60 protein-coding genes and 2 riboswitches (2 of these 62 cut by a window edge) are annotated in these 56988 nt (G+C 49.6%); of the genes, 44 read left to right on the top strand and 16 right to left on the bottom strand.

Translation table 11 applies throughout. The features are described from left to right. The 11 genes from FHS16_RS06570 to FHS16_RS06520 form a co-directional block, all read left to right on the top strand. Positions 1–91 carry the 3' portion of a sugar phosphate isomerase/epimerase family protein gene (locus FHS16_RS06570; RefSeq protein WP_183560143.1) on the top strand. It extends 797 nt beyond the left edge of the window, so only the last 91 of its 888 coding nucleotides appear in the window; its start codon lies beyond the left edge, outside the window; its stop codon occupies positions 89–91. 24 nt (positions 92–115) lie between these two features. Next, the gene (locus tag FHS16_RS06565; RefSeq protein ID WP_183560141.1) at positions 116–1165 is read left to right on the top strand and encodes a Gfo/Idh/MocA family protein; all 1050 of its coding nucleotides are present in this window, start codon (positions 116–118) and stop codon (positions 1163–1165) included. A 93-nt stretch (positions 1166–1258) separates the two neighbouring features. After that, positions 1259–1579, top strand: coding sequence for a hypothetical protein (locus FHS16_RS06560; protein WP_183560139.1), 321 nt, complete (start codon positions 1259–1261; stop codon positions 1577–1579). A 289-nt stretch (positions 1580–1868) separates the two neighbouring features. Further along, positions 1869–3401, top strand: coding sequence for a sugar ABC transporter ATP-binding protein (locus tag FHS16_RS06555; RefSeq protein WP_183560137.1), 1533 nt, complete (start codon positions 1869–1871; stop codon positions 3399–3401). Further along, positions 3373–4383, top strand: a complete 1011-nt coding sequence (locus FHS16_RS06550) for an ABC transporter permease (RefSeq protein WP_183560135.1) — start codon at positions 3373–3375, stop codon at positions 4381–4383. Before FHS16_RS06555 ends, FHS16_RS06550 begins: the two co-directional genes overlap by 29 nt. Continuing rightward, the gene (yjfF, locus tag FHS16_RS06545) at positions 4380–5420 is read left to right on the top strand and encodes a galactofuranose ABC transporter, permease protein YjfF (RefSeq protein WP_183560132.1); all 1041 of its coding nucleotides are present in this window, start codon (positions 4380–4382) and stop codon (positions 5418–5420) included. The genes FHS16_RS06550 and yjfF overlap by 4 nt, the downstream gene beginning before the upstream one ends. Positions 5421–5558: 138 nt before the next feature. After that, positions 5559–6608, top strand: coding sequence for an ABC transporter substrate-binding protein (locus FHS16_RS06540; RefSeq protein WP_183560130.1), 1050 nt, complete (start codon positions 5559–5561; stop codon positions 6606–6608). A gap of 127 nt (positions 6609–6735) precedes the next feature. Next, the gene (locus tag FHS16_RS06535; RefSeq protein WP_183560129.1) at positions 6736–8511 is read left to right on the top strand and encodes a cache domain-containing sensor histidine kinase; all 1776 of its coding nucleotides are present in this window, start codon (positions 6736–6738) and stop codon (positions 8509–8511) included. 40 nt (positions 8512–8551) lie between these two features. Continuing rightward, positions 8552–9757 (top strand): response regulator, encoded by a 1206-nt coding sequence (locus FHS16_RS06530; protein ID WP_183560127.1) that lies wholly within the window; start codon positions 8552–8554, stop codon positions 9755–9757. After that, complete coding sequence (locus FHS16_RS06525; protein WP_183560125.1) at positions 9754–11637, top strand: substrate-binding domain-containing protein; 1884 nt, start codon at positions 9754–9756, stop codon at positions 11635–11637. Before FHS16_RS06530 ends, FHS16_RS06525 begins: the two co-directional genes overlap by 4 nt. A 101-nt stretch (positions 11638–11738) precedes the next feature. After that, positions 11739–12899 (top strand): sn-glycerol-1-phosphate dehydrogenase, encoded by a 1161-nt coding sequence (locus tag FHS16_RS06520; RefSeq protein ID WP_183560123.1) that lies wholly within the window; start codon positions 11739–11741, stop codon positions 12897–12899. 203 nt (positions 12900–13102) lie between these two features. Here the strand turns inward: FHS16_RS06520 and FHS16_RS06515 are convergent, their stop codons facing one another. Together FHS16_RS06515 and FHS16_RS06510 are read right to left on the bottom strand one after the other, a co-directional pair. Then, positions 13103–13930, bottom strand: a complete 828-nt coding sequence (locus FHS16_RS06515; protein WP_183560121.1) for an aldo/keto reductase — start codon at positions 13928–13930, stop codon at positions 13103–13105. Positions 13931–13946: 16 nt separating this feature from the next. Beyond that, positions 13947–15113 carry an iron-containing alcohol dehydrogenase gene (locus tag FHS16_RS06510; protein ID WP_183560119.1) on the bottom strand — a complete coding sequence of 389 codons (1167 nt, stop codon included), beginning with the start codon at positions 15111–15113 and terminating at the stop codon, positions 13947–13949. A 185-nt stretch (positions 15114–15298) separates the two neighbouring features. Between FHS16_RS06510 and FHS16_RS06505 the strand changes: the two genes are divergently transcribed. The 10 genes from FHS16_RS06505 to FHS16_RS06460 all read left to right on the top strand — a co-directional run bounded on the left by FHS16_RS06505 (position 15299) and on the right by FHS16_RS06460 (position 26560). After that, positions 15299–16204, top strand: coding sequence for an ArsR/SmtB family transcription factor (locus FHS16_RS06505; protein ID WP_183560117.1), 906 nt, complete (start codon positions 15299–15301; stop codon positions 16202–16204). A gap of 424 nt (positions 16205–16628) precedes the next feature. Then, complete coding sequence (locus tag FHS16_RS06500) at positions 16629–18698, top strand: bifunctional aldolase/short-chain dehydrogenase (RefSeq protein WP_183560114.1); 2070 nt, start codon at positions 16629–16631, stop codon at positions 18696–18698. 15 nt (positions 18699–18713) lie between these two features. After that, on the top strand, positions 18714–19085 hold the full coding sequence (locus FHS16_RS06495; RefSeq protein WP_183560112.1) for a sensory rhodopsin transducer: 372 nt from the start codon (positions 18714–18716) through the stop codon (positions 19083–19085). 29 nt (positions 19086–19114) lie between these two features. Then, positions 19115–20335, top strand: a complete 1221-nt coding sequence (gene rhaI, locus FHS16_RS06490; protein WP_183560110.1) for an L-rhamnose isomerase — start codon at positions 19115–19117, stop codon at positions 20333–20335. Next, positions 20332–21801 (top strand): rhamnulokinase, encoded by a 1470-nt coding sequence (locus FHS16_RS06485; RefSeq protein ID WP_183560108.1) that lies wholly within the window; start codon positions 20332–20334, stop codon positions 21799–21801. The genes rhaI and FHS16_RS06485 overlap by 4 nt, the downstream gene beginning before the upstream one ends. Positions 21802–21838: 37 nt before the next feature. After that, a complete protein-coding gene (locus FHS16_RS06480; RefSeq protein WP_183560106.1) occupies positions 21839–22597 on the top strand; it encodes a DeoR/GlpR family DNA-binding transcription regulator in 759 nt (252 codons plus the stop codon). 194 nt (positions 22598–22791) lie between these two features. Beyond that, on the top strand, positions 22792–23514 hold the full coding sequence (locus FHS16_RS06475; RefSeq protein WP_183560104.1) for a (Fe-S)-binding protein: 723 nt from the start codon (positions 22792–22794) through the stop codon (positions 23512–23514). 2 nt (positions 23515–23516) lie between these two features. Further along, a complete protein-coding gene (locus FHS16_RS06470) occupies positions 23517–25046 on the top strand; it encodes a LutB/LldF family L-lactate oxidation iron-sulfur protein (RefSeq protein WP_183560102.1) in 1530 nt (509 codons plus the stop codon). Beyond that, the gene (locus tag FHS16_RS06465; RefSeq protein WP_183560100.1) at positions 25039–25764 is read left to right on the top strand and encodes a LutC/YkgG family protein; all 726 of its coding nucleotides are present in this window, start codon (positions 25039–25041) and stop codon (positions 25762–25764) included. The genes FHS16_RS06470 and FHS16_RS06465 overlap by 8 nt, the downstream gene beginning before the upstream one ends. A 70-nt stretch (positions 25765–25834) precedes the next feature. Further along, positions 25835–26560 carry a FadR/GntR family transcriptional regulator gene (locus tag FHS16_RS06460; protein ID WP_183560098.1) on the top strand — a complete coding sequence of 242 codons (726 nt, stop codon included), beginning with the start codon at positions 25835–25837 and terminating at the stop codon, positions 26558–26560. Between the two features lie 100 nt (positions 26561–26660). Here the strand turns inward: FHS16_RS06460 and FHS16_RS06455 are convergent, their stop codons facing one another. Beyond that, complete coding sequence (locus FHS16_RS06455) at positions 26661–27134, bottom strand: pentapeptide repeat-containing protein (protein WP_183560095.1); 474 nt, start codon at positions 27132–27134, stop codon at positions 26661–26663. Positions 27135–27325: 191 nt separating this feature from the next. After that, positions 27326–28228 (bottom strand): J domain-containing protein, encoded by a 903-nt coding sequence (locus FHS16_RS06450; protein ID WP_183560093.1) that lies wholly within the window; start codon positions 28226–28228, stop codon positions 27326–27328. Positions 28229–28515: 287 nt separating this feature from the next. On the opposite strand from FHS16_RS06450, the gene FHS16_RS06445 reads away from it, so the two are divergent. The 7 genes from FHS16_RS06445 to FHS16_RS06415 all read left to right on the top strand — a co-directional run bounded on the left by FHS16_RS06445 (position 28516) and on the right by FHS16_RS06415 (position 33666). Then, positions 28516–29619 carry a rhamnogalacturonan acetylesterase gene (locus FHS16_RS06445; RefSeq protein WP_183560091.1) on the top strand — a complete coding sequence of 368 codons (1104 nt, stop codon included), beginning with the start codon at positions 28516–28518 and terminating at the stop codon, positions 29617–29619. 393 nt (positions 29620–30012) lie between these two features. Further along, positions 30013–30534, top strand: coding sequence for a hypothetical protein (locus tag FHS16_RS06440; RefSeq protein WP_183560089.1), 522 nt, complete (start codon positions 30013–30015; stop codon positions 30532–30534). A 143-nt stretch (positions 30535–30677) separates the two neighbouring features. Continuing rightward, positions 30678–30721, top strand: a riboswitch (PreQ1 riboswitch). A gap of 147 nt (positions 30722–30868) precedes the next feature. Beyond that, complete coding sequence (queC, locus tag FHS16_RS06435; protein ID WP_183560087.1) at positions 30869–31534, top strand: 7-cyano-7-deazaguanine synthase QueC; 666 nt, start codon at positions 30869–30871, stop codon at positions 31532–31534. After that, positions 31534–31986: a 6-carboxytetrahydropterin synthase QueD gene (gene queD, locus FHS16_RS06430; RefSeq protein WP_183560520.1), complete on the top strand. Its 453-nt coding sequence runs from the start codon at positions 31534–31536 to the stop codon at positions 31984–31986. The genes queC and queD overlap by 1 nt, the downstream gene beginning before the upstream one ends. Then, positions 31970–32704 carry a 7-carboxy-7-deazaguanine synthase QueE gene (gene queE / locus FHS16_RS06425; protein WP_246431631.1) on the top strand — a complete coding sequence of 245 codons (735 nt, stop codon included), beginning with the start codon at positions 31970–31972 and terminating at the stop codon, positions 32702–32704. The genes queD and queE overlap by 17 nt, the downstream gene beginning before the upstream one ends. A gap of 28 nt (positions 32705–32732) precedes the next feature. Continuing rightward, positions 32733–33230 (top strand): preQ(1) synthase, encoded by a 498-nt coding sequence (gene queF, locus FHS16_RS06420; protein WP_183560516.1) that lies wholly within the window; start codon positions 32733–32735, stop codon positions 33228–33230. Between the two features lie 124 nt (positions 33231–33354). Then, positions 33355–33666: a hypothetical protein gene (locus FHS16_RS06415; RefSeq protein ID WP_183560085.1), complete on the top strand. Its 312-nt coding sequence runs from the start codon at positions 33355–33357 to the stop codon at positions 33664–33666. Positions 33667–33706: 40 nt separating this feature from the next. Here the strand turns inward: FHS16_RS06415 and thiD are convergent, their stop codons facing one another. After that, a complete protein-coding gene (gene thiD / locus FHS16_RS06410) occupies positions 33707–34531 on the bottom strand; it encodes a bifunctional hydroxymethylpyrimidine kinase/phosphomethylpyrimidine kinase (protein ID WP_183560083.1) in 825 nt (274 codons plus the stop codon). 126 nt (positions 34532–34657) lie between these two features. Beyond that, positions 34658–34760, bottom strand: a riboswitch (TPP riboswitch). Positions 34761–34847: 87 nt separating this feature from the next. Between thiD and FHS16_RS06405 the strand changes: the two genes are divergently transcribed. Together FHS16_RS06405 and FHS16_RS06400 are read left to right on the top strand one after the other, a co-directional pair. Then, entirely contained in the window at positions 34848–35405 is a 558-nt protein-coding gene (locus FHS16_RS06405; RefSeq protein WP_183560081.1) for an SLOG family protein, read from the top strand. Between the two features lie 109 nt (positions 35406–35514). Then, positions 35515–36897 carry a hypothetical protein gene (locus tag FHS16_RS06400; RefSeq protein WP_183560079.1) on the top strand — a complete coding sequence of 461 codons (1383 nt, stop codon included), beginning with the start codon at positions 35515–35517 and terminating at the stop codon, positions 36895–36897. Between the two features lie 240 nt (positions 36898–37137). On the opposite strand, the gene FHS16_RS06395 is transcribed toward FHS16_RS06400, so the two are convergent. Continuing rightward, positions 37138–38529 (bottom strand): MFS transporter, encoded by a 1392-nt coding sequence (locus FHS16_RS06395; RefSeq protein WP_183560077.1) that lies wholly within the window; start codon positions 38527–38529, stop codon positions 37138–37140. Between the two features lie 126 nt (positions 38530–38655). Between FHS16_RS06395 and FHS16_RS06390 the strand changes: the two genes are divergently transcribed. Next, a complete protein-coding gene (locus FHS16_RS06390; RefSeq protein ID WP_183560075.1) occupies positions 38656–38961 on the top strand; it encodes an ArsR/SmtB family transcription factor in 306 nt (101 codons plus the stop codon). 78 nt (positions 38962–39039) lie between these two features. Next, positions 39040–40608 (top strand): sensor domain-containing diguanylate cyclase, encoded by a 1569-nt coding sequence (locus FHS16_RS06385; RefSeq protein WP_183560072.1) that lies wholly within the window; start codon positions 39040–39042, stop codon positions 40606–40608. 45 nt (positions 40609–40653) lie between these two features. Here FHS16_RS06385 and FHS16_RS06380 read toward each other — a convergent pair whose 3' ends face one another. Continuing rightward, positions 40654–41322: a class I SAM-dependent methyltransferase gene (locus tag FHS16_RS06380; RefSeq protein WP_183560070.1), complete on the bottom strand. Its 669-nt coding sequence runs from the start codon at positions 41320–41322 to the stop codon at positions 40654–40656. 170 nt (positions 41323–41492) lie between these two features. Here FHS16_RS06380 and FHS16_RS06375 point away from each other — a divergent pair, with 170 nt between their 5' ends. Both FHS16_RS06375 and brfA read left to right on the top strand, forming a co-directional pair. After that, positions 41493–42068, top strand: a complete 576-nt coding sequence (locus tag FHS16_RS06375) for a GNAT family N-acetyltransferase (RefSeq protein WP_183560068.1) — start codon at positions 41493–41495, stop codon at positions 42066–42068. Positions 42069–42180: 112 nt separating this feature from the next. Then, a complete protein-coding gene (gene brfA, locus FHS16_RS06370) occupies positions 42181–42414 on the top strand; it encodes a ribosome rescue factor BrfA (RefSeq protein ID WP_183560067.1) in 234 nt (77 codons plus the stop codon). A gap of 144 nt (positions 42415–42558) precedes the next feature. Here brfA and FHS16_RS06365 read toward each other — a convergent pair whose 3' ends face one another. The 5 genes from FHS16_RS06365 to FHS16_RS06345 all read right to left on the bottom strand — a co-directional run bounded on the left by FHS16_RS06365 (position 42559) and on the right by FHS16_RS06345 (position 46299). Then, complete coding sequence (locus tag FHS16_RS06365) at positions 42559–42963, bottom strand: DUF350 domain-containing protein (protein WP_183560064.1); 405 nt, start codon at positions 42961–42963, stop codon at positions 42559–42561. Between the two features lie 193 nt (positions 42964–43156). Beyond that, the gene (locus tag FHS16_RS06360) at positions 43157–44470 is read right to left on the bottom strand and encodes a glutathionylspermidine synthase family protein (protein WP_183560062.1); all 1314 of its coding nucleotides are present in this window, start codon (positions 44468–44470) and stop codon (positions 43157–43159) included. Between the two features lie 3 nt (positions 44471–44473). Beyond that, positions 44474–44791, bottom strand: coding sequence for a hypothetical protein (locus FHS16_RS06355; protein ID WP_312890785.1), 318 nt, complete (start codon positions 44789–44791; stop codon positions 44474–44476). Then, complete coding sequence (locus tag FHS16_RS31640) at positions 44792–45274, bottom strand: hypothetical protein (RefSeq protein WP_246431630.1); 483 nt, start codon at positions 45272–45274, stop codon at positions 44792–44794. After that, positions 45271–46299 carry a potassium channel family protein gene (locus FHS16_RS06345; RefSeq protein WP_183560060.1) on the bottom strand — a complete coding sequence of 343 codons (1029 nt, stop codon included), beginning with the start codon at positions 46297–46299 and terminating at the stop codon, positions 45271–45273. Before FHS16_RS06345 ends, FHS16_RS31640 begins: the two co-directional genes overlap by 4 nt. A 265-nt stretch (positions 46300–46564) precedes the next feature. Between FHS16_RS06345 and FHS16_RS06340 the strand changes: the two genes are divergently transcribed. Together FHS16_RS06340 and FHS16_RS06335 are read left to right on the top strand one after the other, a co-directional pair. After that, positions 46565–46966 (top strand): YhjD family protein, encoded by a 402-nt coding sequence (locus tag FHS16_RS06340; RefSeq protein WP_183560057.1) that lies wholly within the window; start codon positions 46565–46567, stop codon positions 46964–46966. 135 nt (positions 46967–47101) lie between these two features. Further along, positions 47102–47491: a cupredoxin domain-containing protein gene (locus tag FHS16_RS06335; RefSeq protein WP_183560055.1), complete on the top strand. Its 390-nt coding sequence runs from the start codon at positions 47102–47104 to the stop codon at positions 47489–47491. A gap of 68 nt (positions 47492–47559) precedes the next feature. On the opposite strand, the gene FHS16_RS06330 is transcribed toward FHS16_RS06335, so the two are convergent. After that, positions 47560–47826 (bottom strand): hypothetical protein, encoded by a 267-nt coding sequence (locus FHS16_RS06330; protein ID WP_183560053.1) that lies wholly within the window; start codon positions 47824–47826, stop codon positions 47560–47562. Positions 47827–47933: 107 nt separating this feature from the next. On the opposite strand from FHS16_RS06330, the gene FHS16_RS06325 reads away from it, so the two are divergent. The 5 genes from FHS16_RS06325 (at position 47934) to FHS16_RS06305 (ending at position 50968) form a co-directional block, all read left to right on the top strand. Beyond that, entirely contained in the window at positions 47934–48221 is a 288-nt protein-coding gene (locus tag FHS16_RS06325; RefSeq protein ID WP_183560051.1) for a Dabb family protein, read from the top strand. Between the two features lie 146 nt (positions 48222–48367). After that, entirely contained in the window at positions 48368–48787 is a 420-nt protein-coding gene (locus tag FHS16_RS06320; RefSeq protein WP_183560049.1) for a DUF86 domain-containing protein, read from the top strand. A gap of 236 nt (positions 48788–49023) precedes the next feature. Next, a complete protein-coding gene (locus FHS16_RS06315) occupies positions 49024–49680 on the top strand; it encodes a helix-turn-helix transcriptional regulator (RefSeq protein WP_183560510.1) in 657 nt (218 codons plus the stop codon). A 331-nt stretch (positions 49681–50011) separates the two neighbouring features. Next, positions 50012–50488 (top strand): DUF948 domain-containing protein, encoded by a 477-nt coding sequence (locus FHS16_RS06310; protein ID WP_183560047.1) that lies wholly within the window; start codon positions 50012–50014, stop codon positions 50486–50488. 51 nt (positions 50489–50539) lie between these two features. Beyond that, complete coding sequence (locus tag FHS16_RS06305) at positions 50540–50968, top strand: YtxH domain-containing protein (protein WP_183560044.1); 429 nt, start codon at positions 50540–50542, stop codon at positions 50966–50968. Between the two features lie 117 nt (positions 50969–51085). On the opposite strand, the gene FHS16_RS06300 is transcribed toward FHS16_RS06305, so the two are convergent. From FHS16_RS06300 to FHS16_RS06290, 3 genes are all read right to left on the bottom strand, one after another. Next, entirely contained in the window at positions 51086–52279 is a 1194-nt protein-coding gene (locus tag FHS16_RS06300; RefSeq protein ID WP_183560508.1) for a sugar phosphate nucleotidyltransferase, read from the bottom strand. Positions 52280–52516: 237 nt separating this feature from the next. Continuing rightward, positions 52517–54262: an alpha-glycosidase gene (locus FHS16_RS06295; protein ID WP_183560042.1), complete on the bottom strand. Its 1746-nt coding sequence runs from the start codon at positions 54260–54262 to the stop codon at positions 52517–52519. A gap of 46 nt (positions 54263–54308) precedes the next feature. Continuing rightward, on the bottom strand, positions 54309–55115 hold the full coding sequence (locus FHS16_RS06290; protein WP_183560041.1) for an SDR family oxidoreductase: 807 nt from the start codon (positions 55113–55115) through the stop codon (positions 54309–54311). Positions 55116–55166: 51 nt separating this feature from the next. On the opposite strand from FHS16_RS06290, the gene FHS16_RS32240 reads away from it, so the two are divergent. From FHS16_RS32240 to FHS16_RS06280, 3 genes are all read left to right on the top strand, one after another. Beyond that, positions 55167–55301, top strand: coding sequence for a hypothetical protein (locus FHS16_RS32240; RefSeq protein ID WP_281379020.1), 135 nt, complete (start codon positions 55167–55169; stop codon positions 55299–55301). A 130-nt stretch (positions 55302–55431) separates the two neighbouring features. Continuing rightward, the gene (racE, locus tag FHS16_RS06285) at positions 55432–56241 is read left to right on the top strand and encodes a glutamate racemase (RefSeq protein WP_183560039.1); all 810 of its coding nucleotides are present in this window, start codon (positions 55432–55434) and stop codon (positions 56239–56241) included. 123 nt (positions 56242–56364) lie between these two features. Further along, positions 56365–56988, top strand: partial view of a M14 family metallopeptidase gene (locus FHS16_RS06280; RefSeq protein WP_183560037.1) — the 5' portion only. The gene runs 261 nt beyond the window's last position; the window shows 624 of its 885 coding nt (coding positions 1–624); its start codon is at positions 56365–56367; its stop codon lies beyond the right edge, outside the window.

Genomic DNA, 56988 nt, shown 5'->3' with positions numbered 1-56988 from the left:
CAAGGATGAGCTGGAAATGACCGGACAGGTGCATGCGCTAAATTATCTGAAACGCTGCCGCGGCGGCGATTTTGTTCCAAACCCAATCTAGGCAAGGGAAAGTGAGGAAAAGGATATGTCGATTAAGCATAAAGTAGTTGTCGTTGGTTGCGGCGGCATGGCGAATACATGGGTGGAGTACGCGAAGAACAGGGAAGATACGGAGATTGTTGGTCTTGTCGACATTAAGGTCGAATTCGCTCAGGCGATGGCAGACCGCCAGGCGTTAACCTGTCCGGTCTTTACTGATTTGAAAGAGGCGATCGCCCAAACAGGCGCTACGATCGTATTCGATATTACAATTCCGGCAAGCCATTACTCGGTTGGCACTACGGCGCTGGAAGCGGGCTGCGATGTATTCGGCGAGAAGCCGCTTGCGGAATCGATGAGCGATTGCAGCGATATCGTGCGTCTGGCAGGCGAGTCGGGACGTACGCATGCGGTCATGCAGAACCGCAGGTTCGATCCGCGTATCCGCGCATTCCGCCAGCTTCTGGCTGACGGAACGATCGGCAAGCCGGGCTTCATAGGAGCTGACTTTTTTATCGGCGCCCATTTCGGCGGCTTCCGTGATGCCATGGACAGTCCGCTGCTGCTTGATATGTCGATTCATACGTTTGACCAAGCAAGGTTTCTAATCGGAGCAGATCCGGTATCCGTGTATTGCCAGGAATTTAATCCTCCGGGGTCCTGGTATGCAGGTAACGCGATGGCGATTTGCATTTTTGAAATGAGCGACGGATCGGTATTCGATTACCGAGGATCTTGGTGCGCAGAGGGGGTTACCACCTCATGGGAAGCATCATGGCGGGTCACAGGCGAGAATGGGACGGCAATATGGGACGGGCATGGCAATCCATATGCCGAGATCGTCGCTGCAGGCGACCAAAGCGGCAAGTTTATTCGTGAATATGAACGAGTGGAAACGCAGCTTCCAGAGATGGTGAACACGGGCCATCAAGGCTGCCTGGACGACATGTTTGCTTCACTCGAGGAGAAGCGCCAGCCGGAAACGAGAAGTGCTGACAATATTTACAGCATGGCTATGGTGCTGGCCGCGGTAGAGAGCGCGAAGATTGGTCAAAAAGTCAATATTGCTGACTTCATGAAAGCTGCTGCGAAATAGGCAACAAAAAGAGGACGTCCCGTGCAATGTTGAACTGTGACCCATAAGAAGGACACTTTTAAAAAAGTGATCCTCTTATGGGTCACATTTCATATGCAGCGGAGACGTCCTTTTGCATGGTTATGGCTGCTTCATTTTGCAAGAAATCGTTTGTTCGCTGAAAACGGACAGCTGCTTCTGAAGGTCGCGAATGCCGATTTCGAAGAAGTGATGCTTGATTACGAGCTTCTTCCAAACGAAAACCTACTCAAGTCGTTTTTTACCGCATTGCTGATAAAGCTTACATTAATCAAGCATGCGAAGTTCGATGCCGATTCAGGAAAAGTCGTATTTGACGCCAAACAGGCTGGCAAATACGCGGCTGTGTACAAACCGGTTGCTTTTACGGATTTATCAAAATTGGCTTGGGCGTAAGTCGCTTTGCTCCGAAGGAGCATGCTTCCAGAGCGGAAGCAGCCAAGATCATTTATGCACTGTTTATGCTGTTTCTTTAATGTAAGAAGTCTTCTTAACCATAGGCGCCGCCTCCGCATGTACATGCGCGAGGCGGCGTTTATTTGTTTGTTTTAGCCAAGCGCGGATGACAGAAAAGAACCGAATAATGTATAAAATAGCTTTTGCGTGTAAATACAACGATTGCCCGAATCCGTAAAATGATAATTGATCATACAAATAGAGTGTTCATAGAGGAAGGAGTGGCCTAATGAACGGAAACGTTCTACTGAAGATGGATAATGTGAGCAAAACTTTTCCTGGCGTTAAAGCGCTTAGCGGCGTAAGCTTCACCCTGCGAAAAGGTGAGGTTCATGCATTGATGGGCGAGAATGGCGCGGGGAAATCAACCTTAATAAAAGTGCTGACTGGCGTGCACGCAATGGATAAAGGCGAAGTGCAATTGAAGGGCAGAACCATAACAGCAAGATCGCCTCAGGAGGCGCAGACGCTTGGGATCAGTACGGTGTATCAGGAAATAAATTTATGCCCTAACTTGTCTGTGGCAGAAAATTTGTATATCGGCCGCGTACCGAAGCGCAGAGGCTCGATTGACTGGAAACGAATGAACGAGGATAGCGAACGCTTGTTGAAGCGTCTGAACTTAAATCTGGATGTCAAACAGCCACTGTCTGGCTTTTCGGTCGCCATTCAACAGATGGTTGCGATTGCTAGAGCGGTTGATATGTCCAGCGGTGTTCTCATTCTGGATGAACCTACTTCAAGCTTGGACAATCAAGAGGTACAGCAATTGTTCGACGTCATGCGCAAGCTTCGCGACGAGGGCATGGGCATTGTGTTTGTCACTCACTTCCTTGATCAGGTCTATGACATAACCGATCGGATTACGATTCTGCGCAATGGTGCTTTAGTCGGTGAATATGAGACGAGCAAGCTGTCCAAAAGCAGCCTGGTCTCGAATATGATCGGCCGTGAATGGAGAGAAGAGGACGAGCATCGTAAGAAGGAAAAGAGCTATTCGTCTGAAGTTATGATGTCTACCCAAGCTTTGACGAGAGTAGGCTCCGTGAAGCCGGTCAGCTTGTCCGTCAGGAAGGGTGAGGTTGTCGGGCTAGCGGGCCTGCTCGGCTCAGGACGTTCGGAATTCGCGAACCTCATCTTTGGAATCGACCAATCTGACAGCGGCATTCTGACGCTTGGCTCGGAGACGTTCCAATCAATGAATCCGAAGAAAGCGATCCGTAAAGGCGTGGGCTTCTGCCCGGAGGATCGGAAAGTAGCAGGCATAGTCGGGGAGCTTACGATCCGTGAAAATATCGTGCTCGCGCTTCAGGCGAAGAAAGGCATATTCAATTATATTCCCTTGAAGAAGCAGCAGGAGATCGCTAGGAAATTCATTGACCTGCTTCGAATCAAGACGCCTAGCATGGAACAGCGAATCGATAATTTGAGCGGGGGCAATCAGCAAAAGGTTATATTGGCGCGGTGGCTGGCTACGGATCCTAGCCTGCTCATTCTTGACGAACCGACTAGGGGGATCGACGTCGGCTCCAAAGGCGAGATTCGGAAGCTGATATTGGATTTGGCGAAGTCGGGGCTTTCGATACTGATTATTTCTTCGGAGCTTCAAGAAATGATTGAGTGCGCCGATCGAATCGTGGTGCTGCGCGACCGGATGCAAGTAGGAGAAATTAGCGGCGACCATATGACCGAAACGAATATTATGAAGATGATTGCGGAAGGAGGCGGTACTCATGAGCAATATTCGCAAACTGGCAGCTAACGTCATGCACACCAAAATCATTTGGCCCATTACCGCTTTGGCCGCTATCCTATTGTTTAATTTATTTTTTGTTCCTGGTTTTTTCAATATTGAAATTAAAAATGGCCATCTCTTCGGCAGCTTGATCGATATATTGAATCGTGCCGCACCGATCATGGTAATTGCCATAGGCATGACGCTTGTTATTGCGAAGGAAGGCATTGATATTTCCGTCGGTTCCGTGCTGGCCATCTCCGGAGCGGTTGCCATCTCATTGCTAGGCGTGGTGCCGCTCTGGATGGCCATTGTCGCGGCAATGGTCGTCGGGGTATTGTGCGGTCTATGGAATGGCGTGCTAATCGCTTATCTGGGCATTCAGCCTATGGTTGGAACGCTAATCTTAATGACGGTTGGCCGGGGAATCGCGCAATTGATTACGGAAGGAAAGGTTCTCACTACCGACAATGCGGCTTTTGGCTTTATCGGCAAAGGTTTTTTCCTCGGACTGCCCTTCTCCATATTTATCGCAGCATTTGTTTTCCTGTTTGTGCTTTATTTGAAAAAGCGTACGGCTCTTGGACTTTTCCTCGAGGCAACGGGCTCCAATAAAATATCGAGCGAGTATGCAGGTCTTGAACCACGGAAAATTTATTTATTCGTTTATATCGTTTGCGGTCTGTGCGCTGCAATTGCAGGGCTGCTTGTGAGCTCGAACATCAGCAGCGCGGATGCGAACAATGCTGGCTTATGGATCGAGCTGGATGCGATCTTGGCGGTCGTCATCGGTGGGACTTCCATGCGAGGCGGTCGTTTCTTTCTCGCTGGAACGGTCATCGGGGCTTTGTTCATTCAATCGCTTACGACGACGATCTACTCCATGGGCGTGCCGCCAGAGCGCATTATGGTCGTGAAGGCAATCGTAGTCATCGTTGTCAGCTTAATGCAATCGGACCGCTTCAGGCGAATGTTCCAACAGAAGAATAAACAGGCGGTGGTTGGATGAAGCTGAATCTTCGAATTAATCAGAACAATATTATTATCTTCTCGACCTTGCTGCTCATCGTTTTGCTATACGGCGCGGGTTCAGTGCTCTATACCGGATTTTTCACCTGGCAAGTGTTTTTCAATCTTTTCATCGATAACGCCTACTTGATAATCGTAGCGACTGGGCTTGCTTTCGTTATTATTACGGGAGGCATCGACTTGTCGGTTGCCTCTGTCGTCGCTTTCATCAGTGTCGTTTCAGCTGCGCTGCTGCAGGAGGGCATGAACGCCTACGTCGTAATGGCCATTTGCTTGATCATTGGCATCATGTTCGGAGCGGCTCAGGGCTATCTGATCCAACGCTTCAACCTGCATCCTTGGATTGTTACCCTCGCAGGAATGTTTCTTGCCAGAGGAGCAAGCTATTTCATAACGACGCAAAGCATCGTCATCGAGAATGCTACGTATACGGCTATATCAAAATTCAAAATCAACCTGGTCGGATCCAATTTTATCTCGGTGAGCGTCGTGATTGCTTTGGCTGTCGTTGCGGTCGCCGTCTATGTTGCCAAATATACGGAGTTTGGCAGATCTGTATTTGCAATTGGGGGCAGCGAGCGTTCAGCGATGCTGATGGGCCTCCCGGTTCCTCGCATTACGGTATTGGTGTATACGATCAGCGGTTTCTGCTCCGCGCTTGGCGGCATTGTATTTACCTTCTATATGTTGTCTGGCTACAACCTCCACCTAATGGGGATGGAGATGGATGCGATTGCGGCTTGCGTAATCGGAGGCATTCTGCTAACCGGAGGCTTCGGTTACTTGGTTGGTCCGTTGCTAGGCGTCATTTGCTCGGGCATTATTCAAACGATCGTCATGTACCAAGGTACGCTTAGCTCATGGTGGACAAAGATTGCTGTCGGATTTCTATTGTTCCTCTTTATTCTCCTGCAGAGAGTGATCGTGATCCGCCGCCAAAGACGGCGCGTCATTAGCCATGCTGCGGAGAAGCCGACTGCTAGCGGCGGGGACAGACGAACGCCAGCTTCTATATAACGTAAATAATAGAATAATAGAATCTAAATAGTGCCGAATTTAGCAAAATATAACGTTTTTATGTAAATACAATCAACTTGAAACGAACTATATTAATAATGTAATCAACACACAGCATATAAAGGGAGGAACAGAAAAATGTTTAAGTTTAAAAAGAGCTCTTTTGTAATGACTACGGTGTTAGCGGTAGGCCTTCTGCTATCGGCATGCGGCGGCAATGCAGCTAACAACAATAATGGAGGAAATGCCCCAACCAATGCGGGAACGGAGACTACGGCTCCGGCAGCAGACGACAAAGGATCAGACAAAAAGATCGTGCTAGGCTTCTCGCAAATCGGTGCGGAGAGCGGCTGGCGGGATGCTGAAACGCAATCGATCAAGGATACATTCGGCAGCGACGCGCAGTTTGAACTGAAGTTCTCCGATGCTCAGCAAAAGCAAGAGAACCAAATCAAAGCCATTCGTACATTCATCTCCCAAAAAGTAGATGCGATCGCTCTTGCGCCCGTCGTTGAATCCGGCTGGGAAACGGTGCTTGAAGAAGCGAAAGCGGCTAACATCCCTGTATTCCTGCTTGACCGTACTGTAAAAGTGAGCGATGAGTCGCTGTACACTTCCTTCATCGGTTCCGATTTCGTGCTTGAAGGCCAAAACGCAGCAAAAACGATGATGGAGCTGCTTGGCGCAGATAAGAAAGTAAACATCGTTGAGCTTCAGGGAACGGTTGGCGCGAGTGCTGCCAATGATCGCCAAAAGGGCTTCCAAGAAATCGTTGACGGCAATCCTAACTACAAAATCATCAAATCTCAGACTGGTGATTTTACTCGTGCAAAGGGCAAAGAGGTCATGGAAGCTTTCCTGAAATCAGACGGCAAAAACATTCAAGCCGTTTACGCACATAACGATGACATGGCGCTTGGTGCCATTCAAGCGATTGAAGAATACGGCTTAAAGCCGGGAACCGACATTTTCGTCGTATCGGTAGACGGCATCAAACCAGCTTTTGAAGCCATTCGCGACGGTAAACTGAATGTTACCGTTGAGTGTAACCCATTGCTGGGACCACAGCTGAAACAAGCAATTCTAGATTTTAAAGAAGGCAAAACGTTGGAAAAATGGATCAAATCGGACGAGGATGTATATTTCGGTCAAAAAGCAATCGATGCATTGCCTAACCGACTCTATTAAACTTGAATGCAGCAAATTGCAAAGGGGCTAATGCCCCTTTGCAATTTGTTGTTTCCCACCCCGAAAAGTCGAGATATACTGAGATGAAAAAGAAATAGGTGAGAATGTGTTTGCAGGAAACAACCGCTTGGAGATTATCCAACGATTTCAAAATCGAAGTATTCGATTTAAGCTTCTCATTTATTTTGTCATTATTATATTATTGTCAATCGTCACGTTAAGCGCGGTAGGCACCGGGGTTTACAAGCGCTCAATCGAAGATACGACGAATGAACATACGATTCAAATGATGAAGCAGGTTAAGAAAAACATCGTTTATTATTTCGACGAAATGGAAAATATTTTGGCTTATGTTGCAAATGACATTAACGTAAATCATTTTTTCAGTGAAGGGCTAGGAACAAGTGCTGCTGGTCGTGTCGAACGCGAGGCAGATATCAAAAAAGTGATTGCGATGTACGAGCAGAGACATCCCGAAATTGCCGGCCTTTTAATCGTAAATAAAAATGATCAATACGTAAGCAATAGACTGGAGAGGGTCATTCGTGATCCATTGACCTCGGAGAGCTGGTACAAGGATGCGGTAAGCAACCCCGATGAGCTGTTGCTGATCAGCAAGCCAATCGGCAGAAATATGAAATCAGCATCCAATTACAGTGCCGATCAAGTGCTGTCATTCGTAAAAGCGATCAAGGATCCGCTCACGAATGAGGTTTTAGGCGTCATTTTGCTGGATATGGAGCTAACTATTTTTCAAACGACGATCGAGTCGGTGTCTTTAGGAAAAAGCGGATTTGTTTATATTACCGATTCACATGGAGGGATCGTGTATTCGCCGGTCAATTTGATCGTTTACAGAATCGATAACGATTGGCTCGAAAGCGGTTACACCCGAATGGAAAAGAAAATAAACAATCGAACCTTCCAGATTATGCAGGATCGGTTCGAGCGAACGAATTGGAAAATCGTCAGCGTGTTTCCGCTGGATGAGTCAAAGTCGGTCGTGATCAAATGGCAGCTCTATACCGTTATCGTCGTGCTGCTCACAATCATTCTAGCTATAATCGTCTCGTGGTTTTTCACGAATTCGATCATCAAGCCGGTCCGCAAGCTTAGGCGTATCATGCAGCGAGTGGAGGAGGGCGAGCTCCATCTAAGGTTCAAAGGCGGATCAAAGGATGAGATCGGCCAACTGGGCGACAGCTTCAATAAGATGGTACAGGAAATTGAGCAATTAATTCATATGGTCTATACCGAGCAGAAAGAGAAACGGGAAGCGGAGCTCAAGGTGCTGCAAGAGCAGATCAAGCCGCATTTTCTTTACAATACGCTCGATACGATCCAGTGGATGGCACAGGACAGAGGGGCGGATGATATCGTTGAAATTATTATCGCGCTCACTAATCTGTTTCGAATCGGCCTTAGCAAGGGCAACGAAATGATATTTCTCGAGGATGAAATCAAGCATGTGAACAGCTATTTGATTATTCAAATGATGCGCTACGAGAGCAAGATCAGCTACGAGATTCAAGATATACCCGAGCATTTGAAATATAATCGCTTATTGAAGCTGATCCTTCAGCCGCTCGTCGAGAATGCAATCTACCACGGCATCAAAATGAAAAAGGGCAAAGGACATATTCGCATTGAAACGGCGAATATTGACCAGCATCTCGTATTGTCTGTTATTGATAGCGGGCAAGGCATAAAGCCGGAGCAGCTGGAGCTTCTTGAACAGGGCTTGAAGGATTCAGGCAATCCAGAGCATAAGAACGGCTTCGGGCTGTTCAATGTCAACGAGCGCATCCGTTTGACGTACGGCGCTTCCTACGGCATTGAGGTGCAAAGCGAATATGGCAAAGGGACGAGGGTCAATGTGTATTTGCCGTTAAACAAGGATTGAGGCGCAAAGAGCTTCTTACTCATAGAAGGAGGAGAACAGCATGTGGAAGTTAGTCATCGCGGATGATGAGCCAAGAATAAGAAGAGGTCTGATGCAGGTGCTGCCCTGGGAAGAGCTTGGCATTGAGGTGGTTGGTGAAGCGGAGGACGGAATCGAGGCGCTTGAGGTTGCCAGGTCCACGAAACCGGATCTCCTATTTGTCGATATTAACATGCCTTTTTTAGACGGTCTGGCTTTCGTCGAGCAGCTGCAGCTTGAGCATAAATGCCTGGTCGTCGTAATAACCGGCTACGATGAATTTACATATGCGCAGAAAGCAGTGAAGCTGAGCGTGTTTGATTATATTTTAAAGCCGGTAGTCAAGTCGCAGCTGAAGGAACTGATTGACCGCGCCGTTATTGAACTGGAGAAAAACAAAATAAAAGAAGAATTCCAGGCGTTTACGAGCAAGCAGCTTCAGAATAATTCATTGCTGATAAGGGACAACTTTTTGCGCAGGTGGATGAGTGGATTATGGGAGCCGGGCGAGGTTGAGGAAAATATTGAATACTTGAAGCTTCCTATCAACGCGTCAACCCGGCTCGCTGTCTTCAAGGTAGTACAAAGCACAAACGTCGGTACTGTGAAGAAGGAATGGGGCAAGGATTTACTCGAATTTGCCTCCCGAAATATTATAGAGGATATCCTATCGGACAGCGGCGAGCATGTCGTAATGGAAGACGAACGGGGATATATAGTCATCTTCTCGCCGATAGCGGATGAAAGCGAGTGGATCGAGCAGTGTATGGCCATTCAAACGAAATTCGAAGAAATATTGGCGCGGATGGTTATTTATTCGGACAAGGTGCTCAGTGATGGCTTCCTACACGCTGACCGTGTCTATAACGAGCTTGTGAAAGGAATCAATGCAAAAGGCAGCTTGTCGCCTGTCGTTCTGCTTGCGAAGAAGTTCGTTGAGCAAGCCTATGCGATGCCGAGCCTTTCCTTGCAGGAGGTTGCCGATCAGGTGAGAGTAAGTCCAACCTATCTAAGCAAGCTGTTGAAGAAGGAGATCGGCGCTTCGTTCATTGATTATTTGACGGATGTACGAATCAAGCATGCGGTTCTGCTTATGAACGATACCAGCTATAAGGTTTATGAAATTGCCGAAAAGGTCGGTTATAACAGCCAGCACTACTTCAGCAACGCTTTCAAGAAAAAAACAGGCGTTTCTCCCAACTCCTATCGCAAAGGAAGCTGGACATGAAAGAAGCCAGGTACAAAATTTTATTCTTTTTCGTTGCGTTTATGGCTCTGTTAAGCTTGTATTCCTGCAGCAATCAGACAGCGACCATGCAAGACGAAGGCGTTAAATATCTCATCGGGGTCTCGCAGCCCAATTTAAACGAGCCTTGGCGCGTAGTGCTGAATGACGAGATTAAGCGCGATGCAGGCGCATATCCAGATCTGCGCGTCATTTTTACCGACGGGGGCAATGACAGCAAGCAGCAGGAAGAAGACTTACATAAGTTAATAGGGTACGGCATTGATTTGCTTATTATTTCGCTCGATGATCCGATTCTGCTGACGCCTACGATAACCGAAATCTACGAAAAAATTCCGGTTATCGTGCTAGGCCGGGGGGTAACGGGTTATGATTATACGTTGTATATTGGGACGGATAATCGTCTCATCGGCAGCAAGGCAGCGGGATATGCGAAGCAGCTGCTTGAAGCAGGGGATAACCGGATCGTCGAGATTCTGGGGCTTAAGGGCTCTCCGACGGTAGATGAACGCAGCGAAGGCTTCCGCGAAGCGCTAACTGACCGCAAAGATATCGTAATTGCGGAATCGCTGTATGCGGATTGGCAGCGCGATAAATCAGAAGATCTGCTTTTGAAAACGCTGGAGAAGGACACGGACATCGACCTCATCTTTGCCCATAATGATGCGATGGCGTTAGGCGCATCTATTGCATTGAAGAAAAAAGGGTTAACAGATGTCAAGATTATTGGCGTAGACGGAGTTAAGGGTGAAAACGGAGGATTGAATCTCGTTAAGGACAGTACGCTCACGGGTACCTTTACCAGTCCGACTGGCGGCGGAGAGGCTATACGGTATGCGGTCGACATTCTAAATAAAGAAAAGGGGATTCCCAAAAAAATTATTTTGAGAAGTCATCCGATCACGATAGACAACGTACATGAATTCGGTGAGCGGGAATCGTCCACGCAAAATAAGCCGGTTAGGCAAATAACCGAAGCCGCGCCTATTAAGATTGGTTTCGCTCAGGTTGGTTTGGAGAGCGGCTGGAGGCTGGCGCATACCAATTCGGTTATCCATGCAGCCAAAGAGGAAGGAATCGAGCTGCTTTACGACAATGCACTCCAGCAGCAGGATAAGCAAATCGAATCGATTAGAAAATTCATCGCGATGAAAGTGGATTTTATCGTGTTTTCTCCTTTAGTGAAGACGGGCTGGGACGTGGTGCTGGGGGAGGCAAAGCAAGCCGGGATACCTGTCATTCTCTCAGACCGCGAAGTGAAAGTAAGCGATGATTCTTTATGGACCGCCTACATCGGCTCGGATTTCGTAGAGGAAGGCAGGCGGGCAGCTCGCTGGCTCACGCAAGAAATGGCAGGAAGCTCCGAGCAGGTGAGTATCGTTGAGCTTCAAGGCACAAAGGATTCCGATCCCGCCGTGGGACGGAAGGTTGGATTTGAAGAGATTATTCAAGATGAGCCGGGCTATCGGATCGTGCAATCTTTGCAAGGCGACTTTACGTTGGAGAATGGAAAGCAGCTCATGCTTGAAGCGCTTGGTCAACACGGTAAAGACATCGATGTCGTATACTCCCATAATGACGATATGGCTCTTGGAGCGATTCAGGCGATTGAGCAATACGGACTGAAGCCGGGCAAAGATATCAAAATCATTTCCGTAGACGCGACTAGGGCTGCTTTGAAGGCGCTGGGTACCGGCAAACTGAACTTTGTCGTCGAGTGCAATCCGCTGCTTGGCCCGCAGCTCATGAAAGCCGTGAAAGATTATATGGCCGGGAAAGAGCTCCCGATGAAGATCATTACTTCGGAGGGGGTATTCACTCAGGATACGGCAAAGCGCGCGTTGGCAAGAAGGGAATATTAATTAGCGGGACGCTAGGCTACGTTTACTCAGGCGGGTTGACAAGCCGCTCTTCACAGAGGGACAATAAAGAAATCATATCCAGATGAGAAGAGGCGATATAAATGTCATCCTTAATCCAGAGAGTCAAACAGATTGCTGCGGGATTTGATGCAGATACGCTAAGATCCATTGTGATAGAACCGCTGCGGATAGAAGCAGGCGCCATCAATGAGGTTGCTCCTTACCTGAAGGAGAAAAACTATGCTCAGGTTATCATAGCAGCAGACGCGGTTACATACGAGGTTGCTGGCAGGACGTTGGAGGAGGCGATTGCGGCGCTGGACATTTCCGTGCAGGTCACGCTCATCAAGCCGACCCCGCAGGGTGATGTGATCGCCGACGAAGCTTCGATCGTACAGCTTTTGCTCGATATCCAGCTCAAGAAAGCACAGGTTGTCATTGCAGCCGGCTCGGGAACGCTTCATGATATTTCCCGCTATGCAGCGTATACGGCAGGCATTCCATTCCTATCGGTACCAACCGCGCCTTCGGTCGACGGTTTTAACTCCAAAGGTGCTCCTATTATTATCCGCGGCGAGAAGAAGACGATTGCGGCGATCGGACCGGATGCCATATTTGCGGATTTGGACATTTTGGCAAAAGCGCCTTCTGCAATGGTAGCTGCTGGCTTTGGCGACATGCTGGGCAAATATACGTCATTGTTCGATTGGCGCTTTGGCGCATCGGAGGGCGGCGAGCCTTATTCCGAGGAGGTAGCCGAAATTACGCGTATCGCGCTTCAGAATTGCATCATCCATGTGGAGCAGATCGCCAGCCGAGATCAAGCAGGCATTCGCATATTAATAGAAGCATTGATTGAATCGGGACTTGCGATGCTGCTGTTCGGCCAATCGCATTCCGCTTCAGGAGCTGAGCATCATCTATCACACTATTGGGAGATGGAATACATTCGTTTAGGCAAAAGACAGCTTCTCCATGGAGCAAAGGTCGGCGTCTCCTGTGCGGAGATTTCCAAGCTGTATCACCGTCTGGCGGCCGAGGAAGGCGGGCTTGCCTTTACGGCTCAACCGGAGCAAGTGCGGGAAGCGATCGCTGCCCTGCCGGATGAGACGCAAATTAGAGCTTGGCTTACGCAGGTTGGCGGACCGGCGACGACGGAAGAGCTTGGCATTGACTCCGAGCTTCTCATGCGAAGCCTGCAGGAAGCTGATCAAGTTCGACCGAATCGGTATACATTGCTGCGCGTTTTGAACGGGCTATAATATAGCAGCTGAAGCAGGGGCTGTCCCAAAAGCCGGATTTGGAAATTTCAGCTTGTTCCTTCCTATCAGATTGAAAAGAACCTTCAAGCTCCACTTTTAGTGGCGTTGAAGGTTCTTTTGTGTATGTCATAGGTTTAGCAGGACTATGTTATCCTTTCGGGCAGCCCCCGTATATACCGTTGCTGAATCGTGGATCTGACCAATTAGAAGTTAAAGTTATCAGGATCGGGCCCAAAGCGCTGATTGCGGTTCAGTCCGCTAATGAGGGCAACTTCCTCATCGGTTAATGTAAAGTCGAAAATATCTGCATTTTCTTGCTGGCGAACAGGATTAACCGATTTCGGGATCGTAACGACCTCGTTCTGAAGATCCCACCTGAGTACAACTTGTGCGGGTGATTTGCCATATTTGGCGCCAATCTCAGCGAAAACGCTTTGATCGAGATTTCCTTGCATGAGCGGGCTCCATGCCATGAGCTGGATATTGCTGCTTTTTGCAAAGGTGTGAAGCTCCGTTTGCGTGAGAAGAGGGTGGTACTCGACTTGGTTAACCATCGGCACGAATTCACTTGTTGAGATCACATCCCGCAGATGATGAATTTGGAAGTTGCTCACGCCAATTGCACGGACGAAGCCGTCTCTATAGAGCTTCTCAAGCGCGCGCCAAGTTTCCGTATACTTGTCCTTGACAGGCCAGTGAATAAGCAGCAAGTCCACGACGTCGAGGCCGAGCTTGCGTCTGCTGTCCTCGAAAGCGGTCAGTGTGGACTCGTAGCCTTGATGAGCGTTCCATATTTTTGTCGTAACAAAAATATCATCTCTAGCGATTCCGCTATTTCGGATACCGGCACCTACGCCTGTTTCATTGTTGTAGGCCGCAGCCGTGTCTATGCTTCTGTAGCCGGCTTCAATTGCCGAGGCAACCGAGCGTTCTGCTTCTCCGTCATCCTTTACCTTCCAAACACCAAGTCCAAGCCATGGCATTTTTACACCGTTGCTAAGTATCGTCGATTCGGTACGTGCTTGCGACATGCTGAAGCAGCCTCCTTTATAGTGACAATTCTAGTATTGCTTTGACATCTTGTTTTTCTAGGCGCTTGAAAGAACCGATTGCACCGTAACGAACGGCTTCCTCAGCCATACGGTCAAGCTTCTCGCTTCCAATCTCGAAGTCGGCTAGACGTGATTCAGCTCCGATTCGCGTGAAGAAATCGCGTGTCGCTTGAATGCCTTCCAGCGCTATTTCTTGATCTGATTTGCCTGCGGGATTCACTCCCCATACCCGTGTTGCGTATTGCACAAAGCGGTCGATCCGTTCTTCATGGACATATTTCATCCAGTTCGGGAAAATAACTGCCAGCCCTGCGCCGTGCGGAATATCATAAATCGCACTGACTTCATGCTCAATGCCGTGGGATGCCCAATCATTCGCCATCCCGACGCTGATCATGCCGCCGTTCAATGCCATCGTGCCGCTCCACATTAGGTTGGCGCGAGCCGCGGCATGCTCCGGGTTCTCTAGCGCGAGCTCTACATTCTCGATAACCGTCTGCAGAATGGATTCGCAGAAGCGCTCCTGCAGCGGCGTATTTTCCGTTAAGCTGAAATATTGCTCAAACACATGCGACATGATATCAACGGCGCCGTTAACGGTGTGGTTGCGCGGAACCGTGTAGGTGAGCGTAGGATCAAGAATCGAAAATTTCGGATACGTATGGGAGCTGCCGAAAGCACGCTTCAAATTCTCTTCCCAGTTGGTTACAACGGAGGAGCCGTTCATTTCCGATCCCGTTGCAGCTAGCGTGAGAATCGTACCGATCGGAAGAGCTTTCTCGATTACAGCCTTACCCGTGAAGAAGTCCCACACGTCGCCATCGTAAGGGACGCCTGCGGCAATCGCTTTGGCTGCATCGATTACGCTTCCTCCGCCTACTGCTAGAATGAAATCAACGGATTGTTCACGGCAAATCGCAATTCCCTTATTTACCGTGCTTAGGCGAGGATTCGGTTCAATATTTGGAAGCTCATGCACGGTAACGCCCGCATCTTGCAGTAGACTGACCGTTTTATCGTACAAGCCTGTTTTTTTCACGCTTCCTGATCCATATACAAGCAGGACCGTTTTGCCATGCTTCGCAGTTAGTTGGCCTACTTGATTGGCAGTGCCTTCTCCGAAAACAATATGAGTCGGGTTAACAAATTGAAATGAGTTCATGCCGTACCTCCTATGTTTGTTTGGATAACTAATTAGGTAACTAAAAATCATTTTGGTTATGTATACGCCGTTTATTTTAGTGAAATCCGTTTCTAATGTCAAGTTTATCGGAAATTAAGCATTGAAAGGATAACTTTTTAGTTATATAATGGTTGGCAATCAGACAGAAGCAAAGGGGTACAAGCATGCAAGTTGAGGTAAGCAGCCGCAATATTAAATTTCTTGAGTGCCTTTCATCATTAACGAGGGTCAAAATGATCGAATTGCTCGGTGTTCAGCCGATGAATATAAAAAGCCTGTCCGAAGCGCTAGACATAAAGTCTCCCATAGTGACGAGGCATATACATATGCTGGAGGAAGCGGGCATCGTTCGTTGCGAGAGCGTGCCAGGCAAGCGCGGCATGCAAAAAATATGCCATCTCCAGCTCACCCAAACGATGCTCCTTTTCAAGAGCTCGCCGGCTATTGATGAAGCGAAGCGTTATGAGGTCTCGCTGCCCGTAGGACATTATTCCTCTTATCAAATCAAACCAACCTGCGGGCTGGCTTCCGACACGCAAATGATCGGGATGTGCGACGATCCGCGGTATTTTGCCGATCCGGAGCATGTGCAGGCCAAGGTGCTATGGTTTGGCTCAGGTTTCGTGGAATATCGGATTCCTAATTATATGGTGAATAACGAAACGCCGGAATCATTGGAGGTCTCGATGGAAATATGCTCGGAGACGCCATGCAGCATCAATCATTTGCCTTCGGATATCGCATTTACGATCAATGGAGTAAACGTTGGGGTATGGACTTATCCCGGTGATTTTGGCAGTACGAGGGGCTTGTACACACCGGAGTGGTGGCACAAAAACATCCAGCACGGGTTAATTAAGACGATTCGCGTTAATCGGCTTGGTTCGTTCATAGATGGCATTCAGGTATCGAATGTGACAATCGACCAGCTGATGCTGGCTTACGACAAACAAATTTTATTCCGCATTTCTTGCAGCGCGACTGCCAAAAACTGCGGCGGCGTCACCTTGTTCGGCAAAGGTTTTGGCAATTACAACCAGGATATAGAGGTCATACTGCGGTGTCAGTGAACGGGAGTGATAATCAGAGGAAGCAGCAAACTTCTCTATAACTGACGTGAATTTAGGAAGGTGTCGGTTAGCAGTCGCTCGGCATGCAAGCTATAGTTAGTGTAAAGGTCAGCCTAGAAGCAGAGGTTGGCCTTTTTTGCTATCCGGACCAAAATGGCCATTGATGGGAGTAGAAGGAGCAGTCTCCTTCTTCGGTTTCAGCAGGTATAGAACAAACCGGCGCTCCAATGCTCAGCTAATAACAGAACGTGCTGATAGCAGGCTGGAATGTGATTGGAAAATCGATTTTTCTTTATATGTGTATGGATAGGATAGAAATCCACTACTATATTTCCGTTTGTGTTTGAAATATGTATATTCAAAAACAAACAAATATGATATGATCCTCTCAAACAAATATAAAACAACATTCGGAGGTATATCCATGGTACAAAGCTTATGGGAAAACGAGAAAGCAGCACAGCTTGAAGGCGGACTTGCCGAGCTAGTCTACCGTTCCAACATTATCGGCGCGGATCGCCGCGTATGTAATTTCGGCGGCGGCAATACATCTACCAAAACAACGGTTACAGATTTTCGCGGTCGCGACGTTGAAGTGATGTATGTAAAAGGCAGCGGTTCCGATCTTGCTTCTATGAAAGCGGGTAACTTTACAGGTCTTCGCATGGATGATATCCGTCCGTTATTTGAGCGCTCTGAAATGCCGGATGAGGAAATGGTCGCTTACCTCGTCAATTGCATGATCGATTCGAAGCATCCGCGCGCATCGATCGAAACGCTGCTGCATGCGTTTCTTCCATTCAAACATGTGGATCATACACATCCCGATTCCATAATCAGCCTCTGCTGCGCAGACAACGGCAAAGCGCTAGCGAAAGAAATTTTCGGCGACCGTTTCGTATGGGTGCCGTATGTGCGTCCCGGCTTTAATCTATCCAAAATGATCGCTGAAGGCGTTCTTGCCAATCCGAATGCCGAGCTTGTGCTTATGGAGAAGCATGGTCTTGTTACTTGGGGCGACACAAGCGAGGAATGCTACGCGCAGACGATCAAAATTATTTCCGAAGCAGAAGCTTTCATTGAATCTCGCTTTGACGAAGCGTCGCTGTTCGGCGGCGTGAAATACGAAGTGCTTGAATCCGAAGTGCGCAGAAACGTAGCCGCACAAGTGATGCCAACGATTCGAGGCGCAGTAAGCGATGCGAAAAAAATGATCCTAACGTTCGACGACGAAGCGGATGTGCTGGCGTTCGTAAGCGGCCAAGATTCACCGCAATTGTCACAAGTCGGCGCGGCATGCCCGGATCATCTCGTACACACGAAGGTCGTTCCGCTATATATTGACTGGACGCCAAATGCAGAGGATATCGATGGCTTGAAGGCGAAATTGTCTGAAGGCATCGCAGCATACAAAGAGCAATACAAAGCATACTTCGACCGCAACAAAAATGAAGGCGACGTGATGTTCGAAGCAGCGCCCCGCGTCATTCTTATTCCTGGTATCGGCATGATCAATACAGGCAAGAGCTGGGCGATGGCTCAGGTTAGCGGCGCGCTTTACCACCGTGCGATTGCAGTTATGCGCGGCGCAACGGCGCTTGGCGATTTCGTATCGCTTAGCGAGAATGAGTCATACAACGTGGAATATTGGCCGCTTGAGCTTTACAAATTGTCACTGGCTCCCGCAGAAACGGAATTTTCACGCAAGGTAGCTTTCATCACAGGCGGCGCTGGCGGTATCGGAAGCGAAACGGCTCGCCGACTAGTATCTGAAGGCGCGCATGTCGTGCTAGCCGATCTTAATTTGGAAGGCGCACAGAAGGTCGCTGCAGAAATTAATGAAAAGTACGGCGATCACCGCGCAACGGCTGTCAAAATGGACGTAACAAGCGAGGAGCAGGTAACCGCTGCTTATGCGGAAACGGCACTTGCCTATGGCGGCGTGGATATTATCGTCAACAATGCGGGTCTTGCAACCTCAAGCCCGTTCGACGAAACCTCGCTGAAAGAGTGGAACCTGAACATGAACGTGCTCGGTACCGGTTATTTCCTTGTAGCGCGCGAAGCGTTCAAAATGATGAAGCAGCAAAGCATTGGCGGGAACATGGTATTTATCGGTTCCAAAAACTCCGTGTACGCAGGCAAAAATGCTTCCGCATACAGCGCAGCCAAAGCGCTTGAAGCTCATCTTGCCCGCTGTATCGCAGCTGAGGGCGGCGAGTTCGGCATCCGCGTGAACACGATTCTGCCGGATGCGATTCTACAGGGCTCGGCGATCTGGAACGGCAGCTGGCGCAATGAGCGCGCTGCGGCTTACGGCATTGAGCCGGATCAACTGGAAGAATATTACCGCAAGCGCACAACGCTGCTCGTAAACATCTACCCGCGCGACATCGCAGAAGGCATCGCGTTCTTCGCTTCCTCGAAAGCGGATAAAACAACGGGCTGCATGCTGACCATTGATGGCGGCGTACCCGCAGCATTTACACGATAGGAGGCAGAGAGCGATATGTTTCAAGCGCGTGGAGAAAAGCAATGGTATATCCCGGACGGCTTTATTCCGCCGGACAGCACGGGAGCGCTTGTCAGCCATGAATCGGTTTGCGTGCTGAACTGTTCCTCCGAAGAAGCACGTATCCGTTTTACGATTTATTTCGAGGATCGGGAGCCGCTTGAAGATATATTGGTCGTTGTGCAAGGCAGGCGCACGAAACATATCCGTACGAGCTCTCTGATGAAGGAAGGGATGCCAATTCCAAGTGGCGTTCCTTACGCCATCGAGGTACAGAGCGATATTCCGATTATTGTGCAGTACAGCCGCCTGGATTCGACACAAGCAGAGAACACATTGATGTCTACGATGGCTTTTCCAATGAAATAATCAATCACATATTTGAAAGGGTGTTCACTATGTCCGATCGCGCATACGCGTTTTTTGAGGAGCAGCAGAAGGCTAGAGGCATTAACATAGATGAGGTAAAAGCAAGATTGAAAGCGCTCAAAATCGAAACCCCTTCATGGGGCTACGGAGATTCCGGAACCCGCTTCAAAGTATTCCAGAAGGAAGGCGTACCCCGCAATCCGTTCGAGAAATTCGATGACGCGGCTCAGGTTCACAAGCTTACCGGAATCGCGCCATCCGTTGCTATTCATATTCCATGGGATAAAGTTGATGACTACGGCAAGCTGAAAATCCATGCGGAAAGCCTCGGCCTCTCGATAGGCGCAGTGAATCCGAACCTATTTCAGGACGAGGATTACATGCTGGGCAGCGTCACGAATTCCGATGCGGCTATCCGCCGGAAAGCAACGAATCATTTGCTGGAATGCGTAGACATTGCGAAGGAAACCGGCTCCAAAGAATTCAGCTTGTGGTTTGCCGACGGTACGAACTACCCGGGCCAAGGACATATTCGCAAGCGCAAGGCTTGGATGCAGGAAGCACTGGCGGAAATGTACGGCGCTTTGTCTCCAGACATGCGTCTGCTTATTGAATACAAATGCTTCGAGCCGGCATTCTACCATACGGATCTTGCCGATTGGGGCATGGCTTACAACCTTGCGCAGAAGCTTGGACCACAGGCGGAAGTGCTTGTGGATACGGGCCACCACTTGCCGGGAGCGAATATTGAGCACATCGTTGCTTACCTGCTTGATGAGAAGCGCCTAGGCGGCTTCCACTTCAACAGCCGCAAATACGCCGATGATGATCTTATCGTAGGTACCGTGAATCCATATGAGCTGTTCCTTATTTTCTATCAAATTGTTAGCGCTGCAGGTGATTCCGACGCGGGCGTTCGCCAAAATGCGGAGAGCATTACCTACATGATCGACCAATCCCACAACATCGAGCAAAAGATTCCTGCGATGCTGCGTTCGGTTCTTAATGTGCAGACACAGCTTGCCAAAGCGCTGCTCATCAACCATGACGAAGTAAACGAGGCAGCTGAGCGCCATGACGTCCTCGGCGCGGAAGATGCCGTTCGCCGCGCTTTCGAGTTCGACGTTACCCCATTGCTGCACGCGATTCGCGAAGAGCAAGGCTTGCCGCATGATCCGATGAAAGCATATCTTAGCAGCAGCTACGGCAAGGATATTTTGGCGAGAGGCAAGGGCGGTGCCAGCTGGTGACCATCCTCGCCTTTGATCTCGGGGCGAGCAGCGGCAGAGCGCTGCTCGGCCGGTTGAATAACGGCAAGATCGAGGTTGAAGAGCTGCACCGGTTCCCGAATGATCCGGTGCAGGTCGGCGACCGGCTGCAATGGGATATATTGCGTCTGCTTCATGAATTGAAACAAAGCTTGCTGAAGGTGAAGCATCGGGAAATTGAGCTGCAAAGTCTGGCGATCGATTCATGGGCGGTTGATTTTGGCTTAATCGGAAGCAATGGCGAGCTGCTCGGCAACCCATACCATTACCGGGACCATCATACGGACGGCGTTATGGAACAGGTTGCTGGCGAGCTGACCGCATCTGTCATTTTTGAAAAGACCGGCATTCAATTTCTTCCGTTTAACACGATTTACCAGCTGGCTGCTTTGAAAAAAGCAGATTCGCCGCTGCTGAGGGACGCGAAGCATTTCCTGATGATTCCGGATCTGCTTCGTTACTTTTTGACTGGCGAAATGTATAATGAGTTTTCTAATGCAACGACGACCCAGCTGTACAATCCGCTAACGGAAAGTTGGGATGCGGAGCTGATCCAAGCGATTGGCCTATCGCCTGATTTATTCGGCAGCGTCGTGCAGCCCGGAGCTCATATGGGCAGTCTGCGAACATCCCTTTGCGAGGAGCTTGGCATCGAATCCGTTCCGGTTTATGCGGCAGCGGAGCATGATACGGGCTCTGCAGTAGTGGCCGTGCCTTCGCTGGATCGTTCGTTCGCTTATTTAAGCTGCGGCACCTGGTCGCTGATGGGAACGGAAGTAAATGCGCCTGTCATTAATGAGCTTGCGCAGCAATTGAATTTCACCAACGAAGGCGGCGCCTATGGAACCTTCCGCCTGCTTAAAAACATTATGGGCCTTTGGGTTCTCCAGGAATGCAGGCGTGCGTGGGAGCGGGCAGGAATTTCCTACACCTTCCCCGAATTAGTTAAGCTGGCCGATGAGTCAGAGCCATTCGGTGCATTCATAGATCCCGATGATCCGTTATTTCTCCATCCGGGCGATATGCCGGCTCGCATTGCCGAATATTGCCTGCGTACGGGCCAAAAGCCGCCGGAAAGCAACGGAGCAATCGTGCGCTGCGTCCTAGAGAGCTTGGCGCTGAAATATCGCTGTGTGCTTGAGCTTACCGAGCAGTTGTCCGGTCAAGCCTTTGGCGGGCTTCATATGGTTGGCGGCGGTATTCAAAACACGCTCCTGTGCCAGTGGACGGCGAATGCGATCGGGAAGCCGGTTTGGGCAGGACCTGTCGAGGGCAGTGCCATCGGCAATCTGGTTGTTCAGTGGATTGCGAGCGGAGAGCTGGCGGACATTTGGGAAGCACGCAGAGTGATTCGGGATTCGTTCCCGGTCGACACCTATGAACCGGAGCAGCCCGGAGCGTGGGAGAGTGCATACGTGGCATTTAGAGAAAAGACGGGAATCGCTTAATCGGCGAATTCAAATATAAGCAAGAAAGAGGTACGCTATGCTGGTCCATGAACGATACGACAAAATTGTACAGCTGGTAAATGAGAGAGGCAGCATCCGTGTAACGGAGCTGAGCGAGCTATGTCAGGTGACCGAGGAAACGATTCGTCGCGATCTGGACCGCTTGGAGCAAGCCGGACGTTTGCGCCGATCCCATGGCGGTGCGGTTAGCGTAAAGGACCAGCAGCCGGAAATTCCGTATTTTGAGCGCGAGATTGCGCAAGCGGAGGAGAAGAAGCGAATTGCCGAAGAAGCGATCAAGCTTATTCTTCCGAAGGACCGTATTCTGCTCGACGCAAGCTCGACAGCTTGGTATATGGCGGCAAGCATGCCCGATATTCCGCTTACGGTGCTCACGAACTCGATTAAAGTAGCGATGGAGCTGAGCGGCAAGGAGAAAATCGAGGTGATCTCGACTGGCGGGATATTGGCTTCGCGTTCGCTATCGTATGTCGGTCCGCTAGCCGAGCGTTCCCTTGATGCTTATCATGTCGACAAAGCGTTCTTCTCGTGCAAAGGCGTTCATCTGGAACGCGGAGTTAGCGAATCGAATGAGCTGCAGGCAAGGATTAAGCATAAAATGGTCGGCATGGCCGATCAGGTGATTTTGCTTGCGGATTCGAGCAAGTTCGGTGTCCAAGCGTTCACGCATGTGGCCGACCTAAGCGATGTCGATGCGATTATTACAGACAGGCGCTTATCGCAAGAGCTGCTTATGCAGCTGAAGGATAAGCAAATAACGGTTACAACGGTTTAGCATACTGGCGCGGCGCCTGCTTCGGCAGATGAGCCGTGCCGTTTCATATTGATAGGGTGAAAGCGGCTAGGCGATCATAAGCGCGTATGCTTGCTAGGGTGTCAAATCAGCGTAGGCGTAAAATAAAAATTTTTAACAAACATGTCTGACAACCTGATAAAATACAAGATAGATAAGTCGGAAGGGGCGCGAGTATGAAGGTCTCATTGTTTATTACTTGCTTAAGCGATGCGCTATACCCAAGAGTCGGCGAAGCGATGGTACGTTTGCTGGCCAAGTACGGAGTTTCCTTGCAATTTCCTACGGTACAAACCTGCTGCGGGCAGCCCGCTTTCAATAGCGGCTATTGGAAGGAAGCAAGGGAATCGGCGAAAACGATATTGGATGCTTTTGAAGACAGTGATTTCGTTATTTCACCTTCAGGATCGTGCACGGGCATGATCCATCATTATCCGAAGCTGTTTGAAGATGATCCGATTATGCTGGAGCGAGCAAATAGGCTGCAAAGCAAATCATTTGAATTTACGCAATTTATGGTGCAGGTGTTAGGCGTGACGGATGTTGGCGCTTCATTCCCGCATAAGGTGACCTATCATCCATCCTGTCACGGCTCCCGCATTTTGGGCGTAAAGGCTGAGCCGCTAGCGCTTATCCAGAAGGTGAAGGGGCTTGAGTTGGTTCCGCTGCCGTTCGCTGAGGATTGCTGCGGCTTTGGCGGGACGTTCGCGGTCAAGATGGCGGATATCTCGGGCGCGATGGTAACGGAGAAGGTGGATCATGTGCTGGAGACGGAAGCCGAAGTGCTGGTCGGGCTCGATATGGCCTGTCTGCTCAATATTGCTGGAAACCTGCGTTACCGCAACGAGCCTGTCCGCGTCATGCATTTGGCAGAGCTTCTTTATGAAGGGGTGAAATAAGCATGGCTGGAGCGAAAACGGAAGCAACCGTCAAAGCACGGGCAGATCTTGCGCTTAATGACGAGTTCCTGCGCAAGGCAGTACGATTCACGACGGAGAGGCTTCGCAACGGCAAGAAAAAAGCGACTGACGAGCATGGCAACTGGGAGGATTGGCGGGAACGCGGCAAGCAGATCCGCCTGCATACCATTGCGCATCTTGATTATTATTTAAATTTGTTCGTGAACAATGCGCGGGCTAACGGCGTCCATGTCCATTTTGCAACCAACACTGAGGAAGCGGTCAAGCTTACGCTTGATATCGCCGAGCACGCGGGTGCTAAGTCGGTCGTGAAATCCAAATCGATGGTGTCGGAGGAGCTGCATCTCAATCATGCTCTTGAGTCCATCGGGGTGGAGGCGGTTGAAACCGATCTTGGCGAATACATCATTCAGCTCGCTGGCGAGATGCCGTCGCATATCGTCATTCCGGCCATCCACAAGAACCGTTATCAAATCGCCGATCTTCTCTCCAAAGAGGCTGGATATACGCTGCCGCCGGATACGACGGCGCTTGCAGGCTTCGTCCGCAAGAAGCTGCGCGAGAAATTTCTCGATGCGGAGATCGGCATGACCGGATGCAACTTTGCGATTGCAGAGACGGGATCGATGGTGCTTTTTGAGAATGAGGGCAATGCACGGATGGTCAGTACGGTTCCCAAAACACAAATTACGCTTATGGGCATGGAGAGAATCATACCATCCTGGTCCGATCTTGAAGTGATGGCGACGCTGCTGCCTCGTTCAGCCACGGGTCAGAAGCTGACCATGTATATGTCAGGCATTACAGGCCCGCGCCGTTCAGCGGATGCGGATGGACCGGATGAAATGCATATTATTATCATTGATAATGGTCGTTCCTTGCAGCTGGGCGATCCGGAATTCCAAGAGCTCCTGAACTGTATTCGCTGCGGTGCATGTCTCAATGCTTGCCCGGTGTACCGTCATATCGGCGGCCATGCCTACGGCAGTACGTACAGCGGTCCAATCGGAGCGGTATTGACGCCTTCGCTGAACAAAAACATAGCAGAGTGGGATGATATCGCCAACGCATCTAGCTTATGCGGCGCCTGCTACGAGGCTTGTCCGGTCAAAATACCGCTGCACGACATGCTTGTCTACTTGCGCAGACGCAAGGTCGAAAGCGGGAATGGCAGTAAAATGGAGTCGATCGGCATGCAAGGTTTTGCGACGATCATGGGCAATTCATCACGACTTGGCGGCGTGCTCCGACTAGGGAAGCTTGGCCAAAAGCTGGTCGTGCGCAGCGGCGTGATCAAGACGAAGCTTGGACCGCTCAAGGGCTGGAACACATACCGCGTCACGCCTAGCTTGCCGAAGGAGTCATTCCGCGATCGCTGGGATACGCTTGATCAGGAGCTGAAGCAAGGGCTTAAGCAGATGGAGCCGTCCATGCAGAACCGGATGGAGGAGCTGGTGCGCAAGCGCGAGCTTGACGAGAAGCAAGGCAAAGGAGGACACGGGCATGGCTGATACGCATAAGCAGTGGCTGGAGGAGCTGGAAGCGGAATCGAAAGTGAAGCAGGAGCAGTTTATGAACGACATTGCCTCGAAGCTAAGGCATCCGAGGATGTATGACAAGCCGAACCATCCTTTTCGCGGGGCACCGGATTTCTGGAACGCGTTCGAATGGAGCGAAGAGGAGCGAATTCAAGCTTTCACGGACAATTTCTTATCCGTAGGCGGGCATGTTGCCCGACTTGGCTCCATGGATGAAGTGAAGTCATTCATCGTTCAAAAGGCGGAGGAGATGAGCGCGAAATACGTAATTCGCCAAAACCAGCCTGAGCTTGATGCGCTCGGGCTGGAATCGGCCCTTACGGGGTCGAGCGTATCGGTCTGGAATACAGACGATGAGCAATACTGGAGGGCGCGTGCAGCGGAAGCGGATTTCGGCATCGTAATAGCGGACCATGCGGTTGCCTATACAGGCTCGGTAACAGTGCTGTCCGCGCCGAACAAAGGACGCTCTGTCAGTCTGCTGCCGACCGTGCTGATTATTATTATTCCGATTGAACGGCTGAAAACACGGCTAGGCGAAGTGCTGGTGACTTTCGATGAAGCAGGCCGCGAGCAGCTTCCGGCGGGCATACACTTTATATCGGGACCAAGCCGCTCCTCCGACATTGAGAATGATTTGACAATCGGCGTTCATGGGCCTGGCATAGTCTATGCGCTGTTGGTAGAGTAAGTTAATCAGCTGATCCGAACTTGAAGTCTCGGAAGCTCTTCAGCTCTTTAGGTTTGGGAGGTTGCGATTGATGTCATCATTAAATGTAGAAAAGCTGTCAAAGCGCAATCATTACGAGGAAATTACGGAGCAGATCAAGCGGCTCATTGTGGAGGGCAAGCTTAAGATCGGCGACAAGCTGCCCTCTACGAAGGAAATATCCGAGCAGTTCGGCGTAGGAAGATCCACTACGCGTGAAGCGCTCAGCGCATTGAAGGCGATGGGACTGATCGACATTCGTCAAGGCGGCGGCTGCCGTGTTATCCGAGAGGCGCCATCGGAGGGAGACCTTCCAGAGCTGCAATCCCTTCGCATGAACCGGGAGACGGTGCTCGAGCTGCTTGAAGCGAGGGAGTCCTTAGAGGTTTCGAATGCGTCTATTGCTGCAATCAAGCACACGGATGAGGATTTGGTCGCGCTTAGGCAGCTGATCGAGCAAATGGCGCAGACGGTGGGGGACGAAACGGAGGGGGAACGACTAGACCTGCAGTTTCATCTTACGCTTGCGAGAGCAACCCATAACTCGATTATGGTCCGTTTATTCGAGTCTATTATGAACCATATCGAAACCGCCATTCATGATATCAGGCGTGTGGAGCTTTATGCCAGCACGGCAGTCGCGGAGCGCTTATATCAGCAGCATTCCGCGATCGTCGAGGCCATCGGAATGAGAGATGCCGAGCTGGCAGCGAATCGGATGAAACAGCATTTGCAGCATGTGGAGCATATCGTACGCAAGCATCTTGGAGATACCTGAAGGAGCAGCAGCATCTGACCATACAAATGCAAAAAGGCTGAATCGTAGGCAGTTTGCCTTTGGATTCAGCCTTTTTGCATGCAGAAGCATAAAATGGTATTTAAGATTGGGACTTTAAAAGCTCTTCAATGAGTACCCCGTTGATCCGCAGTCCGGAAATATCGCAATCCTGCAAATCCGCGTTGGATAAATTACAGTTCTTGAACTCAGTGCGGCTAAGGTCAGAGTGTTGAAATACGATTGGCTTATAGTCGCCATCGGGCTTATAATTGCCATCTGCTTGGTTCGGCAGCACGACACGGTGGAATTCGGTGCCAAAAAGCTGGATATGATCGATGACGGCATGACTCAAATTGGCATTGCGAATCTCAAGTCCCGATAAATTGACATTGGACAGGTTGGACTGGGAGAGGTTGGCATCGTCCACGCGCAGCTCGCTGATGTTGGCGTTCGTAATGATTGTTTTGGACAAATTCACATCATCCCAGACCGATCCTTCCGCGTTAACCTGATGAAAGCTGGAGCCGGAGATATCCGCCATATTCAGCTTCAATCGCTTATCATTCGTTTCCATTTAGACATGCTCCTTTTCTCTTCTAATCAAAGCTCTCGATGACGTTGCAGCGCACAGGATTCACGCTTGTGGCTTTGCTGCGCACATGGTTCACTCATTCGTCTGTTCTGCCCTGGTGAAATAAAAACAGTCCGATGCATACCCCATCAAGTCAATGGTTGAAGCATTCGAACTGTCGTTGTTAACCGCAGCTATTTAATCGTAGCCAAATATTTTTTAATAAACGCTTTCGCTTTGTCCGGGTTTTTACTATCAGGGCGTATGCCGATAATCATGCTCTCTTTGTACAGCGGAACTTGGTCTACCAGCGCGCTGCTGCTCAGGTCAATACCGTAAACATGCGCTTCGGTATCCTCCTCGGTCTTCAGCTTTTTGGCAATTCCGTCTCTCATCAACGGTTTGAAGTCGCCGTTCACATCGTCATCGAGGCTCATGAGCACGCCTTGCGTGCCTACCCACTCGAATATGCCTTTATCCATAATGTAAACATCCGGATGCTCAGTAGCTAGCACAAGCACGGCTTTCTGCATGTAAGCGTACTGCGCTTGCTCGTCCGATGGCACGAGAGTAACGGTCGATACGAATCTTTTCCATTCGGGAAACGCTGTCAAAAGTGCGTTCTCAATCGGTTCTTCCTTCGGGGCATCCTCTTTCAGCATGTAATTGCCCATGAATGAAACAGATAAATCGATCGGCGGCAAGTTGGCGAGCCGCTCTTGCTCTTCGCGATAGTTCATAAAGCTGATGACCCCGTAAATAATAAGTGCAACTGCTGCGATGGCACCGAACGTATGGAATTTGTAATAACGCCAAAAATGATCCATCTTCTGAGCCTGTCCGGCCATCTTCTTGTATTTTCCATACTCTTGCTCGTTGAAAGCGTCTGTCAGCTTACGGTCTTCATACTCCAGAATAAGCCGATATGCCTGCGTAATCTTTGCAAAAGAATCTTCCGTGCCTTCTGCGTTGTCCTTGTGCTGCTGCGTCCTCGACCTTGCTTGGCGCATAAGCGTCGTATAACGCTTCTCCACTTCCTCCTTGGCCGCAAGCTCTGGCAGCCCCATTGTTTCGTAGGCTTGTTTCAACTCGTCCACCTGTGTCACCTCAATTAGTAAGTAGCTCCTATATGATTCCTATCTATTAGTATACGGAATTCCGCGGGTAACGCAAATTTTGACGGATATAGACGGTCAATTGTCATCCGTGGCATTTTCGATGCCATTTGCGGCCGTAGAGCGATGGGTGTTAAGCAGATCACATTGCAGCTGATGATCCGGTAAATTTCATCTGAATTTTGAACAAAATAACGGTTTTGTTTGTATGCTGTCCGTGCTGGTTTTGATATTCTTATACTAGAATAACCGATTAGGATGGTGTATGCATGACACTTTTGTATTCATTTGACTTTGGGATCGGCAGCGCGCCAGCTTCCCCTCACATTCAAATATGGCCAACGACGGCATACAGCGAGATTTCAGGCTATGGCTTCGAATCATGCGAGCGCGTGAGCTCGCGAAACCGCGATGAGCAGAACCGACTGCGGGGTGCCTTTTGCATTCCGCTGGAGGCCGTGTTCCGAGTAGATTTGCCGAATGGGCTATACACCGTAACTGCGACGATCGGCGATGCGATTGCGCCGACCTCTACGACGCTGAAATATGGGACTAGCCGCATGGTTCTGAACAAGGCGGTTACAGCAGCGGGCGCCTATGCAGTCCACAGCTTTACCGTAAAAGTAACGGACGGTTCTCTTCGTCTCGCGTTTTCAGGAGTCGCGCCGCGGATCAATGCACTGCAAATTCAAGAAGCGCGCCAGGCGACAACGATTTATTTGGCAGGGGATTCGACCGTGACCGATCAGGACACTTTTCCTTACGCTGGCTGGGGGCAAATGCTGCCGCTTTATTTCAAAACGGACGTAGCGATCGACAATCATGCCATTTCAGGCCGCAGCTCAAAAAGCTTTATTAACGAGGGGCGCCTAGCCGCGATTCTGGAACAGCTGAAGGCTGGCGATTATTTGTGGATTCAATTCGGCCACAATGACGAGAAGTCGGATGAGGAGCGGGCAACGGAGCCTTTCGGAAGCTATAAGGAAATGCTCGCCGTATACGTGGAGGAGACGCGGGCCAGAGATGCCATTCCCGTCCTCATTACGCCCATGCATCGCCGCAAGTTCGACGATCAAGGCCGCATTATCGATACCCACGGCGATTATTTGCTTGGCATGAAGGAGCTGGCCGCTGAGCTGGATGTACCGCTCATTGATTTGGCCGAGAAGAGCAAGGCGCTATATGAGCTGCTCGGTGATGAGCCGTCGAAAGCGTTGTTTATGTGGGCGTATCCCGGCGAATTTATCGATTTCCCGGATGGAGCGCAGGATGATACCCATTTCCAGGAGCTTGGAGCTATCCAAATTGCCGGATTGGTGGCGGAAGGTGTACGCGAGCTTGGCTTGTCGCCGCTTCAGTTGTATTTAAAATAGCAATTGCAAAGGGCTATGGTTCATATATCGAGCCAAACGGGGACATTCGACTGGAATGTCCCCTTTTTGTACGGCTATCCTAAAAGATTATATTAAAATTCAGAGATGCTCTCCATCTCATAGAGGTAATCCATTTGTTTTCTTATAGGATCCAGATTCATGCCATTCAGATATAAACCCAGCATGCACAGCCCAAGATCAATGGAGGTTGCAAACCGCCACCCGTTATCTCTTGTCCGTCTCTTACAATTCGTGTACGGATGCCCTCTTCGCATAAGGCTCTAGCAGCTCAGAAGTGTAAGGATGCGTGGTCGCTAGGCTGCAGGCTCGATTCTGCCATTGAAATGAACTACAATAGCATAGAATCTATTGCAGTTGAAAAGAGGAAATGAGATGTTTGATCCAACCGTATTCGAAAACCTGAAGGTAGCCTTTGAGAATCAGCTCTACGATCTGGATACGCTGGATCGCAAGATAGATATCATAAACCGGATTGATCGCATGGAGATGGCGATTATGTCGCGTGAGTTCGCGCTTCAATTCAGACAGGCCGGCCGCTCTGCTGTAACAGCTGAGGTGCAGCTCACTGCGTCGCTGAAAGACCTGGCAGCCGAAATTTTGGAGTGGAAGGGGGAGACCCCTTCCTGCTCGCTGCGCTTGCGCTTTGCGATGAAGCTTCATCATGTCGACGAGCAATGTAAACAGATCGAGCAGATGATGCAGCGCATTTGGGAGCCGGACACGCCTGCCACGCAAACGATTAGCTATATATACGGCGAACCTAATCCGATATATAGCAATGTGATTGAGCTTGCATTCAGCCGCCAAATCAATGAGGAGCAAATGGACGATATTGAAGGGCTGATTAAGCATATGCTTCAAACGCTAGCGAAGCTGGAGGAGCTTTCCCCATAAGCATGCCTATGCCGTACGGGCTTTTGCTTGTTTTTCCCAGTAAAATAATGACTGTATTCAGAGCGCAGCTGCTGTGCTATAGTACAGGAGAATAATGAACTGAAGAAGAAACGCCGGAGCTGTGCCCGACGAAATACGGGCTGCCGGGAGAGGTTCGCGAACTCCCTCTATAAAAAACTATGCAAAACGATTGTCCCGTCAGGTGACATCGTCGTTTTTGCGTTCGGCGCGAAGCGGGTTTCTACCGCTTCGCGCCGTTTCTTTGGTTTTTTAGCTAGCAATGAAGGAATTCAGGCGATCTCGGATCTTCTCAAACCAGAGAGGGAGATACAGCATGAAAAAAGAAAAGGCGGTTGTCGTGTTCAGCGGCGGCCAAGACAGCACCACTTGCTTGTTCTGGGCAATGGAGCGTTTCTCTGAAGTAGAGGCAGTCACGTTCAATTACGGGCAGCGGCATAAACTAGAGCTGGATTGCGCTGCGGATATTGCCAAGGAGCTCCATATTAAGCATCATATTCTCGATATGTCCCTGCTTAACCAATTGGCTCCAAACGCCCTGACCAGGGATGATATTGCCATTGAGCAAAAGGAAGGGGAGCTCCCGACCACCTTTGTCGACGGTCGCAATATGCTGTTCCTGACCTTTGCGGCAGTGCTTGCCAAGCAGCTTGGCGCCAAGCATATCGTAACAGGCGTTTGTGAAACGGATTTCAGCGGGTACCCGGATTGCCGGGACATATTCATCAAATCGCTCAATGTGACGTTGAATCTGTCGATGGACTATCCGTTTGTCATCGATACACCGCTGATGTGGCTGAATAAGGCACAGACATGGGAGCTGGCAGACAGACTAGGAGCGTTTGAGTTCGTACGCAAACGGACGTTGACCTGCTATAACGGCATCATAGCCGATGGCTGCGGACATTGCCCAGCATGCGAGCTTCGCAGGAAAGGGCTCGACGATTATTTGCTCAAGCGCATACAAGGGGCGAAGCGATGATGATGCAGCAGGTATATCCAGCGGCACGCCACGACTATTGCTATGAGCTGAACAAGGATTTTCATTTTGCGGCTGCCCATTATGTGCCGGCGGAGGAAGCAGGCAAATGCCAGCAGCTGCACGGGCATACCTATTATGTGAATGTAACGGTTGCGGGTGATGAGCTCGACTCGGCCGGTTTTTTAGTTAATTTTGCGATTATTAAGCAGCTCATTCATAATCGGTTCGATCATACGCTGCTCAACGATGATAAAGAAAGCTTCAACGATGCGGCAGCTGATTATTTTCCGACGACGGAGGTTGTAGCGCGAACGATACATGAAATCGTGCAGCGGCATCTGGATGGTACGTCGAACAAGCCGCAATGCGTTCAGGTTTATCTCCGGGAAACGCCGACGAGCTATTGCATATTCCGTCCCAAGAGGAAGGCGGATCATGATGAAGGAAGCTAAGCGTATTCCGGTTCTGGAAGTATTTGGGCCGACGGTGCAAGGGGAAGGCATGGTCATCGGCCGTAAAACGATGTTTGTACGCACGGCAGGCTGTGATTATAGCTGCTCATGGTGCGACTCTGCCTTCACTTGGGACGGCAGCGCGAAGGCAGATATCCGAATGCTGACGGCTTATGAAATTATAGAGCAATTGAAAGAGCTCGGCGGCAATGCTTTTGAGCATGTCACGATTTCCGGAGGAAATCCCGCGCTGCTCCCGCAGCTGGGTGAATTGATCGATTCGCTTCATAACGAGGAAATTAGCGTAGCACTCGAAACGCAGGGGAGCCGCTGGCAGAACTGGTTTTGGTCGGTTGACGAGCTGACGCTGTCCCCGAAGCCTCCAAGCTCGGGCATGCTTACGAATTGGTCGGTGTTAGACGATATCGTGGCAAAGCTAATCGCAGGCAAATCAAGCTTTTGCTTGAAAACGGTCATCTTTGACCAAGCGGATCTCGAATATGCTACATTTGTCCATTTGCGCTATCCGAATGTTCCGTTTTATTTGCAGGCGGGCAATGGACAGCTCAAGGAAACGGAGCCTGAGCGCATGCTCCCCTACTTGGTGGAGCGTTATGAATGGCTGATTGGACAGGTGATGCCGAATCCGGAGCTAAAGCGGGTTCATGTGCTCCCGCAGCTGCATACCTGGGTATGGGGAAACAAGAAGGGTGTTTAATACGAAACGAAGCGAGGCTGAAATGAGCATGGATGGAAGAAGCAAGGAAGAACTCAGCGGCGTGACGCTGCTTGGGAATCAAGGAACACAGTACGTATTTGAGTATAAGCCTGATATATTGGAGGCATTCGACAACAAGCATCCGAATCGCGATTATTTCGTGAAGTTCAACTGTCCGGAATTCACCAGCCTTTGTCCGATGACAGGGCAGCCCGATTTTGCAACGATATATATATCCTATATTCCAGATGTGAGAATGGTAGAGAGCAAATCGCTGAAGCTGTACCTGTTCAGCTTCCGCAACCACGGAGATTTTCACGAGGATTGCATGAATATCATCATGAATGATTTAATCGCTCTGATGAACCCGCGTTATATCGAGGTGTGGGGTAAATTCACGCCGCGCGGCGGCATTTCTATCGATCCTTATTGCAATTGGGGTCAGCCGGGCACCAAATTCGAGCAGATGGCGGAACATAGGCTTATGAATCATGATTTATATCCGGAGAAGGTAGATAACCGATAAGCAGACTTAGAGGCGATAAGCTGCTTGGAACGTTAGCCCGCCTAAAGTCTAGTATGCAGTCATGCCTGAAGTCCATTCCATTTGTTTTCTATTCCCCTATACTTAGTCCTAGGAATGAAAAAGAATGGGTGAGGAAATGAGTGGACATTCCGTTATACGGAACGCGATATGCATGTCAGTACTGATCTTTACCATTGCGGCTGCATTATCAAGCTATGGCGTGGTGCCTGAGCGCGTTCATGCTTCAGAAGAGGCTGAGCGTGCAACATATAAACAGCTGGAAAGCACAATGGAATCTGTAATTGGACAGCTTTATGATCCCAGTGCTGCAACTGGCAGCGCAGCAGACGACTACAAGCAGCTTGCTGGTCCTGCGATTCAATTAGGAGCTGGTCCTGAACCGCTTAGCAGGCCAAGCAGCAGTCCATTCGATTAAGCCAACGGGTGTCTCATCGAGACACCCGTTTTTCATGCCGTTATTTCGTTATACAATCTGCTTCATCTTGTTTGCGCCGATATGCAAAGTGGTTCGTCGGGCCGTGTCCGCCGCCGAACCCTAGCTGATCCTCAATGGCCGCTTGTATGAACGCTTTGGCGGTTCGGATCGCCTCTGGCACCGATCTGCCTTGCGCTAGCTCTGCAGTTATCGCTGCGGAGAACGTGCAGCCCGTACCATGCGTATGGCGGGTGTCAATGCGTTTGCTTTCCAGATACATATAACGTTCGCCGTCATAGAGAAGATCGACCATTCGTTCATTTGGAGCAGCGTGACCGCCCTTGATGACGACGTTACGGGAGCCCATTTGGTAGATCGTTCGGGCAGCCTCTTCTCGGTCGCTAAGCGTCCGAATCGGCATTTTGGCGAGCAGCTCGGCCTCAGGTATATTTGGCGTCGTTACGAGCGCAAGCGGAAGCAGCTGTTTGATGAGTGTTCGCACGGCCTCTTGCTGGAGCAGGGCAGATCCGCCTTTGGCTACCATTACGGGGTCAATGATTAGATTTTGCCAGTCATATTGCTTGATCTTGGCAGCTACGATCTCAATGATCTCACTGCTGAACAGCATGCCTGTTTTGAGTGCGGCAGGCGTTAAATCCTCGCCAATGGAATCGAGCTGCTTCTCAATGGCCGCAGCTTCCAGGGGGTATACGCCTTGCACGCCAAGCGTATTTTGGGCCGTAATGGCGGTAATGACAGACATCCCGTAGGCGCCGAGCTCTTGAAAGGTTTTTAGATCGGCTTGAATGCCTGCTCCGCCGCCGCTGTCTGATCCGGCGATCGTCAACGCTTTGTACCGTGTCATGAACTCATCTCCCATGTATCTCAATTAGCCAAAGCATTCTCAGCTTAATAAAACAATAAAGACCCGCTGATTCCCAAAAGGAAATGAGCGGGTCTAACGTTCAACATGGCCTCTCGCACATGCATGAATGCGTCTGCTCCACTTCCCTCCGCTGGAATAATCCAGATCAGGTTCCGAGGGTCCGGAGCAGATGCTCCATCTCAGCCGTAAGGCTCCCCTAGTGAAAGATTCAGGTCAATATTCGGTTTGTTTTTTTTCTACTATAGCATACACTTGAGAGATGTAAACCATAATTATCCGAAAAGGCGTTGAATCGATGAAAAATTTACTCGTTACAGGCTACCGCGCCCACGAGCTCAACATTTTCAACCAAAAGCATGAGGGCATCGTTTTTATCAAGAAAGCGCTGATGGGCAAGCTTGTACCGCTTATAGAGGATGGGCTGGAATGGGTCATCACGCCGGGACAGTACGGCGTGGACTTGTGGGCATGCGAGGTCGTGATCGCGCTAAAGGAGCTCTATCCGAATTTGCGTCTGTCTATTATTTCGGCCTATAGCAACCCAGAAGAGAAGTGGAAGGACGATAAAAAAGAGTTTTACCATGAGGTATTAAAAGGCGTTGATTATTACGCTTCCGTCAGCAACCAGCCCTATAATGGCATATGGCAGTTCACGGCAAGAGACGAGCTGCTCTTTCGCAAGACGGATGGCATTCTGCTTGTGTACGATGAGGATGCAGGCGAAGGAAGCCCGAAGTTTTTCAAACAAAGAGCGTTGAAAAAGCAGCAAGCAGAGGGGTATGGGTATATCAGCATAAGCTCGGAGGATATTCAGAGCATAGCCGATGACAACAACCTCTATTCGGATTATTAACCATACGTAAATATATGTTGACACTCTTGTTTTTCTGTTGGTATACTATGTGACATTACATATTCCCGATTAATTTTATCGGAATTACAACCACGTGGAGGTCATATTCATGAGAATTGCACAACCTAAGTACACGAAGCTGCTGGCAACATTCCTTTTATCCTCTTCACTGCTGTTCACGCAAGCGACCGCATTCGCGGCATCTCCAGCGGTAACCGCATCGGCAACGGCTACTGTCGCAGCGCAAGCGCAAGCGGATGGAGCCGCACAGTATAAGCAATTTTTGAATGAGAAATTCGATGTGAGCCTGAGCGGAACGATTACAAAAGGCGAGTTCATCACAGCGGTTGCTAGCATTCTTGGCTATGAGCCATCCGGCAAGGAAGCCGTGTTCTCGGACGTAAAGTCTGACAGCGAGCTGTATGCGCCTGCAGCTGCACTGTTTGAGAATGGTATTCTGTCCGGACCGGCAATCCAAGGCGAGCAGGTGCTTACAAATTCTGTCGCAGTTGCTATTGCGGTAAGAGCTGCGGGCTTGAAGGAGCTTGCTTATACGTATCCGGCTGCAAAAGTGGATAAAGCGCTCGCGAAGCTAAACGTAAAAAGCAGCGCACTAGGCACCAAAGGAGCACAAGAAACAGCGGCAGCTGTTGATGCGGGATTGCTGACACCTGATTTGTTCGCGGGCTTTAAGCCAAAAAGCGCAGCAAGCGAGCAGTTCATCAATACGCTTCTTGGCAAAGTCCTCATTACGAAAGGCCTTTACAAGAAATATCTCGGCTACGTGAATGACGGCGATATTTATGCGAAGCTAAGCGACGCGTACAATACTTCCGACATCATTAACGCACCGAAGCTGCAAAATGTAGTAAACACAGCATTGAAGCAGGATCTGATTACGGGCTACAACATTAAGGATTCCCGTTTCGACGCCAACTTCATTGATTCGTTATCGCTGATTTACGGACATTCTGATTTCAACCATGCCATCCAGCTGATTGGGCTGCTGCGCAGCGAAGGGCTGAACGCGAAGGTGCAATTCGAGCCTAAGACATCTGCTTTTATTTTCTTGGCAGAATGGGGCACGCCTGGGCCGAACGTAGTACAAATCGAGAACGGCAACTACATTAACTATGACAAAGAATACGATCTTGCTTTCGAGTTTGCTTCTGCGGCTGACAAAGCTAAATTCAATGACGTGATTCTGAAATATGCCAAAAAAGACAAAGACGGCCAAGAAGGCCTCATTGCCTCATCTTGGTGGCAGCCGCTGTACTACTCGCAAACCGAGCTGAACGATTATGAAATTATTACGAATAACTTTATTACCGATCCGGATAGCCCGTATACGGTTAACCCATTCTCGTTGAATGAAAATTCGGCAGCGGTAGTTGCTGGCTTCAAAGCGATTGATCCGAAGGTCGTTATTACGCCGACGCAGTTCTGGGTAGACAAACCATTCTTCAGATATTTGAATGGCGAATCCTCCTAATATAGCAGTCGCTAAACGGAAGCTGTCCCGTTAGGGTAAACGAGAGTGGGTCAATCCCATGAAAATTCAAATAACCTTCAACTCCACGTTAATAGTGGGGCTGAAGGTTATTTTTTTAATCCCATCGCTTGTAAAAGGAGGAGTTGGTAATTCCAAAATGTCTTCAGGGACAAGGCTTTGCTTTAAGATTTGGATCTCAGTTGAACAATGTGTTTCGGTTCATTTCAACGATGGCGCTGCTTATCGACGTTTAGGCTGAGCCTGTTGCTTGGCTGAGAAATAGTACAGCCAGGATGCACCGATGGCCAAAACGGCTATGATGCCCATTCCCCAGAAAATGTTGGAGAAGGCCTGATGCAGCGGCAGCTCGCTCTGGGCTGACAAGACGATTCCGCTTATCGCTACGCTAAAAGCACCGCTAATAAATTGAGTAAGCTGAAACAAGCCCATGCCAGCTCCAACATGCTCCCCTGGTAGTATTCGGGACAACTCATTCGAAACACCGGAGTTTAAGGCGGAGAAGCCAATACTCATGATCATGTAAATCACCATAATGGCGTAAATTGAATAATCCGCGAACAAGGCAAAGGATACGGCTGCTACCAATAAGGGCAGTGGAGCGATTCGCAGCAGCACGCTGTTCCCGTAACGGTCGATGATCTTACCGACGCGACCAGACGAGAGCATCGCGAAGAGTGCACCGGGGAATATGATAAGTCCAGCTTGGCCGGGCGTGAGCTTGAACAGATGGATAAGCACTTGCGGCAGCAGAAAGAGCGTTGCAAAGTTGTTAATATAAGAGATGATGCCAAGTGAAATGAGACGGATATACTTTTTGTTGCGGAATAGAGTAGGCTGTACAAATGGATTCGCAGCTCGGTTGATCCTTATCCAGAATAAAATGAGCGCAGCAACACCGCCAATTAATGCGATGAGAAAATGGTTGGTAATGTACAGCAGCACGCCTGTTGAGCCAATGCCTACGAATACCGCGCCCCATACGTCGAAGGAGCCTTTAACGGAGGCCTCTTCTGGAAGCAGGCGATGAAATACCGGTATAAGCAGCAGTGATATGCCGGTAACGATGAACAGGTCATTCCAGCCTAAATATTGCGTGACGGCGCCGCCAATGACGGGACCGAGTCCGAAACCAAGCGAAGCGGCCGAAGTAATAAGCGCCATCGATTTCCCGCGTCTTGCGAGCGGAATGAATCTTGTAATAAGCACGATGGTTAAGCTGAGCACGGAGCCGGCGCCTGAAGCCTGCAGCAGCCTTGCAACGAGCAGCAGTACATAATGATGGCTGAAAAAGCCGAGCACGGATGCACCGCCCATCGCGAGCAGCCCGATCGTGAGCAGCAGACGAATCGGGACGAAGTCGGACAGCCTGCTGAATGTAATGGAAGAGATGGCGAATATGATGGAATAACCCGTAATAATCCATGAAGCGGCTGAAGACGAAAGCATGAAGTCAGCAGTAACCTGGGGCAGCGCCAAATTGAACATCATCGTGTTCATGATGACGATGATAACCGTTAAGCCGAGCAACGGAATAACGAGACTGTCTTTGAATAGGGGGCGTTCTTCGCCGGCTGGTATAGGTGAAGCGGCAACTGCAGTTGTGTTTCTCATATGACCTCCAAGATGAGCGATCTCTCGATTTGAATTTTTATTGTACGATAATTATCGTACGATGAAAATATAGCATGAGTTGTGTTATAATGCAATGAATGAATAACGGGACAGGAGTGAGAAAGCGTGAAAATCTTATTTCATCCGAATCGAGAGGATATCGAGCTGACTTCCGTATTATACGCGCTAAGCGATCCCATTCGGCTTCAGCTTGTCTTATCCATTAAAAAAAACGGCGAGCAGCCTTGCGGTCATTTTGAATTTCCAGTCGTCAAATCGACGATGACGCACCATATTCGCACCTTGCGGGAGGCAGGCGTGCTGCATGTACGCAAACAGGGAACGCAGCATTTCCTGACGCTGCGCGCGGACGACTTAAGCATGCGGTTTCCCGGTCTGCTTGAAGCCATACTTCATGCCGGAGAGCTGTAAGCGCATAATTTCTGTTTATTTTCTCAGCCAATTGCGATAGAATAAGGCAGTACTATTGCAACGAGAGAAGGAACAACATTGGGTACGCGCAAGGGCTTGAAGCTACGATCTGTACTAATGCTGCTAGTTATAGGCTCCATTCTTTTAACCGCCGCATTCGGCGGTTATTTTGCATGGAAGATGAATAAGACTTCTTTGACGAATGGTTATTTGGAGAGCAATTATCAGTATGCCAAAAAACTGGCGTCCAATACGAATGAATTGCTGCGAATTATGCGAACGAATATTGACGGTATTTCACAAATCGCAACGAAGCTCTCTATTTCGCAAAATTCGCAAAAGGAGCTGGATATCTGGTACGAAGCGAGCGAGCATTATTTCAATGCCATTCTCATCGTGAATAAAGACAGGGTAGTCACAGCTGCCAGCACTCAAAACGAAGGGAAATTTGTCGGCACGAAATTAACCTCATTGGCATCGTTTGAAGCCGTTCAGCAGCAGGCTCCGCTTATTTCCCAGCCTTACTTAGGATCGGCATCCAAACGGCTGCTTGTCATGATTTCTTCTCCTATTTTTAATGAACGGGACGAATATGTAGGCTTTGTGGCTGGAACGGTGTTTTTGAATGATGATAATGCGCTTAATAAATCGCTTAGCGAGCATTTTTACGGAAACGGTTCGTATGTGTACGTGGCTGATAAGAACGGCCATCTCATATTCCATCCGGATAAATCGAGAATGAATGAAATGATCTTAACAAATGATGCTATAAATAAAGCGATATCGGGAAGAAGCGGCGCGCAGCAAATCGTGAATTCCCAAAACAAAAGCTATTTTGCGGGATATGCTTACGAGCCTTTGACGGGATGGGCCATTATTGCGCAAACGCCTGCTTCGATCATCGACGAGCCGCTCAAACGGTTGATATGGAGACTTGTTTTTCAATCACTGCCCGTTTTTATTGTGATTTTATTGATTGCGTGGTATGTCTCCTATATGTTGTCCAAGCCGCTGTTTGAATTGGCAGCATTCTCGGAGGAAGCGATTCTATCGCCGAAAGCAAGCAGTCAGCGCATGCCGCGGATTAACTCTTATATCTACGAGGTAAGGCAGCTCAACCGCAGTATAAACAATCATTTCAATCTGCTGAATAAAGAAATTCGCTTGGATGGGCTTACGGGCCTTGCGAATAGGAAAACATTCGATCTAACCATAGCTGAATGGCTTGCTGAGGGCGTTCCGTTTGTGCTCATCCTGCTCGATATCGATCACTTCAAAGCGATCAATGATCGATATGGGCATCTGATCGGCGATGAAGTTCTAACCTATACGGCGTCCCTGATCAAGCGTTTCTCGCGCAGCCATGATTTATGCTTCCGCTACGGAGGCGAGGAGTTCGGCATATTGGTAAGAGGCGGAACGGTTGCGGTTGCGACGCAAATGGCGGAGCGGCTGCGGGAAGGAATCGGTGCCGAGGCAAGCCCGACAGGCAGCTCCGTCTTCGTATCGATCGGCATATCGCACTCGGATGGGCAAGCCGCGGAAGCCAAAGCCATTATTGAAATGGCGGATAAGGCGCTTTATATGTCCAAAGAAACGGGAAGAAACCGTACGACGGTTTATGAGCATAAGCAAGCAGGACAGTGAAGCAACATGACTGTCCTGCTTTTATTTATGCTTTATCGCACAGAGCTATGGCTTGGTAAGAAGGGCTCTGAAGCAATATAATTTTCCCCATATTTCGGAATGAAGGGCATCCGCTTGCGGCGCCAGGTCGAATGCATTCGCAAACGATAGTCCGGCTGCCTCTACTGAACGCTTCAGATGTTCCAAATTGACGGTGGGATAATCGAATGTCAATGCTACTTTGCCGCCCGGCTTCACCGTTCTTGCAAATTCCTTCAAGCTGAGCTCCTGATCGACGGGGCTTAAATGCTCAAGCACGGATACGCAAAATATGATGTCGAAAAAATCGCGCTCATATGGCAAAGCGGTAATGCTGGCTTGCGAATAGCTGACCTTGGACCAGCCTTGGTGCTCGTGAATCAGCTTTAGCGCTTCAGCTCCGACATCCTGGATGATCTCCTCTGATATCGTATTCCAGGATGTAATCCGGGCATCGTAGTCGCAGGCATAGGTTTCTTTGCAATGGCCGCCCAGAAAAAATTTAAGCGGGTGGGAGATTCCGCAGGCTGCATCGAGCACGGTCGCTCCCGGCGAAGCTAGGGCCCTGCACCATTCGTATTCGTACGGTCGGCTCCACCAGGTTGGCGGAAGCGGGTAAATAAATGAATTCGATGTCGGATCGTTTGCGCTGAAGAAACGGGCTTCCTTCAACAGGCTTTCGTCAGTGGCAGACATGGCGTTTCTCCTTCCGAGGGGGAATTTTGTGATTGAGTTTTATGATCGCTGCTCATCAAAGTAGCTTATGACCGAGTAGGCGGATTCAGTATCTTTCTGATTTGTTTTATGGTATGTTTGCGGATCAAGCAATGACGGTGTATACGGATGATTGGAGAGGGGATAGCCATATGGCAGCAATGTTTTCATTTGACGCCTTTCCTCGATTGGAAACGGATCGGTTTATATTGCGCAAGACGGAGGAGCGGGATATAGCCGACCTTTATGAGCTGTATTCGGATCCTGAGGTGGTGAAATATACGCCGCTGCATCCGCTCATCGATCTCGACGAAGCGAGGCAAGAGATGAATTGGCATCTCGAGATTTTTGAGCAGCAGGTGGGCATCCGTTGGGTGATCGAAGACAAAGCTTCGGAGAAAATAATCGGAACATGCGGCTTTCTTCATTATGTGAAGGAGTACGCGCGAACCGAGCTCGGCTATGATCTCGCTCCGGCATACTGGCGCTGCGGCATTATGAGTGAAGTTGCAGTGCCGATTATCGCATTTGGCTTTAACCGCATGCATCTGCATTGCATAGAGGCGAAGGTGGATGCGGCTAATGCAGCTTCCATCGGCTTGCTTGCGAAGCTCGGCTTTAAGCCTGCCAGCGAGCTGAAGGAATATGAGTTCGAGAAGGGTCAATACATAGAGCTGCTTCATTTTTCAATGCTTCGCAAGGAATACAGGCAGCTGCGTTTTTTATAATCCCTTTCGTAATTGAAGCTTGCCGAGTATAATAGAGGGAAGGAACGGAGCTTACCGCTCCCTGTCTAACCCACACATCAAATTCAGACCAACCTTTAGGAGGATGACCAAAATGTCCATGAGCAAGGCCAAAAAAGCAAGGCAGAAGCTGGCGCAGCAAGGGCGAATGATGCCTGATGCACTGCGAGGCAGCTGGCAGGGGATCAATCCCGCTGGCAGACGCACCCCTACGCTGCAGGAGAAGCAAGCTAAACTAAATAAGAAGCATCGAAGGAATCACGCGAGCTACAGCGATGGTTCCTTTTTCATGTATAAGAGGCTGCAGCGACGGTGCGAAGCTGGTTAACTTTTGAGGTGGTAATCAAGAAATACATACAGCTGGATCGGTTGAGAAGAGCAGGCTTAGTTAAAGCTGCACAATCGCTATACCAAAGAAGGGCAGCCTTCTACAGTCAAGCTGTTGGAGGGCTGCCCTTTTCGATCCATTAGGTTACATCAAGAATGTGCCGATGACAATGGAAACGCCGATGATGATGGAACGCAGAAGCTGGGCAACCGCCAGGTTGCCTTGCTCGATCTGCTCGCATACTTTGAAGCGCGGCGTGAGAAGATCGAAAATGATATACACGAGGCATAAAATAGCGATGCCGATTGCCGACCAAATGAGCATGGTCACCCAGGAATCCGAGCTGTAGGAGACCATGGCAACAATAATGCACAATCCCAGCAGCTTGCTCCCCATATACATGCCTGCGGCTTGATTGCCCTTTCTGATTTCCTCGCCATCGTTATAACGGGTCAATTTACTGAACACGAATGCGCCAACGCTCAAAATAACAAGCAGCAGAACGAGGCCGATTCCGACATTGCCGGCATTTTGCAAAAATTCATCCATTTTTTGATCCTCCTTAAAGTTTTGTGAAGCAAAACTCGCTTCGGAAGCATACGCTTAAGTTTTGTGAAGCAAAACTCGCTTCGGAAGCATACGCTTAAGTTTTGTGAAGCAAAACTCGCTTCGGAAGCATACGCTTAAGTTTTGTGAAGCAAAACTCGCTTCGGAAGCATACGCTTAAAATTTTGTGAAGCCTTTAATCGATTACGGCGGCGGGGCAGTAATAGGCCATGTCGCCTGTAATTTTGGAGCCGACTCGGGGCAGCAATCCGGCAAACTTCCCGCCAATGACATAGGCGCCTGTTAAGAGGCAGCCATGAAACGGACCGGCTTCCGTATGTACAAGCGTTTCTTCCATCGTGAAACGCTGCTGGTATATTTTTTGCTGCGCAAGGTAATAGCGCTTAATCTCCTCGGATTCTTCCTCATCCTCCTGCATGCCCCATTCCTCGGTTTCAAGCGTGCCATCTCCCGAATAGAGCGCCGTTCCTTTGCCTTCGCGCCCCCAGTAGCTTTTGGAGACATAGGGGATCTGCTCCTGCACAAACACGGTTTCCTCGAAATAGGTGGGAAGAAGGTACGTTTGAATGGCTGAAACCTCAGCTTCTTCAAATAGCGGATATCCAAGCACAGCTGTGGATTGCTCGTTTCTTTCATACAGCGCCCAAATGAGCGCCATAAAACCTTTGCTTTGCGTAATGATGCTTTGAGGCGGGTTGATCAGCGCCAGCCGTCCTTGCTCTACAAGCCTCATTAGCGCTTTCCCGACAGGAAGCCCCGTTTCCTCCTCGGTATCATGAATCAAATACTCAAGCGGATACAAGCGGTAGAGGATGTCGATGCGCTCGCCATTGCCGTATAAGCCGTCGCCTTCGATGATTGTAAGCTCGTCAAGCGGGACAAATATAACGGGATAACCGAGCTGGCGAATCGCCTGCATGACATATTCGGTATTGCATTTGTCCTCCACATGCCAGTCGTAGCAGGTGCAGGCAATCGTTCCGCCTAAGCCTTCGCTGCGGTAATGCGCGATCAGCTTGTCAAAGGCGGCAGCCAGAGCATCATTCATGCCTTCCGCAGCGGCTTGATGGGGGGTGTAACGGCTGATCATGGCTTTGGCAAGGTAAGCCGTTTCCGGTATGCCTGTCGGTGTATCGGTGTTATTCTCAATGCATTTCATGCCCTGCTTCGTGACGATCCAATCCTGCCTCGATACGCCATGCGTAGGTGTTTCCTTGCGTGCTGCCGAGATAAGAGAGGGATGAATGCCTAATTGCTGGGAGACAAAATCATCCGGCAAATGCTGCTGTACGAATCGCAACGCTTTCCAGTAGATTTGGTCGATTTGCTCCGATGCAGATTGAAGCTCCTTGTATTCGCTTTGCGTATAGCAGGTGACCGATGGCAGGCAATATTGCTTGCCGTACATGCGGTGATAGGGTATCCGCTGTGCAAGCTCGCCTTGAAACAGCTCATCATGGGTTAAGGCTAAAGGTAGGATTCGCTGCATGGATCAGCCTCCGCTGCCGCTCTTGATGCCTGAGCTGCCAAAGCCCTTTGAGGAGCTGGATTTGAAGCTGGATGACTTTTTGTAGGTTTTGCCGTTGACGATATAGGTACCGCCGCGGCTAGATCCATCATCATCGCAGTAGCCGTCGTTGTCGTTATCCACGCACACGCGCGAGCTCGATGAATTGCAGCCGCTCAGAGCTAGGGGGACGGTGAGCATCAAAGCGAAGGCGATGGCCTTCTGGCTTCTTGCTTTCAACGAAGAGGCAGGTTGCTCACCCATTGTGCGCACGCTGGCTGCAGATGTATTCTCCACGGACATTTACAGGTTCACTCCCTTCAAAAAAATGACGATTTTACTCCGATCCATATCGTAGATCGTATAAATGGTTTCATAGGTTCGCTGCTCGCTCACAATATAATGATCGAGAAGCAGCTGGGCAAATTCGAGCGGGACCGACGGAGTCGGAAGCGCCAAAGCGCACGGATTAAATCGGTAACCGTTCCAAAGCAAATATTCAGCTTCCATATAAGGGGATACAGCAACGTACTCATGCAAGGCGTTTCGGATGGCTTGCCCGTACAAGGCATCATCATGCTCGCTGTACGGCTTGGCATAAATCGAATGTCGCATGCCATCCTCGCATTCATTGGCCGTGTGCTCATACAGCGCATTCCGGAAAACGGTTGCATTCACGAGCTTGCGCACAAAAATATCATCGCGCGTGATAGCTGCATCCGTAATGGTTTTTACTACGCGCTGCTCATGCTCCGACCATTCCAGGTACGTCAGCGTGTTGTTCATTTGGATTGCCGCCTTTCTGTTCTTATCTTGTTGATTGTCTCCTCATTGCAGATGACGAACAAACGTGCAGCGGATGGGATCGGCTCGTCAAGCCGGCGGTTAATCGCCATGTCAGTACGGTCGGCAATGAGGGTTGCGCCTTTGCTCAGAAGTGCTTGAAAGGCATCACCGTACGTCCTCCAATTCGGATCAGCTGGAAGCTCGAAGACGTCCTCGCCGTACTTTCTGCTGAGCAGCTGCATGAATATGTCGACATTGCCTTCCTTTAAAGCCGATCGGACTGCAAGCCTGGAGACTGCATCATGCGATAAAATAAAATCATTTACTTGTACGTGGCGGAAATTGAGAATATGCTTCTCAAGCACGATTTCAACCGTTGTATGGACCGCCGGGGCGATCTGCTCGATACTGGAGGCTACCAGCAGCGATTTGCCGTCAATTAGCGAGCTGTCGTCAATGCGCGGGTCGGCAAATATGATCGCAGAGCGAGCGCTGTGGATGCCAGCTTGTTCAAGCACTTCAGCCGAGGTCGGATCGCCGCTGACAAAATGCACGCGCGGTCGGTCAAAGGGATGCTTATCGCTGTTATCGATAATGATAACGGCTAAATCCGCTTCCGAATCGAGCAAATCCTCGACGGCCAGCTGCGCCTTTTTGCTCCAATTGATGACGATAATGTGGCTCTGCCCTTGATATTTCAACTTTCCACCTTCTCTTCTTCGCTGAAGCTCAGCTAAGGAATCAATGATTTTTCCGATTAGTAAACTCAGCAGGCCGATTCCGAACACATATAGGAGCATAGCCAATATTTTGCCCGGTACGGTCTTCGGGAAATAATCGCCGTAGCCAACCGTAGCAACGGTCGTCATCACCCACCATAACGCATTGAACCAGTGCCCGAACGTGTTCGGCTCCAGCAGGTAGGCAATTGCAGAGCTTATGATTACTAGCAGCAGCGTAATAAAGACGACAAAGTAATGATTCAAACGAAGAAGCTTAACCGTAAGTTTCAAAAAAAGCTGCATCCCTGTCACCCTCATTCGAAATATGGCTTTAACCACCATACTACCTTTTCGGATGCTTTCCAATATGAAAACGATATGGATGGGCATAAATTTAACGACAGCGATGGAATTGAACTGCGGAGCAGCTTTTGGAAAGAACCGTTCACCCTAATAATAGAGCTGAACAGGCTTAAACGGTAATTTTTTACTATATCGAAATGGACTTGCATAAAATCGTTGCAGATCGCTATAATAAGAACAAATGTTCTTATTTGGAGGGGTTGTAATGGCCGCATATGAGGAAGTAAGCCGCGGCAAAGCCAAAACAGCAGCGCACCCGCCTATTCAGACAGAGGAAGAGCTTGAGCTTGTGAAGCGTTTTGTACTGCTTGGAATTGTGATGCGCATTTTGGATCATGATATACGAGTGATCGGCTCGTCCGCCATTAAGCTTCCGCGGTTCTACGAATCGATGATGCGGGGGATGCAGGATCGGGTATTGCTTGATCTTGCCGTGATTAAAAGGGAGTTTCGCCAAACGGGCATTAAGGTTTACGAGGAAAGGCGCCAGAAGGACGGCTTGCATGCCGAATATGTGTGCAGAGGCTACCATCACCGTTTTTTTATGCTGTGGGGGTTTGTCAAAGCGGAGTCCGAACGAGTGTTAAAACAGTATTTGTCCAGTTAATTTTGAATTTGTTCATTGTTTTGTCAAAATAACAAAAAAACTTTTCCTCTTTCTTTAGTTTAAGGTTGAGAACTTCGGACAATCTTATGTAATATAAGAGGTAGACATTATGATCGCAAAGGGGAGCACGTAGCAATGCACAAGTGGATTATGTTTACTTTATTTGCAGCGGCATCATTGCTGGGCTTATATTTGCTCACTTTCGCCCTGCCTGCTAAACCGGTTGACGAGTCTGCCTCGCTGCCAGAGGGCATGACTTTGCTCAAGGTAGTAGCATCCAACGATTTCGTATTTGACCAAGAAGAGTACAAAGTTAAGGTTGGAGACAAAGTTAGACTTAAGCTATCCAATAAGAGCGGTATTCATGGTATGCATATTGATGAGCTTAAAGTAGCTTTGGACAATGATCATCCTGAGACTGATTTGGAATTCACAGAGCCGGGTACGTATCGCATCTATTGCTCTATTCCATGCGGCCAAGGGCATACAACGATGGAAGCTAAGCTGATTGTAGAAGCGGCCTAACATGCCATTCACTGAAGCGCTGTGAAAATGCGAAAGGAGCCGAAAGGCTCCTTTTTGTTAATTTGATGTTACCTCGCTGAGCGGGGATGACGCTCGCTTTCTCGTCCCCTCGCAATGAGTATGTCGGCCACAAACCCGAGCAAAGCCCATGTTATTACGGTTAAAGCATACATGAGCAGGACGTTTACCTCATGCACGTCCACAAACAAATCCACGATCCAGGACGGGATGCTGAACATAAAGAAAACCATGTTGTGAGGGTCGTAGCCGGTGGAATTGAACAAGCTGATGGCGATACCAATCAAAGTAGCAACAATCGTAACCGGATAGCGCATAACGTACCGATCTCCTTCGTGTTAAAGATTGCCGTAATGCGACTGCATAGGTTATTATGTGACAATCGGATGCAAAATATACAATGAAGCCAAAGGAGGAACAACAAATGCTAACACATATTGTTTTCTTTAAACTAAAAGACAGCAGCGAAGAGAGCGTAGCCCGTGCCGCGCAAGTACTTAGAGATATGGAAGGCAAAATTGAAGTATTGAAATCCATTGAGGTGGGCATTGACGTGCTGCATTCCGAGCGTTCGTACGATATTGCGCTCATTACGACATTTGATTCCTTGGAGGCGTTGGAAGTTTACCAAGTGCATCCTATTCATAAAAAGGTTATCGAGTATATGACGCAAGTTCGCGAAGCTTCCGTCAGCGTCGATTTTGAAAGCTGAGGGTAAATACGAATGAGCGACATGAGAGACGTATATGAAATTATGACCTATTTGCTGGTTATTATTTTTAGCAGCATTATTATGGTGGTATGGCTGAAACGCAAATCGAAAAAAAAGAAACAAGGCTGAAAGCGGGCGACTGATTGATGTATTATGTGAATCGGGAACAAATTGCTGTACGATTGGATGCAATAGCCGAGATTGCAGCCGCGCTGGACGTGCTTGCCGATCAATGGCAGGGCACGCTGCTTGAAGGCTTGGCGCAGGAGAGAGCGCTCCATCTGGCCATCGAAACGGTGACGGATGTTGGAAGCTTTCTCATTGACGGATTTATCCTGCGCGATGCGAGCAGCTATGAGGACATCATTGAAATTTCGGGTGAAGCCGGTGCTTTTCCAGCGGACATGCAGAGTACGTTAATTGAGCTGGTGCAGCTTCGCAAGCCGCTCGTTCAGGACTACTATGTATGGGAGAGAGCTTCTCTCCATCCGCTTTCAAAAACGTTGTCCACGTTATTGCCGGAATATAAGCAAGCGGTCGAAGACTATTTGGATCGTGAATTGTAAGATATGCAGGATTAGATACGAGCGAGCTGCAGCCGCAAGCAAAGGCTGCAGCCTTTTTTTGATCTATAAGAATATATATGTTTTCGCATCTAAATGTGCTTATATATCTCTGTGAAACGACTGCTTTTGCCGCAGAGGACGTCGACAGCTGTTTACGCTTGATTGATTTACGAAAAAGTCAAAATACGATACAATGACGCTAACAAGCCTGCAAGGGTGGTGAAGGGTTGAAGCGGATGAAAACATCAGGTGCTGCAGGTGTGAAAAAAACAGTGCAGGGAGAGCAGTCCACACGCGAGCGGATTTTGCTGCTGCTGAAAACGGAAGGCAGAATGTATGCCGGTGATCTGTCAAGCAAGCTCGAGCTGACGGAAATGGCGATACGACGGCATATGTACGGACTGGAGAGCGAAGGCAGCGTCCAAATCGTTTCGGTGCGTCAAGCGATGGGCAGGCCGCTCCATGCCTATGAGCTTACGGCGGAAGCAGATGAGCTTTTTCCGAAAAATTATCATTTGCTTGCGCTGGACTTGCTTGATGAGCTCGCAGATGACCCGGATACCGCAGTGCTTATTGACCGGATGTTCGAAGGACGCAAGAAGAAGCTTCAGGACCGTTATGAAGCTCGTATGACAGGAAAGAGCCTGAAGGATAAGGTTAATGAGCTCGCCATCATTCAAAATGCCGGCGGGTATATGGCAGAAGTAGAACCGCAAAGTGATGGCAGCTTCAAGCTTTATGAATACAATTGCCCCATCGCCCAGGTTGCCGGCAAATATATTCAAGCATGCACTTGCGAGCTTTCATTGTTTAGAACGCTGCTTGACGCGCCCGTCGAACGCACGGAATGTTTGGCTAAGGGCGGGGGCAAGTGCAGCTATCACATTGGCTAAGAATAGATGAATGGTCTGCATAGACCGCTTTTGCAAATCGGAGACGATTGCCTAAGCGGTCTTTTTTTAATAGATAAGAATTTATATGTTTTCACATGTAATTGTGCTTATATATTTCCGCGAAACGACTGCTTTTGCCACGGAGGACGGCGACAACCGTTTACGCCTGTGATGCATGCATGCGATTCATGGATGCAAGGAGAGTGAGTGATTTTACAATCGGTTGTGTCAGGACAAGCCCATGCTGCTTATACTGTCATTACGCAAGTGGGCATTCGTCTAGATGCCGGATTGGCAGGCAAGTCATTGCGTAAGGAGGAGGGATACGGCTATGGTCATAGCGTGGAGCGCAGCGATCGCTGCAGGGGCATTTGTTATTTTGGTGGCGGGCATTCTGCTAGCCTTGCGTTCGGCCTTGCGCAGATTGGATCATGTGCAGACGGAGGCGGCAGCGATGCGGTTGGATGTGCATAAGCTGAGTACGGAGCTATGCAGGCTGGTTGAACCGGCGGAGGAAACGATCCGTTCCGCGAATCGGCAGCTGCAGGCAGCAAGCAAGCTGTTCGAGTCGGCTGGTCAAGTTGGCGGGGCTATTGCCAACACGACGTCAGCGGCTGAGCACATTACATCGCTGCTGTCGGAATCGGCGGAGCGGCATGCGAAGCGCTATCAAACAAAGCGGCAGGTCGGCGATGCGCTTGAATGGGCAGAGCTAGGGATGACGGCGTGGCAGCTGTGGCAAACTAGCCGTAAGAGTGAACCGACTGCAAGGGAAACGCATGATCCCGTATCCGAATCGGAATCCTAACGTAAGGTGCGATAGACGAAGAGCACGCTAAACTCGAAAGGAGCGAATACAATGTCAACAGGTAAACAAACAAAAGGGTTTTTGTTGGGCGCATTAGTCGGAGGTGTCGTTGGCTCGATTACTGCCTTGCTATTGGCGCCGAAGCCAGGCAAGGAGCTGCGTCAGGATATTTCGGACGGCGCTCAGAAGGTTGGAGAGACGACCGTTAAAGTTGCTGGCCAAGTGGGAGACACTACCGGAAGATTTGCGAAGCAGATCGGCGGGCAAGCGGTACAAATCGCCGGTAAAACGAAGCAAGCGGCAAGCAGCGTCGTAAGCAGCGTAAGAGGGCGCAGCAAAGGCACCGAGGAAACGGAAGCTGTTGCTGATTTTGATGATGTGACTGAAGCAGGAAATGAAGAGGCATCAAGCGCGATAGAAACCGTTGAAGCAGGAGAAACAGAAGCGGCGGTAGCCAAGGAGCTTCAGTCCATTAATTAATGTCTTCACGCAGCTTAATCCGTGTTGGATTGAATGAAAACTGAATTTTCAGTAAATAAGGCAAACAGCTTGGAGCATTGACTCCTGCGGTTTGCCTTATTTACTATTCCTAATCATTTATCCGAGCATATTGCTGTGAACGCGTCCTGGTGCCTCGCTGAGTAAGCTGGTGAGCGGTTCCAGGCTGTAATCTTTCAATGAGGATGATGAAGCGGTAATCGCTTCGCCCGGTCCGACAACCGATATTTCATCATTCAGCTGACCGACAAAAGCTCCGTCGTGTATGATGGCGCCTTCTCCAATAATAGCGCGGTGGATCGTCACATTTCGACCGATTCTAGCGCCTGGCATAATGATGCTTTCGTAAATTTCGCTGTTCGCCCCTACTGTGACGCCGTTGCAGATGACAGAGCGCGTTACATCCGCTTCAATTGCGCATGCCGGGTGCAGAAGAGAATCAGTGATCGTTGCTGACTTGCTTATATAAGGCTCCTCCATGCTGGCGATTGCGTCTAGCTGAGCTGTCGGTTCTTGCTTATTCAGCCTAAGCTCGCCGTCAAGCAAATCCATATTCGCTTCCCATAGGCTGTCAATCGTGCCGACATCGCGCCAGTAGCCTTCGTAAGGATAGGCAACCATGTTAGCTTTGGCGGCGAGGATAGCCGGAATGATGTCCTTGCCGAAGTCATGACTGGAATTAGGGTTGGCGGCATCCGTCAGCAAATATTTTTTCAACTCGGACCAGCGGAACAAATAAATGCCCATCGATGCTAAATTGCTATTTGGCTCAGCTGGCTTTTCGTGAAAGGAGCTGACTCTGAAGCGGTCGTCCGTCTTGAGAATGCCGAAGCGGCTTGCTTCTCGCCAAGCGACCTTCTTAACGGCAATCGTAACGTCAGAGCTGCGGTTTTTATGAAATTCAAGCATCGGCTTATAATCCATTTCATAAATATGGTCACCTGAGAGGATGAGCACATGCTCAGGGTTATGTTCGTCAATGTAATCGATATTTTGGTAAATCGCGTCTGCAGTTCCTGCATAGCCGTCAGCGCGCTTGCGTGAAGAAGGGAGCATCGTGACGCGGCATTCGGTTTGCGATTTCTGAAGCTCGTCCTTGTTGTTCGCTACATAGCTATGAACACTATCGGCACAGTACTGCGTAAGAACACCAATCGTTCGGATATTCGAATTTGCGCAGTTATTCAGCGGAAAATCGATCATGCGATAACGATCACCGAACGGGACAATCGGCTTCGCGGCTTGGCTCGTCAGCGGTGCAAGGCGTCGTCCTTCGCCACCTGCTAACAACATGGCAATGCATTCATTATGACTTTTCAATTTAATTTCCCCCTGTCCGATAAGTGTGGTTGGTATTGGCTGCGTTCATTATAATGAAACATTAACCGTACTTGACTATTTTGAAACCGATGCAATGAAAAAAAAGTATTAGCTGGTTGTTTATCGGCCGGATTCGATAGGGAGGGGGAGCGATAAGGGGAAAAAGAACCCTTTCCTTGCCTAAATGGCAAAGCAAGGGTTCAAAAGCCGTTAAATATTCCGATAGATGATTCTGAAATCCAGAGGCGGAAGCTCGATTTCAAGCTTATCCTCCGCCAAGACGATCTTTTCCCCGGTCAGCGCGTCATGCCAATCATCGGCTTTCATGGGATGCGAGAGCGTGACGGCTTCCTCCGTATTGTTGATCCAGATTGTAAAATGCTGCCGGGTGTTCAAACGCTCGAAAAGGAGCGTCCCATTTGCATTGTCGGCATGCAGGAAGCGGAAGCGTCCGTCGCGGAGCGCGGCATGCTCCTTGCGAAGGGCAATCAGCAGCTGGTAAAAGTCGAATAGCTCACGGTCCTGCTTGTCGGTGTCCCACTCCATGCATTTGCGGCAATCGGGATCATCTCCGCCATCAAGGCCGATTTCGTCGCCATAGTAGATGCAGGGAATGCCCATGGAAGCCATCATGAACACGACGGCCAGCTTTAGTCGGTCTTTATTGCCGCCTAGCCTGGTCGCTGCACGCGGAATGTCGTGGCTGGAGAGCAGATTGAACAGCGCCTCGTTCGTTTGCTGCGGATAGCGCATAAGCAGGCTGTTGATTTGGTCAGCGAAATCGGAGGCAGCATAGTCGGAAGCGGCGAAAAATTCCGTCACCTTATTCGTAAACGGATAGTTCATGGACGAATCGAATTCATCCCCGTGCAGCCAATTGAGCGCATTGCCCCAAACCTCCCCGATAATAAAAACATCGGCCTTCTCGGTTTTTACTGCTGTTCGGAAATCATGCCAGAAGGAGTGGTCGATTTCATTGGCTACATCGAGCCGCCAGCCGTCAATATCCGCCTCTCTTATCCAATGGACAGCTACCTCGAGCAAATACTGCTTAACCTCTGGATTCGCCGTATTGAGCTTTGGCATATTGCCGTAAAAGCCAAAAGTTGCGTAGTTGGCAGTGCCATCCTTGACCTCAACGGGAAAGCCGTTCAAGTGAAACCAGTCTTTGTATTTGGAGCTCTCCCCATGCTTCAGGACATCCTGAAAAGGAGGGAATTGCTCGCTTGTATGGTTGAATACGGCATCCAGCACGACGCGTATCCCGAGCTCATGGCAGGACTTCACCAGTTGCTTAAGCAGCGCAGCATCGCCAAATTGGGGATCGATTTGCTTATAATCGACCGTATCATATTTGTGGTTGGAGGGCGCTGTGAACAAGGGAGTTAAATAAATGGCCGTGACACCTAAATCAGTCAAATGGCTCAAGTGATCGAGGATGCCTTGCAAATCTCCGCCGAAATGATCTTCTCCGCCAGGCGTTTCTCCCCAAGGACGAATGCCCTCCGGGTCAATGCTCGAATCGCCATTTGCGAAGCGATCAGGCATAATTTGATAGAAAACGGCCGACTTTGCCCATTCCGGCGCATCAAATAGATCGATGGCGTGGATGAAGGGGACCTCGAAGTAGCCGCCTGCCGGGGTGGGCATCTCCTCGAAGACGCCGGTCTCAATCAGCCATAGCATTTCGTCCCCGCTGCGGACACGGAATCCGTATGAAAAGCGATGGAATTCGGGTTTGATGACAGCCTCCCAATAATCGAATAAAGAATCGGCTGCGATTTTTTCCATTGGTATGTCCATCGCATGGTTATCCCAGTCGTATTTGTCTCCCGTCACGGCAACCGCTTCCTCCACATCGTCTCGTTTGGTGCGGAGCCTGAGATGAAAAGTATCACAATCGTAGGCATAGGCCCATTTCAGATCCGGTGAGTGGTACAAGCATTCTTTGAACATTGGCTCCAGCTCCTTTATATGTAGTTGTCAAACAAATGGTCATGGATTAACCGCGCAGCAAAGACTCTGCTCCGTCGATATAAATATCCGTGCCCGAAATGTGATTGGAATCGTCTGATGCCAGAAATAAAGCCAGCTTCGCGACCTGCGCGGCGCTGCCTGGACCATCCTCAAGCGGCTGGCTGCCCTCGGGATATTCAACAGGAATGATGACCTGATCAAGCTCTGGTGTTCGCTCCGTATTCTCTTCAATATTCGTGTCAATGGCGCCAGGGCATATGACATTAACGCGAATTTTGTACTGGGCAAGCTCAAGAGCGGCCATCTTCGCAAATGCGACTTGTCCGGCCTTTGTGCTGCTGTATGCGCTGAAGCCTATATTGGAGAAAACGCGGTTTCCGTTAATCGAGCTTGTAATGATAATACTTCCGCCGTTGTTCTTCATGAATGGAATGGCATGCTTAACGGTGAGAAAGGTACCGCTTAAGTTCACCTGGAGCGTTGTATTCCAATCGTCGAAGTCCATTAGCTCAATCGGAGCAAGAGTGCCGTTAATGCCGGCGTTAGCATACACGATATCCAGGCTGTCGAACCGCTCTCTTACTTGGCGGTAAGCGTTGGCGAGCTGAATTTCACTGGAAATATCGGTTTCAATGGCAAGGCATTCGACATCGTAACGTTGAATGCTTCGGCAAACCTCTTCCATTGCTTTCTCTTTCACATCGAGAAGGACTAAATCAGCGCCTTCCTTTGCGAACTGCAAGGCAGCAGCCCTTCCGATACCAGAGCCGGCACCTGTAATCAGTGCTGTTTTTCCTCTCAAACGTCCAGATGATTGCTTAGATTCCGTCATCAGATCGTCCTCCTTTACGAATCGGTTCTTTGCATAATGCGTGGTTTCTACTTGTATGTACCCGATACAGCGCTAACGAAACAGCTGGACCAGACGGCCGAGCAAAAAGCCCGTGCAGCTGCTAATGGCAGCCCGCACGGGCTTGAATTCCAATATAGAGCCTTTTATATGGTTCACTGCGGCTAATGGCTGTCATAGGGTCTCTTTCTTCTTCTCGTGCTGGCTAGCAGGCTATAGCACAGGTACGTTTTGGTGCCTGTTTTCATATGCTATTTTGTCTGGATTCATTACATTCGTTTAGGAAAGCGGTGTGTTTGTGCAGCAACCGATTGCGATATTAGATTCAGGCGTTGGCGGCCTCACCGTTGCCAAGGAAGTCATGCGCCAACTGCCGCGGGAAAAAATCGTATATTTCGGAGACACGGCCAGAACGCCTTACGGTCCGCGCTCTTCGGAGGAAATTATTCGTTTTACGAGGGAAATCGTCGATTATCTTATTCAGTTTAACCCCAAAATGATTGTCATAGCATGCAATACGGCAACGGCTGCCGGACTTGAGGATATCCGCTCCCGCGTTGAGATTCCAGTAATCGGAGTCATCAATCCCGGGGCAAGAGCCGCTATACGCTTAACGGTTACCGGCTGTGTCGGCGTGATAGGCACGGAGGGAACGATTAAAAGCAAAGCTTATGATCAGGCGCTAAAAGCGCTGTCTCCCGAAATTACGGTCATTAGCGAAGCGTGTCCGCGCTTTGTACCGCTAGTTGAGAAAGGGAACTTCCGTTCAAGGGAAACCTATGAAACCGTACAAAGCTCCCTCGGACATCTGCAGGGTTATCCGATGGATACGCTTATTCTCGGCTGTACGCATTACCCGTTCTTGACGGAGACCATCTCCGAGGTTATGGGGCAGGGGGTAACGCTAATCAGCTCGGCAGACGAGACGGCACGCGAGATTAGCGCAATTCTAGACAAAAAAGGAAGCCTCTCGCAGGGTGATTCCATACCCGTTCATCAGTTTTTTTGCAGCGGCGATACACGTATATTCCAATTGATAACTCATCAATGGCTGGGCAAGCAAATTCAGCTGTCGCCTGTTGTATGGCAAATTCCGACGATCGTGTGAGATTCACGCGCTGCCTAAGAAGCTGCACCTGCCGGTTCAGCTTCTTTTGGGCGTTGCTTCATAGGACAGCCCGCTCAGCGCATACGATGAAGGGAGTAAACTAAGGCAGCTGGAGGGATCGTCATGTACTCCGAACAAAGCTATAGGTATGCTGATTTGCTGGAAGGGGTCAGGCAGCTGTCGGGCAGGTACCCCTTTCTGTCATCGCATGTAATCGGGGAAAGCGTGATGGGCAAGCCGCTGCTCGCCCTTCGCTGCGGTACGGGTCAACGCCGCATCCATATGAATGGTTCATTTCATGCGAATGAGTGGATCACATCCGCTTTGTTGATGCGTTTTGTCGCGGATTTATCGGCAGCGTATTGCAGCGGCGAGGAAATCGGCGGACAGCGGGTGGCGGATCTGTGCAGAGAGGTGACATTATGGGTCGTTCCCATGGTCAATCCCGACGGTGTTGAGCTTTCGCAGGAAGGCTTGTCGGAGAGGCATCCCTATTATCGCCAGCTATTGGAGTGGAATAGGGGCTCTGCGCAGTTCGAGGGCTGGAAAGCGAATATCCGGGGCGTCGATTTGAATGACCAATTCCCGGCGTTTTGGGAAGAGGAATGCAAGCGCAGAGGCATTGAAAGCCCGGGACCGCGCGACTATCCTGGACCTTATCCGCTTAGTGAGCCGGAAGCGGCTGCAATGGCCAGCTTCACGGATAGGATGGGCTTTCATGCCGTGATGGCGCTGCACACGCAAGGC

Source organism: Paenibacillus endophyticus, assembly GCF_014192395.1.
In the GTDB taxonomy this organism is placed as follows: domain Bacteria; phylum Bacillota; class Bacilli; order Paenibacillales; family Paenibacillaceae; genus Pristimantibacillus; species Pristimantibacillus endophyticus.
Note: the sequence above shows the minus strand (reverse complement) of the source record. Positions and strands in the feature narration are given on the sequence as shown.

Coding starts and splice junctions, on each gene's coding strand:
- FHS16_RS06565 (WP_183560141.1), top strand. CDS start 116: ATGTCGATTAAGCATAAAGTAGTTGTCGTTGGTTGCGGCGGCATGGCG.
- FHS16_RS06560 (WP_183560139.1), top strand. CDS start 1,259: ATGCAGCGGAGACGTCCTTTTGCATGGTTATGGCTGCTTCATTTTGCA.
- FHS16_RS06555 (WP_183560137.1), top strand. CDS start 1,869: ATGAACGGAAACGTTCTACTGAAGATGGATAATGTGAGCAAAACTTTT.
- FHS16_RS06550 (WP_183560135.1), top strand. CDS start 3,373: ATGAGCAATATTCGCAAACTGGCAGCTAACGTCATGCACACCAAAATC.
- yjfF (WP_183560132.1), top strand. CDS start 4,380: ATGAAGCTGAATCTTCGAATTAATCAGAACAATATTATTATCTTCTCG.
- FHS16_RS06540 (WP_183560130.1), top strand. CDS start 5,559: ATGTTTAAGTTTAAAAAGAGCTCTTTTGTAATGACTACGGTGTTAGCG.
- FHS16_RS06530 (WP_183560127.1), top strand. CDS start 8,552: ATGTGGAAGTTAGTCATCGCGGATGATGAGCCAAGAATAAGAAGAGGT.
- FHS16_RS06525 (WP_183560125.1), top strand. CDS start 9,754: ATGAAAGAAGCCAGGTACAAAATTTTATTCTTTTTCGTTGCGTTTATG.
- FHS16_RS06520 (WP_183560123.1), top strand. CDS start 11,739: ATGTCATCCTTAATCCAGAGAGTCAAACAGATTGCTGCGGGATTTGAT.
- FHS16_RS06515 (WP_183560121.1), bottom strand. CDS start 13,930: ATGTCGCAAGCACGTACCGAATCGACGATACTTAGCAACGGTGTAAAA.
- FHS16_RS06510 (WP_183560119.1), bottom strand. CDS start 15,113: ATGAACTCATTTCAATTTGTTAACCCGACTCATATTGTTTTCGGAGAA.
- FHS16_RS06505 (WP_183560117.1), top strand. CDS start 15,299: ATGCAAGTTGAGGTAAGCAGCCGCAATATTAAATTTCTTGAGTGCCTT.
- FHS16_RS06500 (WP_183560114.1), top strand. CDS start 16,629: ATGGTACAAAGCTTATGGGAAAACGAGAAAGCAGCACAGCTTGAAGGC.
- FHS16_RS06495 (WP_183560112.1), top strand. CDS start 18,714: ATGTTTCAAGCGCGTGGAGAAAAGCAATGGTATATCCCGGACGGCTTT.
- rhaI (WP_183560110.1), top strand. CDS start 19,115: ATGTCCGATCGCGCATACGCGTTTTTTGAGGAGCAGCAGAAGGCTAGA.
- FHS16_RS06480 (WP_183560106.1), top strand. CDS start 21,839: ATGCTGGTCCATGAACGATACGACAAAATTGTACAGCTGGTAAATGAG.
- FHS16_RS06475 (WP_183560104.1), top strand. CDS start 22,792: ATGAAGGTCTCATTGTTTATTACTTGCTTAAGCGATGCGCTATACCCA.
- FHS16_RS06470 (WP_183560102.1), top strand. CDS start 23,517: ATGGCTGGAGCGAAAACGGAAGCAACCGTCAAAGCACGGGCAGATCTT.
- FHS16_RS06465 (WP_183560100.1), top strand. CDS start 25,039: ATGGCTGATACGCATAAGCAGTGGCTGGAGGAGCTGGAAGCGGAATCG.
- FHS16_RS06460 (WP_183560098.1), top strand. CDS start 25,835: ATGTCATCATTAAATGTAGAAAAGCTGTCAAAGCGCAATCATTACGAG.
- FHS16_RS06455 (WP_183560095.1), bottom strand. CDS start 27,134: ATGGAAACGAATGATAAGCGATTGAAGCTGAATATGGCGGATATCTCC.
- FHS16_RS06445 (WP_183560091.1), top strand. CDS start 28,516: ATGACACTTTTGTATTCATTTGACTTTGGGATCGGCAGCGCGCCAGCT.
- FHS16_RS06440 (WP_183560089.1), top strand. CDS start 30,013: ATGTTTGATCCAACCGTATTCGAAAACCTGAAGGTAGCCTTTGAGAAT.
- queC (WP_183560087.1), top strand. CDS start 30,869: ATGAAAAAAGAAAAGGCGGTTGTCGTGTTCAGCGGCGGCCAAGACAGC.
- queD (WP_183560520.1), top strand. CDS start 31,534: ATGATGCAGCAGGTATATCCAGCGGCACGCCACGACTATTGCTATGAG.
- queE (WP_246431631.1), top strand. CDS start 31,970: ATGATGAAGGAAGCTAAGCGTATTCCGGTTCTGGAAGTATTTGGGCCG.
- queF (WP_183560516.1), top strand. CDS start 32,733: ATGGATGGAAGAAGCAAGGAAGAACTCAGCGGCGTGACGCTGCTTGGG.
- FHS16_RS06415 (WP_183560085.1), top strand. CDS start 33,355: ATGGGTGAGGAAATGAGTGGACATTCCGTTATACGGAACGCGATATGC.
- thiD (WP_183560083.1), bottom strand. CDS start 34,531: ATGACACGGTACAAAGCGTTGACGATCGCCGGATCAGACAGCGGCGGC.
- FHS16_RS06405 (WP_183560081.1), top strand. CDS start 34,848: ATGAAAAATTTACTCGTTACAGGCTACCGCGCCCACGAGCTCAACATT.
- FHS16_RS06400 (WP_183560079.1), top strand. CDS start 35,515: ATGAGAATTGCACAACCTAAGTACACGAAGCTGCTGGCAACATTCCTT.
- FHS16_RS06395 (WP_183560077.1), bottom strand. CDS start 38,529: ATGAGAAACACAACTGCAGTTGCCGCTTCACCTATACCAGCCGGCGAA.
- FHS16_RS06380 (WP_183560070.1), bottom strand. CDS start 41,322: ATGTCTGCCACTGACGAAAGCCTGTTGAAGGAAGCCCGTTTCTTCAGC.
- FHS16_RS06375 (WP_183560068.1), top strand. CDS start 41,493: ATGGCAGCAATGTTTTCATTTGACGCCTTTCCTCGATTGGAAACGGAT.
- brfA (WP_183560067.1), top strand. CDS start 42,181: ATGTCCATGAGCAAGGCCAAAAAAGCAAGGCAGAAGCTGGCGCAGCAA.
- FHS16_RS06365 (WP_183560064.1), bottom strand. CDS start 42,963: ATGGATGAATTTTTGCAAAATGCCGGCAATGTCGGAATCGGCCTCGTT.
- FHS16_RS06360 (WP_183560062.1), bottom strand. CDS start 44,470: ATGCAGCGAATCCTACCTTTAGCCTTAACCCATGATGAGCTGTTTCAA.
- FHS16_RS06355 (WP_312890785.1), bottom strand. CDS start 44,791: ATGTCCGTGGAGAATACATCTGCAGCCAGCGTGCGCACAATGGGTGAG.
- FHS16_RS31640 (WP_246431630.1), bottom strand. CDS start 45,274: ATGAACAACACGCTGACGTACCTGGAATGGTCGGAGCATGAGCAGCGC.
- FHS16_RS06345 (WP_183560060.1), bottom strand. CDS start 46,299: ATGCAGCTTTTTTTGAAACTTACGGTTAAGCTTCTTCGTTTGAATCAT.
- FHS16_RS06340 (WP_183560057.1), top strand. CDS start 46,565: ATGGCCGCATATGAGGAAGTAAGCCGCGGCAAAGCCAAAACAGCAGCG.
- FHS16_RS06335 (WP_183560055.1), top strand. CDS start 47,102: ATGCACAAGTGGATTATGTTTACTTTATTTGCAGCGGCATCATTGCTG.
- FHS16_RS06330 (WP_183560053.1), bottom strand. CDS start 47,826: ATGCGCTATCCGGTTACGATTGTTGCTACTTTGATTGGTATCGCCATC.
- FHS16_RS06325 (WP_183560051.1), top strand. CDS start 47,934: ATGCTAACACATATTGTTTTCTTTAAACTAAAAGACAGCAGCGAAGAG.
- FHS16_RS06320 (WP_183560049.1), top strand. CDS start 48,368: ATGTATTATGTGAATCGGGAACAAATTGCTGTACGATTGGATGCAATA.
- FHS16_RS06315 (WP_183560510.1), top strand. CDS start 49,024: ATGAAAACATCAGGTGCTGCAGGTGTGAAAAAAACAGTGCAGGGAGAG.
- FHS16_RS06310 (WP_183560047.1), top strand. CDS start 50,012: ATGGTCATAGCGTGGAGCGCAGCGATCGCTGCAGGGGCATTTGTTATT.
- FHS16_RS06305 (WP_183560044.1), top strand. CDS start 50,540: ATGTCAACAGGTAAACAAACAAAAGGGTTTTTGTTGGGCGCATTAGTC.
- FHS16_RS06300 (WP_183560508.1), bottom strand. CDS start 52,279: ATGTTGTTAGCAGGTGGCGAAGGACGACGCCTTGCACCGCTGACGAGC.
- FHS16_RS06295 (WP_183560042.1), bottom strand. CDS start 54,262: ATGTTCAAAGAATGCTTGTACCACTCACCGGATCTGAAATGGGCCTAT.
- FHS16_RS06290 (WP_183560041.1), bottom strand. CDS start 55,115: ATGACGGAATCTAAGCAATCATCTGGACGTTTGAGAGGAAAAACAGCA.